The organism is Rhizobium sp. WYCCWR 11146 (genome assembly GCF_013591995.1).
GTDB lineage: Bacteria > Pseudomonadota > Alphaproteobacteria > Rhizobiales > Rhizobiaceae > Rhizobium > Rhizobium indicum.
In genome coordinates, this window is the sequence record NZ_JACCEY010000025.1 from 22,495 (window position 1) to 69,327 (window position 46,833).

Consider the following 46,833-nt stretch of genomic DNA (forward strand, 5'->3'; position numbering starts at 1 on the left):
CGAAGGACGGGTCGAGACCCGTGGCTCGACCCCGGTTGGTGGCGGCAGCCGGATGAGGGGCAGGTGCGGCAATCTCCTGGGCCGATGAAGGCCCTCGTGCCCGCTTTTATCGCCTCAGCGCGCCCCGGCGATCCGTTCGAAGGCCGAAGGTTCGGGAATGCCGAGATCCAACTGATGGCGGATCGCCTCGGCGCATTCGAGTGGTGTCAGCACTGACGTATCGACCTCCATGTCGTAGATGCCGGGACGATGCACCTCGTCCTGCCAGCGCTGCACCGGTTCTGGAATGGGCACGTCCTCCGTGGCGCTGAGATAAAGCGTCTCGCGCCCTTCTTGGACAATGTCGCGCCGCTGCATGATCGTCTCGATCGGACAGCGCACGCCGACGAACAGCACGGGAAAGTCTTCCAGTCGCCGGGCGCAATCGGCGAGGATGCCGAGCGGCTGCGAATAACTGTCATGGTGGCCGAGATCGGCGATGACATTAAGCCCCAGGCTGGCATGGATGGCGATCGATTCGTAGAGCGCCGCATAAAAGAACGGCACCAGTTCCTCCAGGTCCGGCCGTTCGCCGCCCGGCCGCAATCCGATGCCCGGAAGGTAGCGTTTCGGTGTCATGGCATTGTAGCTGTCGACGCCGAGGTTGATCCACGGCCCCTCGAAGTGTTCCTGTACCGCGCGCGCGATGCTTGATTTGCCGCTCCGCGGCGCGCCGTTCAGGATAATGATCTGCACGGAATGGCTATCATTGGTCATCAGTCTTCTTCTTCTGTTTGGCGCGAATCATTACAGCGCCGCGCGACTTTTCAGACGCGGCAAGGACGCTGTAACACTTTGAATTGCTGATAGTTCCTCACATCGATTTCGATGTGAAGAACTATCAGCGGGACAAAAAAGCGCAGGCATTTCCCTTCGTCCTGCGAATACTTTATGGGAGAGTTAAGGCGGCATCGCGCCGCGACCACCAAGGCTGCCGGAAGGAATGGCCAGAAGGAGTGGCCAGAAGGAGTGGAATGAACGAGGACAGCGCCCATTTTCCGCCCGTCGATCCGGTGAAAACCGGCATCAAGGGCTGCTGCCCACGCTGCGGCCAGGGCAAACTGTTCGACGGCCTGCTCGGCGTAAAGCCGCGTTGCGCCGCCTGCGGCCTCGACTATTCCTTCGCCGATTCCGGTGACGGCCCCGCCGTCTTCGTCATCCTCATCGTCGGCTTCATCGTCATCGGCATGGTGTTGTGGCTGCAGGTGAATTATGGGCCGCCGATCTGGGTGCATATCCTGCTCTTTGCTCCGTTGACGATTATCCTGTCGCTGCTGACGCTGCGCTGGTTCAAGGGCATCCTGATCGCCATGCAATACCGCCATAATGCCCGCGAAGGACGCCTGAGTGACTGATATCGACCATGCCGCGCCGCGCCGCCGGCTGCCGGTTTTCACCGGCATCCTGGTGCTGATCGCTCTTGCCATCCTGATTTCGCTCGGCACCTGGCAGGTGGAGCGCCTGCACTGGAAGGAGGGCCTGATCGCCGATATCGCCGCGCGGCAGGCAGCAAGCCCCGTGCCGTTGGCCGACATCGAGGCGATGGCGGCTGCAGGCGGCGATATCGAATACCGCAAGGTCACCGCCGCCGGCCGCTACATCAACAACAAGGAGCGGCACTTCTTTGCCACCTGGCGCGGCCAGACCGGCTATTACATCTATACCCCGCTGGAGCTTGCCGACGGGCGCATTCTCTTCGTCAATCGCGGCTTCGTTCCCTTTGACAACAAGGAGCCGGAAACGCGCATGCAGGGCCAGCTGACGGATCAGCAGACCGTCACCGGCCTGGCGCGCGAAAAGCTTCCCGGCAAGCCTTCCTGGATAGTGCCCGATAACGACGTCGCCAAGAACATCTTCTACTGGAAGGATCTCGACGTCATGGCCGAGAGCGTCGGGCTGGAGAAAGCGAACGTCATTCCCTTTTTCGTCGATGCCGATTCCACCCCCAATCCGGCCGGCCTGCCGATCGGCGGCGTCACCCAGGTGGATCTGCCGAACGACCATCTGCAATATGCTTTCACCTGGTACGGGCTGGCCGCCGTGCTTCTCGTCGTGGTGGCGATCTCCTGGTTCCGCAAGGGTGCCAAGCCACCTCAGAAATAGTATCACTTCAATTCTCGACCATATTGGGCTAGAGGTCCCTAAGCCCTACGCGGGACGTTGCTGTTGAAGCTGGACGTTGCCAAGTTCTCCCTCATTCCTGTGCTTGTCACAGGAATCCAGTGCGCCAAGTCCTTGGGCGCGGAAGAGGGACGAGGATGTTGACAGTCATTCACGGCGCCGACGCGCCGTGGCTGGATTCCTGTGACGAGCACAGGAATGAGGAATTTGTGGAACAGACATGAATATTGCGGCGAAACCTCCTTTGACGATCAGGCTCTGCGGCCCGCGCGGCTTCTGTGCCGGCGTCGACCGCGCCATCCAGATCGTCGTGCTGGCGCTGAAATCCTATGGCGCGCCGGTCTATGTGCGCCACGAGATTGTCCATAATCGCTATGTCGTCGAAGGGCTGGAAGCCAAGGGCGCCGTCTTCGTCGAGGAACTGGACGAGATCCCGGCCGAACATCGCGCCCAGCCGGTGGTTTTTTCCGCTCACGGCGTGCCGAAATCCGTGCCGGAGGATGCGGCAAGCCGCAACCTCTTCTATCTCGACGCCACCTGCCCGCTGGTCTCAAAGGTCCACAAGCAGGCGATGCGCCACAATCGCCTCGGCCGCCATGTCGTCCTTATCGGCCATGCCGGCCATCCTGAGGTGATCGGCACGATGGGTCAGCTGCCGGAGGGTTCGGTCTCGCTGATCGAGACGATCGAGGATGCCGACGCTTATGTCCCCGCCGATCCCGACAATCTCGGCTATGTCACCCAGACGACGCTGTCGGTCGACGATACGGCCGGCGTCATCACCCGCCTGCACGAGCGCTTCCCGAACCTGACGGCGCCGGCAGCGGACTCGATCTGTTATGCGACGACCAACCGCCAGGAAGTGGTGAAGCAGGCAGCCCCCGGCTGCGATCTCTTCATCATCGTCGGCGCGCCGAATTCGTCCAATTCCAAGCGTCTCGTCGAAGTGGCGCTCAGGGCAGGGGCGAAGAAATCGATCCTCGTGCAGCGCGCCGCCGAGCTCGACTGGGACGAGATCGGCGCGATTTCGACGCTCGGCCTTTCCGCCGGCGCCTCGGCCCCCGAGGTCATCGTCAACGAGATCATCGAGGCCTTCCGCGCCCGCTTCGACGCTCGCGTCGAGCTGGCCGAAACGGTGCAGGAAACTGAAAACTTCCTCGTCAACCGCGAACTGCGCAATATCGAGCTGACGGCGGCCGACATGGCCTTCGTCAACGGCTAGATCGGCCTTTCGGCCTGGCGTCCACTCCGGCAAATCCAATATCAACAAGGCATGAAGGGCGAGACCTCACTTGGCAGTCTATACCGATATCGCCGAAGACGATCTGAAGTGGTTCCTGACGGAGTATGACGCGGGCACGCTGCTCTCCTACAAGGGCATTGCCGAAGGCGTCGAAAATTCCAACTTCCTGCTTCACACCTCCAAGGATCCGCTGATCCTGACGCTCTATGAGAAGCGGGTGGAAAAGAGCGACCTGCCTTTCTTCCTCGGTCTGATGCAGCATCTTTCCGCCCGCGGCCTGTCCTGCCCGCTGCCGCTGCCGCGCCGCGACGGCGCGCTGCTCGGCTCGCTGTCCGGCCGTCCGGCGGCGCTGATCTCCTTCCTCGAAGGCATGTGGCTGAGAAAGCCGGAGGCGAAACATTGCCGCGAGGTCGGCAGGGCGCTGGCCGAGATGCATGTGGCCGGCGACGGTTTCGACTTGAAACGCCCGAACGCGCTGTCGATCGACGGCTGGCGGGGGCTGTGGGAAAAATCCGAGGCGCGCGCCGGCGAGGTCGAGCCCGGCCTGCAGACCGAGATCCGCAACGAACTCGATTTCCTCTCCGCTGCCTGGCCGAGCGGCCTGCCGGCCGGCGTCATCCATGCCGACCTCTTTCCCGACAACGTCTTCTTCCTCGGTGATCAGCTTTCGGGCCTGATCGATTTCTATTTCGCCTGCAACGACCTGCTCGCCTATGACGTCTCGATCTGCCTGAATGCCTGGTGCTTCGAGAAGGATGGCGCCTATAACATCACCAAGGGCACGGCGATGCTCGAGGGGTACCAGAGCGTCAGGCCGCTGAGCGATGCCGAAATCGCAGCCTTGCCGGTGCTGTCGCGCGGGTCGGCGCTGCGGTTCTTCCTGACTCGGCTCTATGACTGGCTGACGACGCCGGAAGGTGCCATGGTCACCAAGAAGGACCCGCTCGAATATCTCCGCAAGCTGCGGTTCCACCGCCAGATCAAATCCCCGGCCGAATACGGATTGAGCCTATGAAACACGTCGATATTTTTACCGACGGCGCATGCTCCGGCAATCCCGGCCCCGGTGGATGGGGTGCGGTGCTGCGTTATGGCGATGTCGAAAAGGAGCTTTGCGGCGGCGAGGCGGATACGACCAACAATCGTATGGAACTGCTGGCGGCGATCTCGGCGCTATCGGCCTTGAAGAGCCCTTGCGAGGTCGATCTCTATACCGACAGCGCCTATGTCAAGGACGGCATTTCCAAGTGGATTTTCGGCTGGAAGAAAAACGGCTGGAAAACCGCCGACAAGAAGCCGGTGAAGAATGCCGAACTCTGGCAGGCGCTGGAGGCGGCCCGTGACCGCCACAAGGTGACGCTGCACTGGGTCAAGGGCCATGCCGGCCACCCGGAAAACGAACGCGCCGACGAACTTGCCCGCCGGGGCATGGAGCCTTTCAAGAAGGGCAAGGCGGTTTCGTTTTAAGTCCCGCACATTTGCCTTTGCGCGTCTCGGCGACATTGAGCGCCGTGCGTCCTTTCCGTCCCGGGCGAAATCAACTGCGATAACGCAATGCATTCACCAGAAGCGAGAATGCGGGGGAGGCAAGCCGTCTGCTCGGATAATAAAGGTGATATCCAGGAAATGGCGGTGACCAGTCCTCCAGCACGGGCACCAGTTTTCCTTCACGGATCAGCGGCAGGAGGTAATCGTCTGGCAGGCATGCCAGGCCAAAACCACCCAGCGCCGCATCTATGATCATCTCGACGTCATTGCAGATGAACTGACCTTCCACACGAACATTCAGCGGCTTGCCGTCTTTTTCGAACTCCCAGGCGTACAAGCCGCCAACAGTTGCAAGCCTGAGATTGATGCAACGGTGCTGCGTCAGCTCATGCGGCGTGGCCGGTTTCGGATGCCGTGCGAAATAATCCGGAGAGGCAACGACCAGCATGCGCATTTCCGGTCCGATCTTGAGCGCGATCATATCTTTTTCGATATGCTCCCCAAGCCGGACCCCGGCGTCAAAGCGCTCGTTCACAAGATCGATCAGCCGATTGTCGACAGAGATCTCGATGTTGATATCCGGGTAGGACTGCATCAATCCCTTTACGGCAGGCATGAGGATCGTTTCTGCGGCATGCCGGATCGAAGTGATGCGTATCGTGCCTCCCGGCGCATGACGCATGGCGCCAAGTGCATCCAGCCGGCTGCGGATATCATTGAACGCAGGTCGCAGCGTTTCGGCCAGCTGCTCTCCGGCCTCGGTTGGAACAACGTTGCGGGTCGTCCGCGTCAGGAGCCGGAGGCCCATGCGATCTTCCAGTCGGCGCACTGTATGGCTGAGGGACGACTGCGAGGTCCCCAGCAGCGCGGCCGCACGTGTGAAACTTCGTTCTTCAGCGACCGTCAGGAAGGCTGCCAGGTCACCCAGTTCATCGCGCCTCATTCATGAATCCTCAATATAAGTCTATTTGGATCCTAGCATCTAGTCGGAGTAATCGGCCAGGAGTAAATTCTCCTCGATAGCCGGCGGTCTATAGATCCGCCAGGAACAAAGGCCCGCTGACCAACTGCCCAGCGGAGCGGCGTCCTAGAGGCCGCCCCTTTCATGAATGGCGGATATAGCCCCTTTCGGAATCCGATGCCTAATCGGGCCCGTCCTCCGATCCTATGTCGGAGCAGACAGTCAATAAGGAGATCACCGTGAAAACCATCGCCGCAAGCCTTGCCATCTCGGCATTCGCAGCCGCAGGCGCCGAAGCGCAGCAGAACCCCCGCGTGGCTCCGCCGGCCGTCTATGACGTCGCCCCGGGCCTTGGCCACTTCACGGATGACGTTCTGTTCGGCGAGTTTTGGAAGCGCGGGGATCTGACCCCGCGCGATCGCAGCCTGGTCACCATTTCGGTACTGATCTCAACCGGCAAGGGGCACGTCCTTGCCAATCATGTAAAGCGCGCCCTAGAAAATGGTGTCGAGCCCAGGGAAGTGGGCGAGGTCGTCACTCATCTCGCATTTTATTCCGGCTGGCCCAATGCGATATCGGCCGTGACGGAGACCAAGAAGGCCTTTGACGAGCTGAAGATCGCGCCCGTGGCGGACAGCGGTGACCCACGCATTCAGTTCGATGCCGCAACGGAAGCCGCCCGCAGCGCGTCCGTGGACGCCGAGGTGGCACCTACCGCGCCGGCCCTTGCCGACCTGACAAACCGGGCATTGTTCGGTGATCTGTGGCAGCGCCCGGATCTGTCGGCCCGCGATCGCAGCCTCGTTACGGTGGCCGCTCTCGTGGCGATGGGGCAGTCTGACCAACTGACGTTCCATCTCACCCGCGCCATGGATAATGGTCTCAGCCGCGAAGAGGCAGCTGAAGCTGTTACCCATGCCGGGTTCTATGCCGGCTGGCCTCGCGCCATATCAGCAGTGCCGGTTCTCAAAACGGTCTTCGCAAGCCGTGAAGCGTCCGCCTCGAGCAACCCGGCAGAAGCAGATATCAAGGTGGTCAAACGCGGCAGCCAACCGGTAAGCGGTCCGGCCGAGCGTTTCACCGGCGAGGTCCAGGTATCGGCCGCTTACAAGGGTGATGGCGCTGCCCGCATTGGCGGTGCCACGGTTGCCTTCGAACCTGGCGCCCATACGGCCTGGCATTCGCACCCGCTCGGTCAGACGCTGTTTGTCGTTTCCGGCCGAGGCTGGGTCCAGAAGGAAGGCGGCACGGTCCAGGTCATGGAACCGGGTGATGTCGTCTGGATTCCCCCGATGGTAAAACACTGGCACGGTGCGTCGGCTGATGAAGCGATGGTGCATTTTGCGGTATCGGAAGCACTTGACGGCAACAGCGTGACCTGGATGGAGAAAGTCGCGACTGAGGACTATCGCCAGGGTGGCGAAGCTGAATAATTGACCGACAAGCTGTGAGGAAAAGCGCATGCAGAAATCGAGCGCACGCCGGCATTTTCTCACGTCGCTGCCCCTTGCGGCCATCGGGCTGGCTATGACCTCCGCCGGCACTGAGGCTCAGCAAACTCCGTCCGCGAACACGCTGGTCGCGTACTTTACCCGGACAGGCAATACACGGGTCATTGCCCTGCAGGTCCGCCGGGCACGCCAGGCCGCGCTGATTGAAATCCAGCCGGCCGAGCCCTATCCGGAAGACTATGAGGAAACTGTTGCCCAGGCTCGCCGGGAAACCGAACAAGGCTTCCTCCCGCCCCTGGCTCAATTGGTTGCCAACCTCGATCAGTACCAGGAGGTTTTCCTGGGCTTCCCGATTTGGGGAACAACGGCACCGCCGGTTATCCGCTCATTTCTGCAGTCTCATGATCTTTCGGGCAAGATCATCCGCCCCTTCATCACTCATGGCGGTTACGGCCTTGGAAGCAGCCTTGAAGTGATCAGGTCCCTGGCGCCGCGTGCTACGATCGAGCCGCCGTTCTCCTTGGAAGCGGACCAGGAACGCCGGACGATAGAACAGGTGAGGAGCTGGCTGGGTTGAATAAAGACACAAGCTCTTCGCTGATCAGATCATGATGCGGTCATTCCAGCCAAACTCGCCGGCGCAGTGGGATAGCGGCAACGACGTGGCGGGCCTCAGTACCTTAAGCCGCCCGCTGCTGCGGTGCCGTCGCCGCGCCCTGGATCAGCCGGTGCAGATATTCGAGTTTTGCCACAACAGGCGAGGAGAGCACGAAGGGATAGGAGTCAGGCTGACCCATGCTGCGCTGGATGGCGTTGATCGCGATGCTGAGCGGCACCCAGGCGCTGACCAGCTGTTCGGCGCTTCTTGCCCTGTAGGGGATGAAATCCACCTCGCCGGCGATTTCTTCATGGCCGCGCGGATCGATGGCGATGCCGAAGGCGCGAGCGGTTTCGAGCGTATCGACGATATGGAGGTAATGCGCGAAGCATTCGGCGAAATCCTCCCAGGGGTGTGATGCCGCATAGGCGCTGATGAAATTGTCCTGCCATCCCAAGGGGGCGCCGCCGGCATAATGGGTCTGGAGGGCTGTCGTATAATCCTGCCGTTCGTCGCCGAAGACCGTGCGGAAATCGGCAAGGCCGCCCCGATCGCGCACCAGCTTGTTCCAGATGAAATGGCCGGCCTCGTGGCGGAAATGGCCAAGCAGCGTGCGATAGGGTTCGTTCATCGAGCTGCGCGCCTGTTCGCGCGTCGCATCGTCGGCCTCCGCGGCGCGGATGGTGATCAGGCCTTCCTCGTGGCCGGTCATGGCCGGCACGATAAAGCCGTTGCTCTCTATCGAATCCTCGAGGAAATCGAAGACCAGGCCGCCTTGCGGGTCTTGCGCCCGATCGGGATGCGGCAGCTTCCAGCGCAGCAGCGAATAAAACAGATGACGCTGCGCCTGGCTGATGCGCCGCCAGCGATCGATGCCGTCCTGGGTATCGGTGTTCGGAACCAGCCGGTTATGGCGGCAGGCAACGCAGAATTCGCTCTCGCCATCATCGTCCACCAGCCAGTTGCAGATGTCGAGGCTGGCATTGGCGCAGAAGCGGACATCGCGATCGGGATTGGAAACGAGCTGCCAGAGCGTCTCGTCGCGCGGCTCCAGCGCATGCATGGCGAGGTCGCCTGGCAGGAAGCCGAGGCGATGGTTGCAACGCACGCATCGACGGTTGTCGAAGTGGACGACCTGATCGCAATTGTCGCAGGCAAAAAGCTTCATCTTGTCTATCTCTGCAAAGCATGAGGGTGGGGGATTAAAAATGCCTGCCGCGCGAGGGGCGCAGCAGGCATGGTTCTTGAAGGATGCACTATTGCTCAGAGCCGGTCGACGGCGCCCTTGAGCTTGTCCTTGACCTTGCCGGTTGCGACCTGTCCCTTGCCCTTGGCTTCCTGGACGGCGCCCTTGGCCTGCATTTCGCGATCGTCCGTCGCCTTACCGACGGACTGCTTGGTCTTGCCGGCAATTTCGTTTGCCTTACCGGAAATCTTGTCGCTGGTGCTACCCATTATGTGATGTCTCCTTGGTCAGCATGGGCCTTTTGTCCATGCTTGCCGAAATGAAACGTCACTCGCAGCTATTCGTTCCCGCTGCCGTCAGGTCAGCTGCTGTCAGGCCAGCCCCTCAGGCATGGCCGGCTTCGGCCGAAAGCATGGCAGCGGTCACGCCCATGCCGGCGAGCGCCCGCTCGTATTTGTCGTCGAGGCTGCGGTCGAAGATCAATTCCTCATTGGCCGGGCAGGTGAGCCAGCCATTGTTGACGACCTCGCTTTCGAGCTGGCCGGCCGACCAGGAGGAATAGCCGAGCAGCATCGTCGCCCGCGTCGGCCCATCGCCCTTGGAGATGGCGCGCACGATATCGAGCGTCGCCGTCAGGCAGATATCGTCGCTGACGGGAATGCTGGAGTCGCTGGAATAATCGTCCGAATGCAGCACGAAGCCGCGGCCGCTTTCCACCGGCCCGCCGGTCTGGATCGGGAATTCGCGCGCCCGCTTCGGCAGCACGATCGAATCTTCCTGCTTGATCATGTCGAGATGCAGCAGCACATCGGTGAAGGTGAGGCTCTGCGGACGGTTGATGACGAAGCCCATGGCGCCGGCATCCGAATGCGCGCAAATGTAGATCACTGTGCGCGCAAAATTGCGGTCTTCCATGCCCGGCATGGCGATGAGGAATTGGCCATCGAAGAAGCCACGTTCCCGTCTGTTCTTCAGCGTCAATAAGGACATCGTTCCTCCTGCTGCTAGACCGCACCAAGGCCTCGACAAAAGAAACATGGGCCAATGTCACACATCAATCAACTGAAAATGAAGATTTAAATCGCCGCGACTTCTGGCGGCCAAACAGCACATTCGGTAAACCTTTGTTCCATGATGATTATTTCCTCAGGCCCGCGCAGGCTTTTAATCGCGGTTGTGTCGGTGGTAGCAGCCCTTGTGCCGTTTTATTCCGCCCATGCGGAAATGAGCGCCTGGGCGGACAACGAAGGCGGCCGCATGCGCCTCGTGGCGCTCGCGCCCGATGCCCGCGGCAAAATCCGCGCTGCCCTTCAGATCGAGCCGAAGCCCGGCTGGATCACCTATTGGAAAGAGCCCGGCAACAGCGGCATTCCGCCGCAAATCACCATCGCGGCGGCAAGCGGCGTCACGCTCGATGCCATCGCCTATCCCGTTCCGAAGCATTTTTTCAACGGCGCGATCGAGGATATTGCCTATGACGCGCCGGTGACGCTGCCGCTGTCGCTGACGGCGGCCGGCAAAGGCCCGGTTACGATCGATGCTGCCGCCTTCATCGGCATCTGCAAGGATATCTGCATTCCCTTCCAGGCGAATTTGCAGCTGAAGCTCGGCCCCGCCATCCAGTCGCACCCGCAAGAGGAGGCGATCCTTCAGGCCGCCGATGCGAGCCTGCCGAAGCCGCCGTCGCAGGATTTCGACGTGACGGCGCATGCGATGTCACCCGATGGGAAGACGCTGTCGCTGACGCTCGCTTTGCCGGGCGGGGGGCCGGGCGAGGGGAAGGCCGCGCCGGATATCATCGTCACCGGCCCGAGCGGTTATGCCTTCACCAAGCAGATCGGCGGCAAACGCGACGGCGCCACCTTCAAGGTCGATATATCAATCGGCAAGCTGCCGAAGGATTACGACATGGCAGGCAAGCAATGGAGCGTGCTCGTCATCGACGGTGAACGGGCGATGGAGACGACGCTTGCCTTCGAATGACCGGTCTTGCCTTTCAATGACCGGCCTTGCCTTTCAATGATGGGCTCCTATAGTCGCCGCAGATCCCCTACGGCGCCCGCCACCGCCAAGCCGGAATCCCCAAAGCCAGAACCCCCAATCCAGAACTCAAGGAGAAGACCATGACCATCGCGATCGGCGACAAGCTTCCTGCCGCCACCTTCAAGGAAAAGACGGCTGACGGCCCGGTCGAAATCACCACCGATCAGCTCTTCGCCGGCAAGCGCGTCGTGCTCTTTGCCGTGCCGGGCGCGTTTACGCCCACCTGCTCGCTGAACCACCTGCCGGGTTATCTCGAAAACCGCGACACCATCCTTGGCAAGGGCGTCGACGACATCGCCGTCGTCGCCGTCAACGACTGGCACGTGATGGGCGCCTGGGCGCAATCGTCAGGCGGCATGGGCAAGATCCACTTCCTCGCCGATTGGGATGCCGGCTTCACCAAAGCCGTCGGCCTCGACGCCGACCTCTCCGCCGGCGGCCTCGGCCTCCGCTCCAAGCGTTATTCGATGCTGGTGGAAGACGGGGTGGTCAAAGCTCTCAACGTCGAGGAAAGCCCCGGCCAGGCAACCGTATCAGGTGCCGCCGCGATGCTGGAACAGCTCTGAGCGTTCATTGCTGATGGATGAAGGGGCGGCCGTTCGGGCGCCCCTTTTCGATTGTGTGAGTCTTCGGCGGGACTCGAGCGGCGTCTCAGGCCTCGGTCAACCGGCCGCCATCTCCATAGTGTCACGCCATGTGAAATGCGAAGTGCGCTTCGAGATCAGCCACCGACCATCCTGGCGCACATACTCGTCATTGTAATAAACGCCGTTGGTATTCCTCATCTTTTTGCCGTCGACTGTGTTGACGAGGACGACCAGGCAATAGTGCACTGCCGTTGCGCGGTCTCCGTCAATTTCGGCGGTATGCTGCCCATTGATATGGTAGGCCGTCTCGAAATTGGCCATGAAGCCCGTAAAGGTCTCCTGAATCTCCTTGCGACCCTTGAGCGACGCAAAAAGCTGTCCTTCGAAGTAGGTGTCGACAACCGCGTCTTCGGCAAACAGCAGCGATTGAGTGGCCAAATCTTTCTGATCCGCGAGATTGGCGAAAGTGTCGACGAGTGCTTTGAGGGCGACCTTGTCTTCGAGGGTCTGGATGCGTTGTTCCAGAGTATTGTCTTGCATGGAAATCTCCTTGAGTTGGAACGGATTGGCGGATTGCGTTTCAGGCGACGTCGACCGACTCTTCGGCGACCGGGACGATGGCTGAGGCGGGGTGGCGCTGCCGGACGATCAGGGCGAGGACGAGAACAAGCGCGAGCGCCATCATCGCGGCTGAGCCCGTCAACGCCATCGTCACGCGATGGGCAAGAAGTGGGATGCCTTCCAGGCCGCTCGTGCCGAAAGCCGTGACGGCGACTAGGATCGCAAGACCAAGGGAATTGCCGAGCTGGTGGGCGACGTTGACCACACCTGAGGCGGCGCCGGCATCGGCCCCGGAGACGCCTGATATGCCCGAGGCTGTCAGAGGGCTCAGGACGAAACCCTGGCCCCAGCCGATCAGGATCATCGGCAAGGCGATGTCACTCAGATAGTCCGCATCGGCGGAGACACGGCTGAGCCAGGTCATGCCGACAAGGGTCAGGACAAAACCCGTGGCAAGCAGGCGGGCGTTGCCGAACCGCTTCGTCAGCTGCGGCACGGCCATTGCCGATGCAAAGTTCACGAGTGTCGCGGGCAGGAAAGCCAATCCGGTGGCGGCAGCGCTGTATCCAAGAACACTCTGCAGGAACTGCGTCGTGAAGAAAAAGAAGCCGATCATTCCGCCGAGGAAGAGCATTCGCGCAGAATAGGCCCCGACGCGTTCGCGACTGGCGAAGAGACGCAACGGCATGATCGGTTGCCGAGCATTCCGTTCGATGGCAACAAAGGCCACCAGCAGCAATAGGGAGGTCGCGATAAGCCCGATGGTCAAGCTATCATGCCAGCCATGCGTCGCCGAACGGATCAGGCCATAGACAAGCGCCACCATGCCGATCGTCGAGGTCAGGCCTCCGGCAATATCGAGCCGCCCCGACTGCCGTCCCGTCTCCGGAACGAAGCGGATCGCGGCGAGGATCATGCCGAGGCCAATCGGCAGATTGATGAAGAAGCCCACACGCCACGACAGCCACTCGGCCAATATGCCGCCGAGCACGAGGCCGACGCTGGCCGCAATGCCGGCGACGGCGCTGTAATAGGAAACTGCGCGGGTGCGCTCGGTCCCTTCAGCGAAGGTCGTCTGCAGCAAGGCCAGCGTGGCCGGCGCAAGAATAGCGCCGCCAAACCCCTGGACGGCACGCGCGCCGATCATCCAGGCCGGCGTCTCGGCAAGACCGATGGCGAGCGAAGACGCGGTGAAGAGAGCAAGGCCGATGGTGAGCATGCGCTTGCGGCCGAGAATGTCGCCTGCCCTTGCACCCAGAAGCAGGAAGCCTCCGAAGGTGAGGGTATAGGCGCTCTGCACCCAGGCGAGTTCAGGATCGGAAAAGCCAAGTTCACGATGAATGCTCGGAAGCCCCGTCAGCACGATCGACGTGTCGAGTACGAGCATCACGTAGCTGGTGAGGATGATGGTCAGGATCGCTGTCTTGTTGACCGCGTGCGATAAAGGTTTTTCCGCTCGGCTGGAGGGCCGGCTGGCCTGTGGGGGTGATCTCATGGCGCTCTCCGGAACCGTCATTGCGGCGATTGCCGCCGATGTCCCGAGAGATAGCACCCGCCTATTCTGCCGATTAGATTGCTATTCCTGCATGCGCTTTTGAGGAATTCTCATCAATGATCGGAACGTGATGGTCGGTATCGCAGCGCGTCGACCAGCACGCTGAAGGCCGGAGACATCTGACGGCGGCTCGGATAGTAGAGGAAATAACCATCGAACAGCGGGTTCCAGTCGTCGAGAACGGTGACAAGCCGCCCGCTCTCGATTTCATCTCGTGCATGATCCTCGAACAAGTAAGCAAGTCCGACGCCCCCGAGCGCCGCTCTCATCACCATCTGCGTGGTGTTGAAAGCCAACGGGCCATCGACACGGACACGAACCTCCCGCCCGTCCTTTTCGAACTCCCAAACCAGATAGCCTCCATAGGTCGGCAGTCTGATGTTGATGCAGGCATGGGCAGTCAGGTCCTGCGGCGTCGACGGTTTTGGGTGGCGCGCGAAATAGTCTGGCGAACCAACGACCACCATTCTCATCTCAGGTCCGATCCGCACGGCGATCATATCGCCGTTGAGCTGCTCGCCGAGCCGAATTCCCGCATCGTAGCGCTCCGCGACAATATCGGTGAGCGCCCCGTCCACGGTGATTTCAAACTTGATATCCGGATATTCTGGAAGAAGTCGCTCTATCGCCGGCCAGAGGATCGATGTCGTCGGATGCTCGCCGGCGGTGATCCGAACCGTCCCCGCGGGTTTGTCGCGCAGTTCTGTCAGAGCCGCCAGTGCGGTATCGATGCCGTCGAAGTGCGGCTCGATCGAGTGCAGCAACCGCTCCCCGGCATCGGTCACGGAGACGCGCCGGGTCGTTCTCGTCAGCAAGCGAATGCCGAGTCGCTCCTCGAGCAGCCGCATCGAATGACTGAGCGCCGAAGGCGAGACGCCAAGCTTTGCCGCCGCTCTCGTGAAGCTCTGTTCTCTGGCGACCGCCAGGAAAACAGTGAGGTCGTTGATGCTGTCTCGAGACATTTTTGAATTCTGCTCAATACCGAATGCGGATTTTGCAGCCTAATCGTCTTTTCGCCCATGGACTAGATGATGGGGGCAGGCAGTGCCCAGGCACATCTCGACCAGAAAGGCTGTTCTCGATGAACCACGCAGCATCAGGAAGCGCCGAGGAGGAGATCATTGCCCTCTCGCTGGACAAGTTCCGTTGGAAAACTTCCGGCCGTATCGATCTGGTCGAGGCGCTTTTCGACGACGATCTGCATTTCGTCCACATCACCGGGCATGTGTCTTCGAAGCGAGAATGGATCGAAGAGCTGCGATCGGGCCGCTTTGTCTACAACCGCATCGAGCCGCGGGGCGCTTCGGTTGCGGTCGAGGGCGATCGAGCCACACTCCGAGGCAAGGCCGTTTTCACGGTGACCATGGGCGGGCACCGAGGACAGTATCGTCTGGCTTTCACCGAAGTCTATGTGCGCAAACCCGCCGGGTGGAGGCTCGTCGAGCTTCTCGCCTCGACCTATTGAGGGAAATCAGCATGACCAACATCCTTATACTCGGCGCCAACGGGCAGTTGGCGCGCAACACGACACGGATGCTCCTCGACAGGACGGACGCCAATCTCACCCTCTATCTGCGGCGGGCGAGCCGTCTCACCAACCCGGCGCCCGAAAGAGTGAGGATCGTCGACGGCGACGTTCTCGACACCGCGGTGCTCCGCCTGGCGATGGCCAAGCAGGACGTCGTCTATGCCAACCTTTCCGGCGATATGGCTCGCCAGGCCCGGTCGATCGTCGACGCCATGCACGCGGCGGAGCTGAAACGGCTGATCTTCATCAGTTCGATGGGCATTTACGGCGAAGTCCCCGGCGAGAAATATCGCAGCATCCTCGATCCTTATCGGGATTCTGCGGCGCTGATCGAGCAGTCGGACCTCGATTACACCATCCTGCGGCCGGGTTGGTTCACGCACGACGCTGAGATCAACTATCAGCTCACCGGAAAGGGCGAGCCCTTCAAGGGACACGACGTCTCGCTAAACAGCCTGTCGGACCTGATCGTGAAGCTCGCCTCCGATCCCGCATTGCATGCTCGCGAGAGCCTCGGCGTGAGCAGCTCGTGAAATGCGCCACAAGCGGACTCGGATGGTCGAGACTCCATTCGAAGCTAGGATGGAAGCGACTGCGATCCTCTCCGTCGAACCGTCAGAAGAGCGACGAGCCCACAAAGGCCGAGGACCACCAAGGGCGGAATTGCGTGCGTATATTCGCCATGGAACAGAACCGTACCCACAGCCGCCAGCATTACCGCACTTCCAAGCACGGAACCGTGGAGGCGGAGTGGTTTGAAGATGAGCATGACCGCTGTGGTGAATTCGCAGATGGCGGTCAGATAGTGGAAGCTTTCCGGATAGCCCCACCGGGCGTAGTCCGCGGCAATTTCGGGGCTGACGAAGGTGTTGCCATAGGCGCCGACGAAGAAGAAAGCTGCAAGCAGCCAGGCAATGACGTTTGCTAGGGACAGGTTGACGAGAGACATAGGGCGTGACCTCAATGTGATGGCGCTTGCAGCGCGAGAATGCGGCTCGCCAGACGCCAGCCCTCCGGCGTCCGCCGCAGCCGGTCGGTATAGGTCACGCTCGCCACTGCCCCGTTCGACAACAGGCCGAGCCCCTTCGAGACGGCGACGAGTTCGTTGCCCGCGCCTTCCTGAACGTAGACATTCGTCGTGTGATGGGCCTTCGCATGGCCGTCCTGGCTGGCCATATGGCAGATCGCTGCGATGCCCGTGGCCGGAGCAAACCCGAAAACGCTCGAGTCGAAATGCGCATCCTCGGTAAAGACGTCACCGAACCTGTCCCACGCATGATTGTCGACGAGGTGTGCCCAGAGCGAGAGGATCTGGTTGATCTCGACGATGTCATCCGCCGTTGGTTTCATTTTTCATGGTCCTTGAAAGGGAGTGGGGTGCAAGATTCGGTATCGCTGAACGGTCCTGCGCACGCCGGACTGTCCAGGCGTCAGGCCGAGGGCCATCACCAGTTGATCGGGCCGTCTGTGTTGAAAAACTGGCCGGTCGGTCCGGCATCGTCAAGCAAAGCATATTTGACCGGGGCGCGAACGCCGTCTTCGATGGTGATGTAGCCGCCGCCTCTGTTCAATTCGGTCATGACATAGCCGGGGCAGACAGCGTTGACCTTGATCGGCGTATCTTTCAACTCAAGGGCAAGCTGCACGGTCAGCATGTTGACCGCCGCCTTGGAGGCGGCATAGCCAAGCCATTTGACATCGGGGGAGGGATTGTTCGCATCGCCCGTCCACCAAAGCGAACCCACGCTGCTGGAAAGGTTGACGATGCGCCCGCTGACCGCCTTGCGGATCAGCGGCAACAGTTTCTGGGTCACGATCACCATTCCGATGAAATTGACCTCATAGGATTCGCGTAGGGTTTCGACGGAGGCCACGCTGGGGAAATCGTCGGTGTCGAGCAGCAGGATTCCCGCATTGTTGATCAGGATGTCGAGCCTGCCGAACCGCTCGCCGATCGACGATGCGGCAGCGTCGATCGTATCAGGGCGATTGAGATCGATCTCGATCGCCTCGACCGCCAACCCCTCCGCACGCAATGCTTCGGCCTTTGCCTGCCCGGTTGCAAGATCGCGTGCGCCGAGAAGGACGAAGACGCCCTCCCGGCCGAGCTGGCGAGCCGTTTCAAAGCCAAGGCCGCGGGTGGCGCCGGTGACGAGCGCGATCTTTTGATGTGTGGACATTCTATCTCCCAAGCAGGCGCGCTCGCAGGGCGAGGCTGTTTGCAATGACGTTACTCAGCAACGCATTGTGAAATTGCATAGGAAATTATGTCTGTCAACGACAAATGACACTAAGTGACATTTTGTTCGAAGTGAAGGATACCGGCGGCGCGATCGAAGAGATCGACAAGTGACATTGCCGCTCCGCCGTCCACCCAACTGTTTATCGATGCCCGGATGAGCGCGAAAACCGTCCCCGCGACCGTATAGGCGACAACGTCAGGGAGCGGAGACCGCCTGTCCGGCGAGGCGAGAATATGGGCGATTTCGTCGATCAGTTCGGCGATCATCTGTTCTTTTCGCGCAGAAATGCTCCTGTTGGAGCGGATTGCCGTCTCGATGGCGAGAAAGAAACGCGACCTTTCATCGAAAGCCGTAAGCATCGCCCGCGCGGCAGCAAGAAGTGCGACAACCGGCGGCTCCGAGGCGAGCCGCTCCGTCAGTTCAGCACGGATGATCGTCATGCCATCCTGCACCCAGCTGACGATCACATCCTCCTTTGTCGGGAAATAGCGAAGCAGGGTGCGGGGCGAAACGCTGACGGCGGCAGCGATATCGGCGACGGTCGTTTCTTCGAATCCGCGCTTGTGGATCAGGTCCAACGCCGCCTCGAGCAGCTGCGCTCGCGTGCGATCCTTCTTATCTTCCCGAAGTCCCAAGATTGTCTCCACGCTGACATGCGGCGGGCTTCTTTTGACACATCATGCCATTTGTCGTCCAGCGACGACTTCCGCTTGGGCGCGACGTGAGCATCCGCTGCGCCGGCGGGGGAGTTTGGCGGAAACGTGCCCCCAGCCTCCGTCATCCCAGGCCTTGAGCCTGGGATCCATGCCCGGTCCCGATGGAAACGAGAGTGGATCCTCGGGTCAAGCCCGAGGAAGACGGAGGGTGGGGTGGCTTCTGGAGCAAGGACAGCGGAGCGCTGCATCTGCGAGCATCCTGACAGATAAAGAGCGGCCGTTTGTCGCGCTTTTCAATTGTGTGAGCAACTGCCGGGCCTCGCCTCAATCTCGCCGCATTCGTTATAACATAACCGTAATGTTATTACATTGTAGGATGCGCCATGCCCCCGAGCCCCGACCGCCCCTCCGTCAGCCTGCTGGGACAGTCGGCTTTTTCAAGGGTAATCGGCATGGCGCTGGTCATTGCCGTGCTCTGGCTGGCGATCCACTGGGCGGTTCTCTTGCCATGACGCCGCTGATCCGTCTCGAGAATCTGACCGTCGCCTATAACAGGCACCCCGCCGTCCATCATGTCTCCGGCGCCTTCGCCTCAGGCAGCCTGACGGCAATCGCCGGGCCGAATGGGGCGGGCAAGTCGACGCTGCTGAAGGCGATCATGGGGGAGCTTCGCCCGGCCGAAGGCAGGGTCGAGCATCGGCTGGGGCGGGCGGAATTCGGTTATCTCCCGCAGGCGGCCGAGATCGACCGGCGCTTTCCGATCTCGGTCATCGACACCGTCATGCTCGGCGCCTGGAAGAAGACGGGCGCCTTCGGCCGCATCGCGCCGGACGAGGTGAAGAGGGCAGGCGAGGCGCTCTCCGCCGTCGGGCTTGAAGGCTTCGGCCGGCGCCATGTCGGGTCGCTGTCGGCCGGCCAGTTCCAGCGCGTGCTCTTTGCCCGCCTGCTGCTGCAGGATGCCGGCATCATCCTGCTCGACGAGCCGTTTACGGCAATCGATGCCCGCACCACCAGGGACCTCGTCGATATCGTCACCCGCTGGCATGGCGAGGGCCGCACGGTGATCGCCGTGCTGCACGATTTCGAGCTGGTTCGCGCCCATTTCCCGCAAACCCTGCTGCTCGCCCGCGAGCTTGTCGGCTGGGGTGCGACCGCAGACGTCATGTCCTCAGTCAATCTCCTGAAGGCTCGCGCCATGGCCGAGCGCTGGGACGAAGATGCGAATGCCTGCGCACCCGAAGAGGCGCCGGCGGCATGACGGCCTACGATCTCTTCCTCGCACCCTTTGCCGATTATGGTTTCATGCGCCGGGCGCTCATCGCCTGTCTCTGCCTTGGGCTCGGCTCCGGCCCGATCGGCGTCTTCCTGATGCTGCGGCGCATGAGCCTGATGGGCGACGCGATGAGCCATGCCGTGCTGCCGGGGGCGGCCATCGGTTACCTCGTCGCCGGCTCGCTGTCGCTGACGGCGATGGGCCTCGGCGGTCTCATCGCCGGCCTGTCGGTGGCGCTACTATCAGGCGCCGTCAGCCGGATGACCGTGCTGCAGGAGGATGCGAGCTTTGCCAGCTTCTATCTCGCATCGCTGGCGCTCGGCGTGCTGATCGTCTCGCTGCGCGGCTCGAATATCGATCTCCTGCATGTGCTCTTCGGCACCATCCTGGCGATCGATGCGCCCGCCCTTTATCTGATCGGCGCGATCACCTCGCTGACCCTCGTCATCCTCGCCTTCATCTACCGGCCGCTGGTGGCCGAATGTTTCGATCCGGGTTTTCTGCGCGCCGTCGGCGGGCGCGGGCCGGTCTATCACGTGCTCTTCCTGCTGCTCGTGGTGCTGAACCTCGTCGCCAGCTTCCAGGCGCTCGGCACGCTGATGGCGGTCGGCCTGATGATGCTGCCGGCAGCCGTCGCCCAGCTCTGGTCGCGCAGTCTGCCGGTGATGATGGCGATAGCAGCGGTCAGTGCGGCCGCCTCCGGTTATCTCGGGCTGATCGCCTCCTACCATCTCGAACTCGCCTCCGGCCCGACGATCATCATGACGGCGGCGTTGCTCTACGCCTTCTCCATCTTTTTCGCGCCTTCCGGCCTGGCCAGGCGCTTCTTTCCCCGCCCGCATTTGAAGGGCTGATCCCAAGGAGACTTCGATGACACCGCACAGACTGCTTCTCTCCGCAGCAATCCCCGCTTTGATGGCGCTGTCGGCCGTGCCCGCTTCCGCCGAAACGCTGAAGGTTGTGGCGTCCTTCACCGTGCTTGCCGATGTCGTCAAACAGGTCGGCGGCGAGCATGTAAAGGTAACGAGCCTCGTCGGGCCGAACGGCGATCCCCACGAATTCGAGCCGTCGCCGGCCGACGCGAAGAATTTGAACGCCGCTCAAGTCACCTTCGTCAGCGGCGAGGGGCTGGAAGGCTGGATGGACCGGCTGATCACCGCCTCGGGCTATAAGGGCAAGCCGGTCACCGTTTCCGAAGGCATCAACACCCGCACCATGGAAGAGGACGGCGAAAAAATCACCGATCCGCACGTCTGGAACAGCCCCGTCAACGTCAAGATCTGGGTCGCCAATATCGAAAAGGCGCTGTCATCGGCCGATCCCACGGACGCCGCCGCCTTCAAGGCCAATGCCGAGAAGTACACCAGGACGTTGGACGAGCTGAACGCCTACGCCCATGCGAAATTCGACAAGGTGGCCGACGATCGCCGCAAGGTGCTGACCAGCCATGATGCCTTCGGTTATTTCGGCCGCGAATATAATGTCAGCTTCCTGGCGCCGCTCGGTCTGTCCACCGAAAGCGAGGCCTCGGCCGCCGACGTCGCCAAGCTGATCGAACAGATCAAGGGCGAGCACGTGAAGGCCTATTTCTTCGAAAATTCGAACGATCCGCGCCTGGTCAAGCAGGTCGCCAAGGCAACCGGTGCCGAGCCCGGCGGCGAGCTCTATGTCGAATCGCTGTCCGACGCCAAGGGGCCGGCGCCGACCTACGAGAAGATGTTCAAGTATAATGTCGACCAGCTCGCCGCCGCCATGGCGAAATCGAGCTGAGGAATCGAGGGCTGCAGGTTATCCTGCGGCCCTCACAAATTAAGGTCGAAGACCAGGATGCCGGCAAGGCCTCCATCCGTCGACGAGACGATGCGCTCGCCCACGGTCACATGCTCGGGATGGATGAGATAGGCGTCGCGCGCCTCGGCGCTTTCAAAGGTCACGGCAAAACCGTCGATGAAGCCGCCATGCAAACCCTCGGGCGAAACATTCGGCCCGTATTTGATATCCAATATGCCGGGAATGAGCTGTTTCAGGGCGACGATCGCCGCAAACAGCGACTGCTTGTCGTCCGCCGTCACCGCGGTCTTCAGCCGCAGGAATACGCAGTGCAGGATCATCAGTGGTCCTCCCGATTTTCTTTGGCTGGAGAATAGCGGCGAAAGCCGGGAGAGCAATGAGATTTATTTTCACGCAGGCGTTGCGCCGTAAGCCGGCCAGATTACATCTGGTCGGTCTTAACCATGGGCCGCTTGTAGATCCTCTGGACGAGATCGCTCGCCAGCGCGCGGGATTCGTCTTTCTCGGCCGCCGTCATCGGCCGGCAGGTGTTCCGGGTGTTGGAACTATCGAGCACTGTCGTGGAACCGGAATTGGCGATAACGAGATGCCAGCTGCAGGAGGCGACCTTATCGATGGCGACGGCACCGTGGCAACCGGTGGACAGGCAGAAGGCAATGGTTCTCTGCGCCCCGTGGTCGCCTTTATAGGCCAGCGCGACGGCTTTCTTAATATCCGTGACCCATCGCTCGCATTGCGCCTGTTTTGCCCCCGGCTGGCAGCTCTGGGTAACGGGAGTGACGTCGCCGGCCTGAAGCGGCGAGACGCAAAAAACACCCATCGAGAGGGCGAGCAGAAACTTGAGCATGGGATTTTCCTTGTGCAAGCAATGAGAGACGCACATCGCAGGCCGTTGGTCAATGGCCACTCACAAAAGGGAAGGGTGCGCGCCAAGCGGATGTTGGCGCGCCACCGGGAAAATCCGAAATTATGTCGATCCGGCGCCGCTCTATTCCAGAATGACGACGGCTTCGACCTCGAAGAGCATGGGGTCGATGGCAAGCTTGGGAACGGGAATCAGCGTCTGCGCCGGCAATGCTACGCCGAACATGTCCTTGACGTTCCTGGTCAGCACCTCGAGCTTGGACATATCGTGATCGACCACGAAGACCGTCAGCTTGGCTACCTGATCCGGCTTTGCGCCGAGCGCATCGAGGGCGGTGCGCAAATTCGCATAGGCCTGCTTCACCTGGACGGCGAAGTCGGGTGACAAGGCTCCTGTGCTATCCTGGCCGCCCTGTCCGGAGATATAGGCCAGCCGGCCTTGGCGCGGCACGATCACCGCCGTGCTGTAGCCATTCGGTGAGGGGTCGTAGAGGTTTTTCGGATTGACGATCGTCAGTCTGAGATCGTCTTCATTGGCTGTTGTCGCGGTGGGAACGCTAATGGTCATGATGATGAGTCCTCCGATAGTGAGATGCTTGATTGCGCGTGACATGACTTTCTCCTGGCTCTCAGGGCTGCGAGCGACGGAGCCTCATGGCCTGCAAGATGAAGTTTTATCGCCTATGACACGGCTCGTACGCGGTACGATTAAATTGCATCGTACCGCGTACGAGTCAATCGGTCAGCATCGACATTCCCAGCATTGTCGGCTTAGATCGACGTCTGATCGGTAAGGAAGACGAATGTCAGCCAAACGCAGCGGTGCTGAGAGCAAAGGGTCTGGGCGGAGAGGTGCGTCACCCCAGTCCGGGCAGGAGCCGCGCAGTGAGCCGCCTCTTTCCCTCGAGCGGATCGTGGCGACCGCGGTGGAACTGCTGGACGCCGAGGGCGTCGATGGATTGAAGATGCGTCGGCTGGCCGATCGCCTCGGCTCGGGCGCGATGAGCCTCTATTGGCATGTCGGCAACAAGGAGGAGGTCTTCGATCTGGCGCTGGATTCGGTGCTCGAATATCGCGGACCGTCTGAGATCGTCGAGTCTCGAGACTGGCGCGGGAACGTCGTGCATATGCTCGAAGACTGGCGCGCCAGCATGCTGCGCCATCCCTGGTCGGCATCGCTGCTGCCGCGCCGGGCGCTCGGCCCGAACATCCTCATTCGCCTGGAACTGTTGAGCAAGACCTTGTCCGGAGCCGGTGTCACTGATGCGGATTTGAACGTCGCGATCTGGTCGCTCTGGAATTATGTGATCGGCGCGACCATCACCCGGGCGAACTTCGATCTCTCGGACGACGACAGAGCGGCCGCGCAGCAGCGCCTGACAGGTCTCAGCCAACACTATCCGACGATCGAACGCTCCCGTCTGCTGCTGGATAATGATTGGGACGGCGCTTTCAGGAAGGGCCTCGACTTCCTGCTCGATGGTCTTGCTCCGCGACGGTGAACATTCGTCATTCCTGGACGGGACGGTGCCGGATTCTGCGCGCGTACCGTGGGTGATCGCGCACTGCCGCGACACGGTTCCCCGCCTATTTCCGCAGGATTTTCTCCATCGCTTTCCCCTTGGCCAGTTCGTCGATCAATTTGTCCAGATAGCGGATTTCCCGCATCGTCGTTTCCTGGATGTCTTCCACGCGGACACCGCAGATCACGCCTGTAATCAAAGATCGGGAGGGATTCATCTGCGGTGCTTGCGCAAAGAAATCCTCGAAGTTGGTCTTCTCAGCCAACTGATCGTCCAGGCTCTGCTGGCTATGGCCCGTCAGCCAACAGATGATTTCATCGACCTCTGTCTTCGTGCGCCCCTTCTTCTCTGCCTTGGCGACATAGTGGGGATAGACGCTCGCGACGCTGATGGAATAGATGCGATGCTTCGTCATGCCTGCTCCTCAACATTCCAGATATTTTCCGGCTTGAGATAGCTGACTTCAAGACCTCAACAAGTGGCCGACAATGGGCAAGCTTCCGCGGCCGCGAAGCAGATCAGTGCAAAGGCGGCATCTCCACAGCGCCGCGCGTCTTCGACCGGATTGCACCAACGGGAATCGGCTCGGCTTGGGTAGAGGCAGATTTTGGGCCGTGAAAGCACAATTGCAGCCATACATCCGCCGAATAGATCAAGTTATCAACGGCAGCCGCTTCGCTGCTTCTTCACGGGTAATTACAGGCTTAGGCGCTCCCGAACCCTTCTCGACGATTATTCAGCGAACAATCTCGCCGTCATCGAAAAAAAAAGTGCTCTTTTGGATTAGCTTAAGCTCATCGTAACTTTTTTCTCGAAGCCAAATTTTGATGTCGGCTGTCCACCCCACCTTCAGCCCAAAACGATCCGCGGCGGTAATTATGTCGACGGGCCGCATTTCACTAACGGAACCGCAGCGCGTGTTGCCGCCCTTTGGATAAAGGTAAGTCCAGTGATCGTTCCAAGTCGTCCAGCGTCCAATTAGTTGACCATTCACCTCTGTGAGAATTCCACCGCCTCTGCAGTGATAAGAAATTGGCTCATCGAATACATAGCTTGCTGGTAGGCTTAAACCGAGGTGAAATAGATCGCCCATCCAATAGCCGAAAGGGAACGGGAAAATGTCGACGCAAAAAGGCAGTCGTGTACCCTGCGAGGTCGGCCGGGCGTAGTCATCGGCTCCGAGTCGGCGTGGCTGACCTGCAAAAAGCGATCCAGTGGGAAGATCCCAAGCTGATGACCGGAGATCTGCAATGTCCATATCAGGGACGGGTACAAAGTCTTCGCTTAGGAGCGCGCATGACAGCGTCAAAGAGGAAAATTCCGAGATTTTCAATGAAAGTGGCGTCCTCAAATGGACTGGAACTAAGCCGTCAGATTTCATCGCTGCCTTCAGAATCTCTTTGATGATAGGCTCGAGCGATGCATCGTCGGGAGCGCACTCATCGGGGAGTTCTCCGAGCCAGTGGGGGCGATCAACTGGTCCGATGTCGACTAGACCGCGATTGAGCGGCAAGCACTTGGTCGCTGCCTCGGAGGCCACTTCCAAAGGCATGCGCCAAGTATCGACCGCGCAATGCAGTGTCCGCAGATAGGCCGACCGATAGATGTCGCCTTGACGTTGATCGAGCTGGGCTGACACGCCAGATCGCTCCAACGCCGCCTCTAGGAAATGGTACGGAAATCCCGAAAGAGGTGCGTTCGTCGAGGTTTTCGTGTGCTCCCATTCAAAGGCCCACTGTTTCAAGAAGGGTAGACCGGACAACTGTTCTAGCCGGAGAAGTTCCGCGCCGAGCGACGGAGGTATTTGATCTCCTTGATGACGCAAGAAATACTCGCCAGGTTCGAAGGAAGGAGGCGCTCGACCCGAATGGTGTGAGGCCCAACTGTCGCCAGGAGCAGCCGGCCCATAGATCTCTTTGAGCATGTAATCGGCGAGTATGGACGGGCGTGGTAGATTCTGCGAAAGGACGTCAATGCCCGGAAGGTAGTTTGTGCTCGCGGCGAGCAGGACAGCAAGCCCCGAGCAAACCTCGTTTTCGCTTTGACGCTCCGAAAGCCAGGTCAGGTAGATCTGAAGCGCGACCGCTCCGAAAGACGCGTCAGCCAGCAAATTTGCGTATTCACGCGCAGCTTGCAGCCTCGCAAAGCGAACGGGCCAATTGAGGCGTTCAAGAAGAAAATGTGCCGAATCCATCACTGAAACCACGGGCACGGAGGGATCGGCTGGTCTGAAACCTCGGCGACCAGAATTTCGACGAAGTTTTTCGTTAGATCTAAAGCGAGTTCCTTCTGCCCGACGAGAAGCAGAAAGCGCACCAGGTAGCGATAACCAATTGCAAATGAGAAGCCTGCGCGTTCCCAATAGGGAGCTTGATCAGAAGTGTCGTGAATGTACTCCTTCCATTTTTCCGGGAAGTGCTTTGCGGCGGCCTCAAGTCGACGAATAATCTCTGTCTCAGAAGTCCAATTCGATTGCCAACCGTGCCGGGCAACATGGGCGCGCACCAGCCAACGATACGACTCCTCACGGTCCTCCACGCCGAGACTGACTCCAAAAGCATCATTGAGTAGCTCCTCGGCAATGCTGCTGGAATGACTTGTACGTGTAGCGTCGAGATATCCGCGAATTGCCTTGAGAGCTTGCATTGCGCGACCCTTAACATTCCAGTGATGCAGCCAACGCTTCGCCGCCGCTCGTTGTTCTTCGTAGCCAATTCGGTAGTCCGACAAATCCGCAATCAATTTGTCAAACTCAGTTACTTTGTATTTCGTCGCATCCGGAGCAGCGATTCTCTGCAAATCGGAGTTGCTGTCCGTCGAATGATACGTGTGATCGGCGGGCGTTCCACCGAGCAATCGAATCTGCTGGTTCGTGGCGGCCTGACCTGCGGCATCGGTGCGCTTCGCAAGCGTCGCCAGGTCACTGAACTCGACCAATGCTCTTGCAAGTGCACGTGAGTCGGGCGCTGCGAAGTCAGTTAGCTCGATGTGTTTCTGGAGGGCGACTTCCGCAAGATGATGGTCGTCGTTCGCAATGTGGTGCGAGTAAAACCGAATGAGACGCCCGGGGCTGATACGAGCAACCATCTCGATCAGGGCGACCCTCGCGTGGTTGGTGCCTTTGCCATCGGTGAACTCAGTAATCTTCTCAGTGATCGGGACGATCTTCTCTAGCAGCGGCATGACATCTGCGCCGCCGTGGTGGACGTCCTCGATGCTATCCAGGACGCCGTAAATCCATGAATCCTTTCGCCATCCATAACCAATGAGACAGTTGGCGGCTCGTGCCAGAAGTGACGTTGCCGGCAACTCATACAGAAGTGCATACCTTGCAAGCTCGATCCACCGATCTGCTCGTTGGTTGGATTCGACGATCGACTGAGCTTCCACCGCAACCGCGGCATCCAACGCAAGCTGCGCCATTGAGGGTTCTAGCAGGGCAAGGCCGCTCTCGATCTGAGCGGCCATCCACGAATCCTCATTCCAGTGTTTCGAGGAGCGAGCCGTGCGCATTTCATCGGAGGACACTGTTAGGGTACGACCCGCCGGGGTTTTGATCGCATGCAAGCCAATTGCGATCTCCCGGAGTGCATGAACGAAGGAGAAGTACTGCGTGCCTTCCGGGTTGGTGGCACGGTCGTTGCGAACCGGCTCAATGCGGCATGTCGCGTAATAGGGCGCAGCAAATGACAACTGCGCGCGGCCCGCAGCAACGTCCTTTGCCAAGTTTGTTAGGTTCTGAAATGCTTCCCCTGCCCACCCATCGGGGGCCGTACCGCCGACCTCGTGGCCATGAAGGCTGTTCGCGAGTGCGGTGAAGAACACGGAAACGAAGTAATTCTCGGCGACTGGATTACGTCCGTACTCGTGCTCTTTGCGGATGGAAGCCAACGGATCCGGAAGGCTTGTACGGCGCTGTTTATCAGTCGACTTATGGAAATGGCCCCAGCAAGATAGAAGTGGGCTGACCTGGGAGCGCGGAGCGTACGCCTTGGAGACATCTTGCCCCGTTGTCGATGCGACGATCACGAGAGCATCTTCAATGTGCAGACGCCAGGAAAGATCCTTCTCGCCCTTGAGTACCTTCGCCGCCTGAATGAGAAGATCGCTCCTTTTTTCTCTGCGAAGGAAAGCTACAAAAGTCCTGAAGGAGCTACTGCGGCTTCCATCTACCCGAAATCCCTTTAGAAACCTGATTGCGCGGGTCACGTCGGTCTGCGGATAAATCGCTGCGACTTCAAGGAAGTGGCGGACCAAGAGCTCGAAGTCACCATCAGGGCGATGGCGTAGCTCGATCCAAAGATTTAAACGGCGTCGCAGCTCCTCGAAAGCATCCTCGATGATGTCGGATGAGCGATCGGGCGCCGTCTTAACTAGAGTGACTATTTCGTCGGAGCCCAATGAGCCAAGTTGGTCTGCCGAAAAGACGACACTTTCAAGGTTCGAGGCGGTCCGTATGGCAACCTCGCAGAACTGTCCAAAATTTTGAACCTGAAACTCCGGTCCGTTCTCGACCCGTGTTTTGAGAGCGCGGAGTTCGGTTGTGCGGACGAAGTCGTCGCACGAGAAAGCCAATTCCTCGGCGTGCGAGAGAATTTCTACAATCTGCTCGGGCGGCCATCCTTCAACGAGTGAGTCGACAGCCCACTGGCGCGTCGTTGCATTGAGCAGATCCTGTTTATTCCCATTCAATGCCTGAATGATCCATAGCCATCCCCATCTCTGAAACTTGGGAGCATCGTTCTTAAGCCACGCTTCGATTCTGGGCAGGAGAGCTTTGAACGACGCGGAATGGTCACTCCGCTCGATAGCAAAGGCTAGCAAGCTTCCATGGAACGGGGCGACGCCAGAGCGCTGAAATTCAAGGAGATGGTCAATCTCCTCAATGGGACCAAAGCATCTTCGCAACCCGTCTTCGGTCCATCTGAAGCCGGAACCGGCTATTGCGTGAATGGTCTGCTTGGCGGAAGGGGACAATTCGCGCCACAATCCCGCATAGTACTTTCTGATATCGCCCTCAGGACAACTTGGAAGCCGTTGGATCTCTTCGGCATCGAATGCGAGACCTCCTCGAACCATCGCTTCGAACGAATATATCAAATGCAGCGGGTGGCCCATCGAGATGCCGTAGAATGCGTCTCCAATCGAGCCGAGCTCGTGTTGCTCGGCGCGGTTTGAACGTACGTCGCTCAGCAGAACACGCCCGGCTTTATGCTGCATGATGACCCAACGATGAACAGCATCGCGGTCCATCGACGGGACTTCGATCCACGACTCGTCGACAGAATGTTGCACCAGCCGAAAAGGAAGGTGGGAGTCAGCAACCTTCTGCGTACCGACCAGCACCGTGACGTTGGGCGGGCAAGGAAGAAGTGCGTTAAATAGCTGATTCATTTGACCGAGATCTGCATATTCCCTGGCTACGTGGTCGAGCCCGTCAATAACGACGACAAACGGCTTCGCTTGCGTCGCAAAATGTGCGCCACAGGCCTCCACCCATTTTCTCAGCTCGGTAGGAGCCTCCTCGAGGCCCTTCACAGCCTCGCCGTAGTGAACGACCATCTGGTCCATCAACGAGGACGCGATGTCCGCGAAGTAGTTTCGATCACCACTATCGGCCAGCGATAAGAAGTAATGGTGCCGTATTGTAGGGATGTCGTGCTCACGCAATTGATCCACTGCGTAGCTGAGATACGTGCTCTTTCCGCGGCCGGGTGAACCCCAGAGCACCCAAATGCCTGGCCGATCGGCCACACGCTTCATGAGGTCCTCATGGAACTGCAGACTGGGCGGCTCATATCCGGGAGGAATGCGAAAATCCTGCGAAATAGGCTGGGGTCTGTTTCGGGAAATGATCTGCGTGAGATGCTTGTGCGTGATTCTTCCGTCGGGCTGCGGTTCGTTTCGTAGCGATGCCCATCGCCTTGCCTGATGAAGGAGAAGCAGCCAACCTTCGCTATTCGTAGATGACGGTACCAGTCGGCCACGGAGGGTGGCCTCCAACCGATCAATCATTTTCTCCGAATGCTTGAATTCAAAGTTGGTGAAAAAGCTCGAGGTCTCGTCGGCCCCGCCAAGCTGCCCCTCGATCTTCGTTCTCACCGAGGCGTCCATGGCATCGAGATCGATAAACGTGTTGCGGAGCGATTTTGCGAACTCGACGTCCGGCCGCCGGTTTGTTCTAAGGCAAGCGGATTTCACTTTGCCTTTAAGGGTCAGCGCCTGCAGGGACGCTGCCCACTTTTGAAGACGAGACGTACCCTTGGGCTTCTTTTCAAGAAGCCATTCCCAATTGAGCGGGTAGATATCGGGTCGCGGCGTGAATTTGACCTGGGCTAGTTCGAACGTTCCGTCCGGCAATGCGGCCACTACGTCCTCCAGCGCGCCGAACTCGCTGTCTTCCGATTCCAGTTGCACCCATTCGTATTTATCCGGATCGCGATAGTACTCGATCAGGACCTCAATCCCGATTAGGTCCTGATAATCGTATCCAGTGCGCGTTATCGCTGCGTTTTTTATTGATAGCTCAGACAAGAATCTTGATCATTGAGAGGTTGCCGACAAACAACCATTGTCTATTGATGATTTCATATCAACGACAGTTTTAAGGCAGTTTGATACTGAAGGTGGGTAGCGTTGGATCACGTCTGCGACTTGAGAAGCCTTGTGCCCGCCTCTCGACGAAAAACGAACGGAGAAAACCGGACTGTCAGAGGCACCTCAGCAACTTTGGCGCGATCACTGGAGACATGATGGGGGTATAGTCTGCCTGCGGCACGACCGGCTCTATTGCGGAGTAATGTCCGGTTTGCAGCACAGCGGTCGGCGGCTCAATGGCCAGGAAGAAGGCGCGTGCTGCTTCTGTGGAGGTACGGCCCGCTCGGCGCGAGGCCGTGTTTTTTGATCTCCATATGCTCCGCCAATTCCAGCGCATTCTATATGTCGACCCCAAGGTACTTCACAGTGTTCTCGATCTTGGTATCTCCGAGCAGGATCTGGATTGCACGAAGATTGCCCGCCGCCTTGTTTATCATCGCGGCCTTCGTGCGTCGAAGCGAGTGTGTTCCATGGTTTTCGCGTCTTAGACCGATTGCGGTAACCCACTCGTCAACCAGCCGTGAATATTAGCAAGTACTAAGATAATTGGCTCGATCGACCCGGCTGGGAAAGGCATAGTCATCGACCGTTCCTCCCCTCCGCTCAACCAGGCAAGCAGGCTTGCCCTGACCTCAGTCTAATTGCGAACCGACGTCCAGTCTCAAGTCGGTCAGCCCAGTGCGGCGGGATCATATTGTGCGATACCCATTCCGGTTCTCCTTAGGCCACCATTGGCCGTTGGAAGAACGCGCAAATTCCATATCCATAGAGGGGGCCGGGTTGGGACTGGCGGCTTCTGGTGGCCTCAAGTTGACAGCGGATATCCAGGCTCATGGATAGGGCTACTCCTGTTCGAGATCGAGCCATACAGCGTTTCTTAGCGCCGAGCGTTTCGATCATCGCCTTCAGCTCCCCGCGATTGCCAAATTCTCCATTCGGCACCTTTCGGCGATCACCCAACTCGCAAGCGAATACTCGGTCAAGAGCTTGTCGAGACTGAAAGTAGGTGAACTGCGTTTCGGCACATCCACCGACCGGACAACGTCGATGCCGGCCGCGGTATAGATCCACACGACCGACCCCTTCTTTGTGATCATGTTCATGCGACGGCATTGTTCGGTAAGTTCGCGCCAATTGACTTAGTCTTGCCGTTTGGCCTGGACGAGCACCCCTTTGGTTGTTGTGTGGCCCAGCTGATTCTCCACCGATATGGCGAAGTAAAGGTCCGTACCCATAGGCTTCTCGAGGCTCTTACTGCCGTGCGAAGTAATGGTCTCGGTAATGACGCCGACACGGTAGCCGTGCAACACCTTGCCATTGAGTTGGTCTTCGAGCCGCTGACCAATGCGCGAGGTGATGTCCGGTTCCTCGATCAGCCCACCCATCCGGTCACGTACAAGGTCGTCCAGCGCATGGTCAAACACCCGCGCAAACTCGCTTCTGACTTCATCATCGTTGATCAATGGAACCTTCCACAGATCCGGCCAAGAAAGAGGCGTCGCCGGAATCGAGAATATTCTAGGCAGAACGATAATCTGGCCATAGCTCCAGGCCGTAGCCACGTTACTGAAGCTGTCCACCATTTGGCAGTCGGCGGTGTCTGTTCAGCGTGCGAAGAGGCCGTTTCGCTCTTGTCGGCAAGTCACAGGACGTAACAACCACACGCGACATCGGAGCCTATGGATTCCCTAGTCGGCTCAAGATCTATTAGGTCGCCATTATGATGACGCCCCCCGCTCACCAGCGGCGATCTCCGCTACTTGTACTTTTCCTCGGTCTTCGACTGAATTTCGCCCGATAGCTTTTTGAGTGTCACGATGACGTGCCGAAAATAGTCCCGATCGATGACCAGTTCCTCGCCGTCCTCGCCGCGGCGCTGTTCGCTAGCCTTCTCGACATAAAGGTTGTTGATGCGACCGCTGTTATGGATAATGATGTCTCTTGAAGCCTTTATTTCGATAAATGCCTTCACCAGATTGACATCCAGCTCGATCGTCAACACTTTGGCCGCCTTGTCGAGATATTCTGAGGGCTTGCCGAACATCAGCCCTTCACACTTCATGGCGACGAAGCGCCGGATCACATCCTCGCGCTCCTCATGCTCTAAAAATAGCTCGAGTGGTATGCCGCCCCTGTCGGCGAGAACTGACAGTTTCTTGGGGTAGGCTGTCGCCACGATAGCGAGGCTATCCTGAATGAATGCCTCGGTACGCGATACCAGCGAGACGATGTTTGTCTCGAAAATGCCCCGCTCATGCTGGGCGGAGAAGACCAGGCCGATATCTTCGTCGCGCCGCTTACTGATTGAGGTGCCACCGCGCTTTGGCACTTGGTACGACCGTTTGACCTTGCTCTTCGAACTCCGGAGCAGTTCCGCCCGCTGTTTAAGGTCGGGCCGCAGCAGCTCCGTGAATATCCACGCATCATTGAGCAGTCGGTAAAGCCGAATGTGGCGAGCATAGATGGCTTTCGATACTGCATTGTCCCTTGCCATGCCTCACGCCCCCGTTGCAGTCACGAATCATCTACTCTGCTGGATCATATACGCGAGCCCTACAGGATCCAGATTCCCGAGCGTTTGAGAACAGCCACAAGCTTCTCCCCATCGGTTTTGGGTGATGTGCCTTCCGGGTTCAGGAGGAATGACCGGTTTTGGATGAGGGGCGTGGCCTGCTGAACGGCAGAATTGAGGCGCATTGCCGCCCGGCAGCATTGCTCGGTCGGTGGTGTCTCTGACCGCATTTCTGCTAAAGCTCGGAAGCAAATCGCCCGCGATGTCACCAACTGCCGAAGTGTGAAGGGCGCAACGGGCTGATGGGCCTCTCGCTCATAGGCCTCTTGTCTTGAAGGAGGAACGCTAGGATGAGCACCGACCTGGATACCGTGCGGTCCTATGACACGGTCGCGGCGGAGTACGCTGCCGAGGCCGCGGCGATGCCCGAATGGGTCGCGACTGAGATCGATGCGTTCGTGACCGAACTGGGCGGCTCGGGCAGGGTGCTGGAGATCGGAAGCGGTGGCGGGCGAGATGCACTTGAGCTTGAGAAGCGGGGAATGAGCGTCCGGCGCACCGACATTGCAAAGGGTTTCGTCGAACTGCTTCGTGAAAGTGGCTTCGAAGCCGACCTGTTGGACCCGCTGACCGATGACTTGGCCGACCCGCAGCGTCCCGGCACGCCGTACGACGGGATCTGGGCCTGTGCCTGCCTGATTCATGTCGCGCGCGAGGATTTCGGCACGGTGCTTGGACGGCTTGCCGAGGCGACCCGGACCGGTGGCCGATTGCACGCCTCGGTAAGAGAGGGCGAAGGCGAGGATGTGTCCACACACGGCAGTGCTGCAGCGCCCCGGCGCTACGTCGAGACGTACTGGCGCGAGTTTGCCCTGCGGTCCGCACTCACAGACGCCGGCTGGATCGTCAGCGAGGTACGTCGGTGCGTCGGAAAACCCCATGATCAGTGGCTGAGCGTTCGGGCGAGTCGGGCGTAACGCACATAGAACTTGCGGGAATGGCCGCTCCGCTCAAGCCCGTTTCGTCAGCGGAAAGCGGTCGCGAAGCAGCCGCAGCACCGATTCCGAAGGGATCGGCGGGCCGAAAAGGTAGCTTTGGCCGTAGTTGCAGCCCATCTTGGCGAGTTCGATCGCATCCTCGTTGGATTCGATCCCCTCTGCCACCACCTTCATGTCAAGCTCGCGCGCCATCGCGATCACCGACCGGAGCACGGTTGCCTTCTTGTCGCTGCTGTCACGCACCAAGGCCTTGTCGAGCTTGATCGTGTCGAAGGGGAAGCGGGTGAGATAAGCGAGCGACGAATATCCGGTGCCGAAATCGTCGAGCGCCAGGCCGATGCCGGCTTCCTTCAGCTTCTGCAGCACCAGCCGGGCCTGTTCCGGATTTTCCATCACCATGGATTCCGTCAGTTCGAGCTTGAGGCGCGAGGGCTGGCAATGCGTCTTGGCGAGAACCGAACGCACGTCGTCATAGAGCTCGTTGTTGAGCAACTGCACGCTCGACAAATTGATCGAGACGAAGATCGGCAATTCGCCGGTCTGGTGCTGCCAGCTCATCAGATCGTTGGTCGCCTGTTCCAGCGCGAACATGCCGAGCGGGCCGATAAGATCGGAGGCCTCGGCGATCGGAATGAATTCGGATGGCGGGATATTGCCGCGTTTGGGATGTTCCCAGCGCATCAGCGCTTCGAACCCGGCGACCTCGACATCCTCCAGCCTGGCGATCGGCTGGTAGACCATCGACAATTCCTTGCGCTCGATGGCGCGGCGCAGATCCGTTTCCAGCTGCAGCCGGTCGGTGCCGAAATCGCGGAAGGCCGGCTGGAACGGCTCGACGCGGTTGCCGCCGGCCCGTTTTGCCCGGTACATCGCAAGCTCCGCATCGCTGAGCAGGCCGGTGGCGCTCTCTTGCCGGTCAACCCAGGAGGCAAGGCCGACCGAGGCCGTCAGGATGATCTCGCGATTCGCGAAATTGATCGGCACCATGATCGCCTTGCTGATCGCATCGGCGAAATCGGCGACCTTGGCCGGATTGTGCTCGGACACCAGGATGAGGCCAAACTGATCGCCGGCAAGCCGCGCCAGCGTGTCCTGCGGTTTCAAGAGCCGGCGCAGGCGCCGTGTCAGCGCGATGAGAATATTGTCGCCGGCGGCAACGCCGAGCGAATCATTGACCAGCTTGTAGCGGTCGATGTCGATCACCATCACCGTCGGGCGCAGCGTATCGCCGCCCGGCGCCAGTGCCAGCACCGACTGCAGCCGGTCGAGGAAGACCTGGCGGTTCGGAAGACCGGTCAGATTGTCGTGCAGCGCATCGTGCAGCAGCCGTTCGACGGAATTCTTCTGTTCGGTCACGTCGACGATCGTGCCGACGCAGCGGATGATTTCGCCGTTCGAGCCGAGCACCGGCCGGGCCCGGATCAGCAACCAGTGGAAATGCCCGTCCTCGGCGCGGATGCGGAACTCGTGGTTCAGCCGCCCGCGCCGGTGTTCGAGCAGCACGTCGAGCGTGGCGCGGAAGCGGTCGCGGTCGTCGGGATGCAGCCGCGGCAACCAGTTGCGCGCCGCGCCATGCATGGCGCCCGGCGATAGGCCGAGCTTGATCGAGACATCGGGAATGGTGACGACGCGGTCGCGCGCCACGTCCCAATCCCACACCATGTCGCCGGAGCCGGTCAGCGCCAGCGATTGCCGCTCCAGATCGGAAAACAGCCCCTGCTGGTAGGCGCCGCCGGCAAAAGCGTGCTGCATGACGGTGAAGCCGATCAGCAGCACGATGAGCACTAGGCCGCCGCCGAGTGCGGGCTGGATGATGTCGTTGTCGAGCCGTCCGGTGACCGTCAGCCAAGCCCCGAACAGCCAGACCAGGATCAGCGCCCAGGCCGGCACTAGCAGGATGGCGCGGTCGTAGCGGTTGAAGCCGAGATAGATGATCAGCAGCAGCCCCATCGTCGCCGTCAGCGCGAAGGACAGCCTGGCGATGCCGGCGGCGATCGACGGATCGTAGATCGCCACGCCGAAGAGCAGGGCAAGGCCGAGCACCCAGGCAAGCGTGGCGTAGCCGAGATGCGCATGCCAGCGGTTGAGGTTGAGATAGGTGAAGAGGAAGATGACGAAACTCGACGCCAGCGCCACCTCAGCGCAGGCGCGCCATATTCGCTGGTCGGCCGAGGCGACGCTGATCAGCTTGCCGAGGAAACCGAAATCGACGCAGATATAGCCGAGCACCGCCCAGGCGAGTGCCGCCGTCGCCGGCAGCATCGAGGTGCCCTTGACGACGAAGAGGATGGTCAGGAACACGGCGAGCAGGCCGGCAATGCCGAGCACGATGCCGCGATAGAGCGTGAAGGCGTTGATCGTATCCTTGTAGGCGTTCGGTTCCCAGAGATAGATCTGCGGCAGTTCCGGCGTCGACAGCTCGGCGACGAAGGTGATGACGGCGCCGGGGTTCAGCGTGATGCGGAAGACGTCGGCCTCGTCGCTCGGCTGCCGATCGAGCGCGAAGCCTTCGCTCGGCGTAATCGCGCTGATGCGCTGCGAGCCGAGATCCGGCCAGAAGAGCTTGGAATTGACCAGACGGAAATGCGGGGCGACGATGACGCGTTCGAGCTGTTCTTCGGAGACGTTGGCGAGCGCAAACACCGCCCAGTCGCCCTGATGATTCTCCGAGCTTGCCCTGACCTCGATGCGACGGCGGATGCCGTCGGCGCCGGCCGCCGTCGAAACCTGGAAGGCCTCGCCCTGGTTGGCGTAGATCTCGGTCGTCGCCGTCAGGTCGAGCGCGGTATCGTCACGGGAAATTTTTACCGGTTCGGCCGCCTGGGCAACGCCCGCCACGAAGGCGAAGGCCGCCAGAAAAAGGGCTGCGATCACCGCGATCACTCGTCCGGACGGTGACTTGGGCAGCATGCGGTCTCTTGTCATCGGCTGTCGGTTTTCCTGCCTTTATCCGTATCGGTGGCGAGACGTGAAAACATCACATGGTCATGCCACTGACCGTTGATCTTTAAATATCCGCGCAGATAGCCTTCCTGCTGAAACCCGGCTTTTTCAAGCAGACGGATGCTGCGCGCGTTATCTGGAATACAGGCTGCTTCGATACGGTGCAACTCAAGCCCGGCGAAGATGTAAGGAATAACCAATTGCAGGGCGGCGAACATATGCCCCTGGCCGGCATGGCGTTCGCCCATCCAGTAGCCGATCATGCAGCTTTGTGCCGCACCTCTTCTGATGTAGCCGATGGTGACGCCGCCGACGAGCGTCATGTCGCCTTTCAGGAAAATGAACAGCGGCACCGCCTGGCCCGAGGCATATTCCTGCTTGCCGCGGACGACGCGGGCGCGGTAGGCGCCCTCCGTCAGCTCGTCGCGCCGCCAGGTCGGCTCCCAGGGTTCCAGGAACTTGCGGCTTTCGGCGCGCAGCCGGTGCCACTGGTTGAAATCCTGGTAGCGCGGTAGGCGCAGGAAATATCTGTCGCTCTCCAGCTCCACCGCTTCCGGCTGCCGGTGCAGGAACCGAAAAACCGATTTTGGCATCGATCACTCCCGGCAGGACGGACGTCGGCTCAGCGGCTTGCCTGCAGCGTCTTCGACGCCGGGACCGAAAGCGAGGCGGTGATGTCTTCCATCGGCGCGAGCTGTTCCAACGGACCGATCGCCGAAAGCGTCGGCACCGTGTCATAAAACAGCCGGCCGGCAAGGTCGGTCAGCCGCTCGATGGTGATGCCTTCCAGCCGCTCCATCATCTCCGGATTGGAGATCGGCCGGCCGTAAAGCATCATCTGCCTGGCGATCTGGCCGGCGCGGGCAGCCGGGCTTTCGGCACCCATCAACAGCTGGGCGCGGATCTGGGCGCGGGCGCGCTCGATTTCCTTCTGGTGGATCTGATCGGCCGACTTGTGCAGCTCGTCGATGATGACGGGCACCAGCTCCGGCAGGTTTTCACCGCCGGTCGCGGCATGAATGCCGAAGATGCCGGTGTCGGAAAATCCCCAGTGGAAGGCATAGACCGAATAACAGAGGCCGCGGAACTCGCGCACCTCCTGGAAGAGCCTGGAGGACATGCCGCCGCCAAGGATATTGGCGAGGATCTGCGAGCAATAGAAATCGCGGGCGTGGTAGGGCTTGCCTTCGAAGCCGAGCAGGATCTGCGCGTCCATCAGGTCGCGCGGTTCGCGCACGCTGCCGCCGATATAACGCGCCGGTTCCATGACGGGCGGCGCGGAAGGGGCCGTCGGCAGGCTGGCGAAACGATCCTCGACCATGCGCAGGAATTCGTCATGCTCGACGGCGCCGGTGGCGACCACGAACATGCGGTCGGTCGTGTAGTTGCGGCTGAGATAGCCACGGATCTGCTGCGGCGTGAAGGAGACGACGGTCTCCGGCGTGCCGAGGATCGCCCGGCCGAGCGTCTGGTCGCGATAGGCGACCTCGGAGAACCGGTCGAACACCACGTCGTCGGGCGTGTCGTTGGCGGCGTTGATCTCCTGCAGGATCACCTGCTTCTCGCGCTCCAGCTCCTCTTCTTCGAAGGCCGATTCCGTCAGGATGTCGGCGAGGATATCGACGGCGAGCGGTACGTAGTCCTTGAGCACGCGGGCGTAATAGGAGGTCGTCTCGGTCGAGGTCGCGGCATTGACTTCGCCGCCGACATCCTCGATTTCCTCGGCAATCTGGCGGGCCGTGCGGCGCGCCGTGCCCTTGAAGGCCATGTGTTCGAGCAGGTGAGCGATGCCGTGCTCGTTGTCCGTCTCGTTACGCGATCCCGATTTGATCCAGACTCCGAGCGCAACGCTTTCAAGATGCGGCATGGTCTCTGTGACTACTGTCAGCCCGGATTTCAGCCGGGTGCACTCAACTGTCATTGGCTATCTTTCTGCGCCTGCTGTCGTCTCGCCGCGGGCGTGCTTGCCGATAAAGGTCTCAACGGCTTTCAGCTCCGGTTTGATGATCTGGAAACGCTCCTCCCTTTGCATCAGATCAGCAAGCCACGTCGGAAGCGCCGGGTCAATACCGCAGGCGGATTTTACGGCGACGGGGAATTTCGCCGGATGCGCGGTCGAAAGCGTCACCATCGGCGTATTCGGCTTTTCTTTCTTGGCAGCGACGAAGACGCCGATCGCCGAATGCGGATCCAGCAGATAACCGGTCTCGGCATGGGTCTTGCGGATCGTCTCGGCGACCTGCTTCTCGCTGGCGCGCCCGGCGCGGAAGTCACGGCGGATCGCCTTCAGCGCCTGCTCGCCAATCTCGAAGCCGTTGGATTGCTTGAGGCTTTCCATCGCCGCGCGCACCTTCGAGGCGTCGCGGTCATAGGCTTCGAACAGCAGCCGCTCGAAGTTCGAGGAGATCTGGATGTCCATCGACGGCGAACTCGTCGCCTTGACCGCCTTCATGTCGTAGCGGCCGGTCTTCAGCGTCCGCGCCAGGATGTCGTTCTCGTTGGTGGCGATCACCAGCCGGTCGATCGGCAGGCCCATGCGTTTGGCGCAGTAGCCGGCGAAGATATCGCCGAAATTGCCGGTCGGCACCGTGAATGAGATCTTCCGGTCCGGTCCGCCGAGCGCCACCGCCGCCGTGAAATAATAGACGATCTGGGCCATGATGCGGGCCCAGTTGATCGAGTTGACGCCTGATAGCCTGACCCTGTCGCGGAAGGCCACGTCGTTGAACATCGCTTTCACGAGGTTCTGGCAGTCGTCGAAATTGCCCTCGACGGCAAGCGCATGCACGTTTGGTGACGACGAGGTCGTCATCTGCCGCTGTTGCACCGGCGAGACCTTGCCATGCGGGAAGAGGATGAAGATGTCGGTACGCTCCCGGCCGGCAAAGGCGTCGATCGCTGCTCCGCCGGTGTCGCCCGAGGTGGCGCCGACGATCGTCGCCCGCTCGCCGCGTTTTTCCAGCGCATAGTCCATCAGCCGGGCGAGCAGTTGCATCGCCACATCCTTGAAGGCGAGCGTCGTGCCGTGGAAGAGCTCCATGACGAAGCTGTTCGGCCCGGTCTGGACGAGCGGCGCGATCGCCGGATGGCGGAAGGTGCCGTAGGCCTCGTCGATCATCGCCCGGAACGTGTCGTCGGGGATCTCGCCATTGGTAAAGGGCGACAGGATGGTGAAGGCGACCTCCTGATAGGTCTTGCCCCTGAGCGCCCGGATCTCCTTCTTGGAAAAGCTCGGCCATTTGCGCGGAACATAGAGCCCGCCGTCGCGCGCCAGCCCGGTCAAAAGGGCCTCGCAAAAGCCGAGGGCAGGGGCCTCGCCGCGGGTCGAGATATAATCCACGTTCGTCATCCTTTGATCTTATTGCTGGAGGAAGTCTGGCTGGGCGCGGTGGTGGCGAGATTCGCCGGAAAGCGTGAAGGGGCCGTCCTGCCGGCGTGCCATTTCAGGTATCTTGTTGAAGTTGCCCGCATCCGGCGTCGAAAAGTGCATCAAAACGGCGCTTACCCAATCGATTTTTGTTTGCGCCGCTGATATAGACCATCGCAAACCGTCGTGAAAGGCCCCGCGGAAAAGACATGGGGCCTCCAAGAAGCGCTTATACAAGGGATGGAATATGGTGCTCGGCAAGGTCTCGCGTCTCATCGTCTCCGCATCTTTTCTTGCCCTGCTCGCTGGTTGCAACTCGCTCGGCATAGGTGGCGACAGCAAGCCGGCGGCGCCGGCGACCCAGCCGAACGGAACCGCCCAGATCATGCCGCTGGCGCCGGCCAACCCGTCCTCGAACAATCCTTCGATCGGGACCGCCACGACGGCGCAGGGCACGGTCGCTCCCGTCGTCCAGGGCGCCTGCCCGCAGATCTTCATGCGTGACCAGGATGCGATCTTCCGCACTTATGCCAAGGGCAAGAAGGACGATCCGCAGCAGATCGTCTTCCAGGCCTCCTTCGGCGATTACACCCGCCAGTGCACGCTGAACGACACGAACCTGACGATGACGGTGGTTGCCCAACTGCGCCTGATCACCGGCCCGGCCGGCACGCCAGGCCCTGTGACGCTGCCGATCCGCATCTCCGTCGTCGACGGCGAGACCGTGCTCTATTCCGAGGTCACCAAATTCCCGACCGAAATCCCGCCGGGCGCGCCGGGCACACAGGTCATCTTCCGCAAGGACGGCATAACGATGCCGGTCGGCTCCGGCGCTCTGGTGCGCGTCAATATCGGCTTCGACACCCAGCCGGCGAAGACCAAGAAGAGCAGCTAGGGCAATTCGGCGACTGCTACCGAAATCCGTATGCACGACCTTCCCTCATTCCTGTGCTCGTCACAGGAATCCAGCCACGGCGCGTCTGCGCCGTGAATGACTCTCATCGACGAAGCCTTTCTCTTGCGCCCAAGGACTTGGGCGCACTGGATCCCTGTGACGAGCACAGGGATGAGGAAGGAGAGGGCGTGCTCGCCTGACACGGCATTCCGGCTTGATCGCTACCATTCTGCGTGGGCCCGGCAGAGTCAAAGCGTGGTGTCAGTCCATAGCCCGCGGATTTGGCCTGAAGCGCTTCAGAGAACGTTGTCCCAGGCCGCCAATGCGGCGACGACGCCCGGCAGGTCGTTCATGCGGGAGATCGCCGTTTCGGCGCCGGCATCCGTCAATTTGTCGGCATGGGCGGGATAGCTGTGCGAGGCGCCGGTAAAGCCGATGACGCGCATGCCGGCGGCGCGTGCCGCATGCACACCGTGGACGGAATCCTCGACCACAACGACCTTGTCAGGCGAAACGCCCATCTGGCTTGCGCCGTGCAGGAAGATGTCGGGCTTCGGCTTGACGCGGTCGGGGCCAAGATCCTTGGCGGAAAAGATGTTCGGCGCAAACAGCGGCTTCAGCCCCACCTTGGTCAGCATCATGTCGAGCCGCTTGGTGCTCGAATTCGAGCAGATGCAGCGCTTGATCGGCAGCCTGGAGACGGCGAATTCAACGCCTGGGATGGCCTGGACGTCCTGCGCCAGCCTGAGGTCGAGCATATGCTCCGACTTGTCGAGCAGGGAGGCCGAAAACGGGATGCTTGCCTCGCGCTCGATCTGCAGCAGGATGTTGCGCCACGTCATGCCGGCGAAGCGCTCACCCATTTCCTCGGCGTCGATCGGATATCCGGCCTCTGTCAGAAGCGCGGATTCGACTTCCGCCGCGATGATTTCCGAATCGACGAGAACGCCGTCGCAGTCGAAGATGATGAGGTCGAAGCCGTCCATATGTTCACGCCTTGCTGAAAGTCTGGGTCTTGTCCGGGAATGCTGCGGCTTTACACGATGCCCGGCCAAAGCTCAACCAGATCTCAAGCATGGCTGCGATGCGGCAAGCGACCGGCTCCGGCGTCGCTGCCGGATCGGTCGTGTCGGGTTGACTTGGGAATAACAATGGCGAGCAGATAGAAGCCGTCAGGCCGCCAGCTGCCCACCCCGGCGTCCAGTTGCAGATTGCGAAGCTGTCGCCCTAAGCCTGAACCGGGAAACGAGCTCGCGCAGCTTGGCAGCTTCCTCGGCAAGCTGGCCGGATGCCGCGGTGGATTGCTCCACCATCGCCGCGTTCTGCTGGGTCACCTGGTCCATGGAATTGACGGCGGTGTTGACTTCGGCAAGGCCGGTCGACTGCTCTCTGGCCGATACGGCGATTGCATCCATGTGCTGGTTGATGCGGGCGATCTGTTCGCTGATCGCCTTCAGAACCTGGCTGGTGTCGAGAACCAGTTTGACGCCGCTTTCCACTTCCACCGACGATTTCTGGATGTGGCCTTTGATTTCCTTTGCCGCCTGAGCCGATCTCTGGGCGAGTTCGCGGACTTCCTGGGCCACCACCGCAAAGCCCTTGCCCGCGTCGCCGGCGCGCGCCGCTTCGACACCGGCGTTCAGCGCCAGCAGATTGGTCTGGAAGGCGATCTCGTCGATCACGCCGATAATGCTGGAGATCTGCTGCGACGAGGCCTCGATACGGCGCATGGCTTCTTCGGCATGCGAAACGACCTCGGAAGACTTGGCAGCATTGCGGTTTGCATCGGTCGCTTCAGTGCGCGCCTCGTCGGTCCGCTTGCTCGAGTTCGAGACATTGGCGGTGATCTGATCGAGCGCTGCGGCGGTTTCTTCGAGCGAGGCCGCCTGCTGTTCGGTTCGTTTCGACAGATCGTCGGCCCCGGATGCGATTTCCCGCGTGCCTTCGTCGATGGCGGCAATGGCGGCCGCGATCGCACTGAGCGTCTGGTCGAGCTGCCGGATCGACATGTTGAAATCATGCCGGAGGTTTTCAAAGTCCGGGGCGAAGGGTTCGTCGATCTGGAAGGCGAGATCGCCGGATGCAAGCCTCTTCAGGCCTGCGGCGAGGCCGGATGTCGCCGCCCGCAGCCGTTCGGCGGCATCTTCGTCAGCCTGCTTTCGGGCCGTGACCCGCTCTGTTTCACCCTGCAATCGAGCCGCCTCGGCATCTTTTTCGAGTTGCTTGTTGGCAATCGCCGCCTGGCGGAAGACTTCGACGGCCGATGCCATCGTTCCGATTTCATCGGTGCGGCCGATCCCGGTGCAGGCAATCGCCGTGTCACCGCCGGCGAGCCTTTGCATATCGCCGGAAAGCGAAAGGATCGGCTTGGTGATGGTCTTGCGGGTGAGGAAATAGAGACCAAAGGCGAAGAGCACGGCCGAAGCCAAAAGGGCTTCCAGAACAATATCGACCGACGCCTTTATATCAGAGCTGCGATTGGAAATTTCCTCGGATGCAGCACTGATCTGATCGCCGGCCTGTTCCATCGCCGCTTCCAGCGTCGAGAACTGCGTCATGAACTCCGGCAATGCCTTCAAAGCTGCCGTGGGGTCCTTACCGGCAAGTTCGACGATCTGAGTAGCACTTGCGATGTAGGCAAGCAGGGGACGTTCGACGCCGGCAAGGATCGTTTTCGTCTTGTCGTCTGCGGCAAGAGCCTTGTTGGCGTCAAGCATCTCGCGGAACGACGCCTCATGCTCCGCCAGATCGGCCTTCACCGCGGCAGCGTCTATGGCTGCTGCCGGATTGGACGCCAGCAATGATGCGAGCGCATCCGAGCGCAGCGCGTCATGCATCATGTCGGCCTGCATGTGGTTGCGCAGAATTTGGGCCGACCGGGCAACCTCGGCGTTGTTTTCGGAGAGGGTCGAGGCGGACCAGATACCGACGCTCGTAGCGCCACCCGCCAAAGCGAAAATCGCGATGCTTGCAATGATGATCTTATGCTGGATCGACGCCATGACAGGGCTCTCTCGTTAATTCAGAACGTGAGAGTAGCCGAACATGCTTAATTATTTTCTCAGGTGCGTTTCGCTTAGCGGCGCGAAAACAATAGGTTGCAGCCTATATTTCATTTTCGATGAAAAGTTGAGCTGCGCATCGTCGACGCTGATTGCTGCTTCACGGTCTCGGGCGTACCATGCATGTGCAAGAGGAGAGGCACCATGAGGCTTTCAGCTTTCGTCCGACCGGCGGCAGCCGTAGTGCTGCTGTTTGCCTTCACATCCACCGACGTCATCGCCAAGGGCAAGCACCGAAGCTGTGCGCAGCTGCAGGCGATGAAGGATAATGCCCTGACCGGCGGAAAGCATGCCGGGGATGGCACCGACAAGAGAGCCAAGATCGAAAGGAAGATGAGGAAGAAAGGCTGCCAAAGGTAAGCCGCCGATAGCTTGCGAGCACCTGGAGAATATGGTCTGGCAGCAGGTGAGCCTGTTGCCGAGACGGCAGAGATGCGCCTTCGTTGAGGATGGCGCGACATCCATCAAATCCGCCTCATGCCAGACTAACCGCGGCCCGGGGACTACCTTTGGCATTCTCATGCACTAGATGGCGATCGAGGAGGACGTCACCGCCGCTCTTGGGAGGAGAACAGGCGGCATGCCAAGAATGGATGAAGAGGAAGACTGCATGACGATCGAGGACATCATCGAAACCCTGGAAAAGACTGACATGCCCGACAGCCGGATCGACGCCTTCATCACCTGTGCCTTTCTGTTGAAGCAACTCCGGCCGGCCGAGCCCAACGATTTCGACGGTCCTCACGACTACATGCCGAGCAGTATCAAGTCAGAGCACGGCTTCCTGATGGCGCGGCCCTTCACACACGACGTCAATCACGCCATCGACCTGTGCCGGGAAGTCCGGCCGGATGCGGTTTGGCACCTTGCCCGCGGTCGCAAGACAGCAGACGAGTCGCTTTACGGTGCGCAGCTGCGCGAGATCCGGGAGGACGAAAGTGTCGTCGGTGAAGCCGAGAGCAATCACGCGGCGCTGGCGCTGACGCTGGCGGCGCTGCGGGCGCATGTGCGGCAGGAAGATGAAAAGAGGGCAGGTGGGTGAGGGGCTGAATGCTGCCTCGGAACCTCTTGCAGATCCGCAATAAGCTACGGATCGACCGGGAACAGCTTCAGGAATTGCCGGTCGCCTTCCGGAGAGAACAGGATCGAGCGGCTTTCGGCCGTGCGCCGCGCCCAGCCCTTGTCGAGGAAGCTTGAGAGCAGCGCCTTGCCGAGGCTGCCGGCCAGATGCGCGCGTCTTTCGCTCCAGTCGAGGCAGGAGCGGCAGAGCGGGCGGCGCGACGATCTGAGGTCGCCGACATCGATGCCGATGCATTCGAGATCGCTTTCGCCCTTTTCCGTCAGCGCCAGGCCGTCTCCGACCGCGTCGATCGCGCCGGAGGCAATCAGGCTGTCGAGCATGCGCACGCCGTAATCGCCGGCCAGATGATCGTAGCAGATGCGCGCCTTGCGCAGCGCCGGCTCCTTTGGTCCCGGCTGGTGGCGCAGATGCCCGCGTCCGGCGGCAAAGCCCATCATGCTTTCGATCAACCGGGCGACGGCCTCGTCGGCCAACGTGAAATAGCGATGACGCCCCTGCTTGCGCTGGGTTAGCAGCCCGCCGGCTTCGAGCTTGGCAAGATGCGTGCTCGCCGTCTGCACGGTGATACCGCCGACGCCGGCAAGCTCGGTCGCGGTCAGCGCCCGGCCGCCGGTCAGCGCCGCCAGCATGTTGGCACGCGCCGGATCGCCGATGAGCGCGCCGATCTGCGCAATATCAGGACCTTCCTTCATACTTCGATCGTAACCGAAGCATCGCCGTCAGGCAATGTGCGAAAAAGGATCGACAGCAAAGGAGAAACGATATGATCACCTGCTTCATCCGCTATCAGATCGACCCCTTCAAGAAGGAGGCGTTTGCCGAGTATGCCCGCAATTGGGGCCAGGCGATTCCGAAAAATGGCGCCGACTTGATCGGCTATTACGGTCCCCACGAGGGATCGGCAACGACGGCTTACGGCGTCTACAATATCGAGAGCCTCGCCGCCTACGAAGCCTATCGCGCCAGGCTGGCTTCCGACCCGCTCGGCCGCGAGAATTACGAATTTGCCCGACGCGAAGGCTTCATCCTGAAGGAAGATCGCATCTTCCTCAAAAATGTCTCCGCCCCTCACGCCAAGCTGGTGCTGCCATGATCGCCGTCATCTTCGAAGTCGTGCCTTATATGGGCGAACGCCATAAATATCTGGATCTCGCCGGCGAGTTGCGCGGCGAACTCGAAAAGATCGACGGCTTCATTTCGATCGAGCGTTTCGAGAGCCTGACGACACGCGGCAAGCTGCTGTCGCTCTCCTTCTTCCGCGACGAGGCGGCGGTGAAGGAATGGCGCAATCTCGAGGCGCACCGGGCAGCCCAGCAGGCCGGACGCGGCGGCATCTTCGCCGATTATCGCCTGCGGATCGCCAGTGTCGTTCGCGATTATGGCATGTTCGAACGCGACGAAGCGCCTGATGACAGCCGTAGGGTTCACGACGCCGCCTGATCTCCGGCGTCGGCAAAGTCTGCCGCTCACTCATCGGCCGGCCGAATAAATTCCCGAAATCGGCCACCGCTTCAGGCTTTGGTAACTAAGTTGCGTAACCATAACGGACAGTTAAGCGTAGAGCGTATGAGTGAGTATCAGAATGGCATCAGTTTTTCCGCTTGCCGACCTCAAGGCTTCCGTCAAGTCGGATTCCCGGCCGGGGTCCCGGCCGGGTTCCTGGCCGG

49 protein-coding genes and 1 pseudogene are annotated in these 46,833 nt (G+C 60.3%); 22 read left to right on the forward strand and 28 right to left on the reverse strand.

Annotated features, from left to right (window positions below; all coding sequences use genetic code 11):
• Positions 1 to 114 precede the first annotated feature (114 nt).
• Positions 115 to 756 carry a chloramphenicol phosphotransferase CPT family protein gene (locus HX899_RS23860; protein ID WP_138387964.1) on the reverse strand — a complete coding sequence of 214 codons (642 nt, stop codon included), beginning with the start codon at positions 754 to 756 and terminating at the stop codon, positions 115 to 117.
• Between the two features lie 257 nt (positions 757 to 1,013).
• On the opposite strand from HX899_RS23860, the gene HX899_RS23865 reads away from it, so the two are divergent.
• The 5 genes from HX899_RS23865 (at position 1,014) to rnhA (ending at position 4,870) form a co-directional block, all read left to right on the forward strand.
• Entirely contained in the window at positions 1,014 to 1,394 is a 381-nt protein-coding gene (locus HX899_RS23865; protein WP_003545995.1) for a DUF983 domain-containing protein, read from the forward strand.
• Positions 1,387 to 2,142, forward strand: a complete 756-nt coding sequence (locus tag HX899_RS23870) for an SURF1 family protein (RefSeq protein WP_181293560.1) — start codon at positions 1,387 to 1,389, stop codon at positions 2,140 to 2,142. The genes HX899_RS23865 and HX899_RS23870 overlap by 8 nt, the downstream gene beginning before the upstream one ends.
• 238 nt (positions 2,143 to 2,380) lie before the next feature.
• On the forward strand, positions 2,381 to 3,382 hold the full coding sequence (gene ispH / locus HX899_RS23875) for a 4-hydroxy-3-methylbut-2-enyl diphosphate reductase (RefSeq protein ID WP_181293561.1): 1,002 nt from the start codon (positions 2,381 to 2,383) through the stop codon (positions 3,380 to 3,382).
• A gap of 70 nt (positions 3,383 to 3,452) precedes the next feature.
• Positions 3,453 to 4,418, forward strand: coding sequence for a homoserine kinase (locus tag HX899_RS23880; RefSeq protein WP_181293562.1), 966 nt, complete (start codon positions 3,453 to 3,455; stop codon positions 4,416 to 4,418).
• Positions 4,415 to 4,870: a ribonuclease HI gene (gene rnhA, locus HX899_RS23885; RefSeq protein WP_003545999.1), complete on the forward strand. Its 456-nt coding sequence runs from the start codon at positions 4,415 to 4,417 to the stop codon at positions 4,868 to 4,870. The genes HX899_RS23880 and rnhA overlap by 4 nt, the downstream gene beginning before the upstream one ends.
• Before the next feature lie 70 nt (positions 4,871 to 4,940).
• Here rnhA and HX899_RS23890 read toward each other — a convergent pair whose 3' ends face one another.
• Positions 4,941 to 5,834 carry a LysR family transcriptional regulator gene (locus tag HX899_RS23890; RefSeq protein WP_181293563.1) on the reverse strand — a complete coding sequence of 298 codons (894 nt, stop codon included), beginning with the start codon at positions 5,832 to 5,834 and terminating at the stop codon, positions 4,941 to 4,943.
• Between the two features lie 257 nt (positions 5,835 to 6,091).
• On the opposite strand from HX899_RS23890, the gene HX899_RS23895 reads away from it, so the two are divergent.
• Positions 6,092 to 7,285 (forward strand): carboxymuconolactone decarboxylase family protein, encoded by a 1,194-nt coding sequence (locus tag HX899_RS23895; protein WP_181293564.1) that lies wholly within the window; start codon positions 6,092 to 6,094, stop codon positions 7,283 to 7,285.
• A gap of 28 nt (positions 7,286 to 7,313) precedes the next feature.
• On the forward strand, positions 7,314 to 7,880 hold the full coding sequence (locus HX899_RS23900) for a flavodoxin (RefSeq protein WP_181293565.1): 567 nt from the start codon (positions 7,314 to 7,316) through the stop codon (positions 7,878 to 7,880).
• A 103-nt stretch (positions 7,881 to 7,983) separates the two neighbouring features.
• Here HX899_RS23900 and HX899_RS23905 read toward each other — a convergent pair whose 3' ends face one another.
• The 3 genes from HX899_RS23905 to HX899_RS23915 all read right to left on the reverse strand — a co-directional run bounded on the left by HX899_RS23905 (position 7,984) and on the right by HX899_RS23915 (position 10,077).
• Positions 7,984 to 9,069, reverse strand: a complete 1,086-nt coding sequence (locus HX899_RS23905) for a putative zinc-binding metallopeptidase (protein WP_181293566.1) — start codon at positions 9,067 to 9,069, stop codon at positions 7,984 to 7,986.
• 95 nt (positions 9,070 to 9,164) lie between these two features.
• Positions 9,165 to 9,356 carry a CsbD family protein gene (locus HX899_RS23910; protein WP_138328803.1) on the reverse strand — a complete coding sequence of 64 codons (192 nt, stop codon included), beginning with the start codon at positions 9,354 to 9,356 and terminating at the stop codon, positions 9,165 to 9,167.
• A gap of 115 nt (positions 9,357 to 9,471) precedes the next feature.
• Positions 9,472 to 10,077, reverse strand: coding sequence for a YqgE/AlgH family protein (locus HX899_RS23915; RefSeq protein ID WP_130667473.1), 606 nt, complete (start codon positions 10,075 to 10,077; stop codon positions 9,472 to 9,474).
• A gap of 141 nt (positions 10,078 to 10,218) precedes the next feature.
• On the opposite strand from HX899_RS23915, the gene HX899_RS23920 reads away from it, so the two are divergent.
• On the forward strand, positions 10,219 to 11,070 hold the full coding sequence (locus tag HX899_RS23920) for a protein-disulfide reductase DsbD domain-containing protein (protein ID WP_181293567.1): 852 nt from the start codon (positions 10,219 to 10,221) through the stop codon (positions 11,068 to 11,070).
• Between the two features lie 140 nt (positions 11,071 to 11,210).
• A complete protein-coding gene (locus HX899_RS23925; protein ID WP_011650769.1) occupies positions 11,211 to 11,696 on the forward strand; it encodes a peroxiredoxin in 486 nt (161 codons plus the stop codon).
• 96 nt (positions 11,697 to 11,792) lie between these two features.
• Here the strand turns inward: HX899_RS23925 and HX899_RS23930 are convergent, their stop codons facing one another.
• The 3 genes from HX899_RS23930 to HX899_RS23940 all read right to left on the reverse strand — a co-directional run bounded on the left by HX899_RS23930 (position 11,793) and on the right by HX899_RS23940 (position 14,795).
• Entirely contained in the window at positions 11,793 to 12,257 is a 465-nt protein-coding gene (locus HX899_RS23930) for a nuclear transport factor 2 family protein (protein ID WP_181293568.1), read from the reverse strand.
• 40 nt (positions 12,258 to 12,297) lie between these two features.
• On the reverse strand, positions 12,298 to 13,773 hold the full coding sequence (locus tag HX899_RS23935) for an MFS transporter (protein ID WP_181293569.1): 1,476 nt from the start codon (positions 13,771 to 13,773) through the stop codon (positions 12,298 to 12,300).
• Positions 13,774 to 13,886: 113 nt separating this feature from the next.
• Positions 13,887 to 14,795 carry a LysR family transcriptional regulator gene (locus HX899_RS23940; protein WP_181293570.1) on the reverse strand — a complete coding sequence of 303 codons (909 nt, stop codon included), beginning with the start codon at positions 14,793 to 14,795 and terminating at the stop codon, positions 13,887 to 13,889.
• 119 nt (positions 14,796 to 14,914) lie between these two features.
• On the opposite strand from HX899_RS23940, the gene HX899_RS23945 reads away from it, so the two are divergent.
• Together HX899_RS23945 and HX899_RS23950 are read left to right on the forward strand one after the other, a co-directional pair.
• Entirely contained in the window at positions 14,915 to 15,298 is a 384-nt protein-coding gene (locus HX899_RS23945; protein ID WP_181293571.1) for a nuclear transport factor 2 family protein, read from the forward strand.
• A gap of 11 nt (positions 15,299 to 15,309) precedes the next feature.
• Positions 15,310 to 15,894 (forward strand): NAD(P)H-binding protein, encoded by a 585-nt coding sequence (locus tag HX899_RS23950; RefSeq protein WP_181293572.1) that lies wholly within the window; start codon positions 15,310 to 15,312, stop codon positions 15,892 to 15,894.
• A 44-nt stretch (positions 15,895 to 15,938) separates the two neighbouring features.
• Here the strand turns inward: HX899_RS23950 and HX899_RS23955 are convergent, their stop codons facing one another.
• From HX899_RS23955 to HX899_RS23970, 4 genes are all read right to left on the reverse strand, one after another.
• Positions 15,939 to 16,310: a DoxX family protein gene (locus HX899_RS23955; RefSeq protein WP_181293573.1), complete on the reverse strand. Its 372-nt coding sequence runs from the start codon at positions 16,308 to 16,310 to the stop codon at positions 15,939 to 15,941.
• Positions 16,311 to 16,321: 11 nt separating this feature from the next.
• The gene (locus HX899_RS23960) at positions 16,322 to 16,711 is read right to left on the reverse strand and encodes a nuclear transport factor 2 family protein (RefSeq protein ID WP_181293574.1); all 390 of its coding nucleotides are present in this window, start codon (positions 16,709 to 16,711) and stop codon (positions 16,322 to 16,324) included.
• Between the two features lie 95 nt (positions 16,712 to 16,806).
• A complete protein-coding gene (locus HX899_RS23965) occupies positions 16,807 to 17,541 on the reverse strand; it encodes an SDR family oxidoreductase (protein ID WP_138328794.1) in 735 nt (244 codons plus the stop codon).
• 110 nt (positions 17,542 to 17,651) lie between these two features.
• Positions 17,652 to 18,239, reverse strand: coding sequence for a TetR/AcrR family transcriptional regulator (locus HX899_RS23970; protein WP_181293575.1), 588 nt, complete (start codon positions 18,237 to 18,239; stop codon positions 17,652 to 17,654).
• Between the two features lie 404 nt (positions 18,240 to 18,643).
• Here HX899_RS23970 and HX899_RS35470 point away from each other — a divergent pair, with 404 nt between their 5' ends.
• The 4 genes from HX899_RS35470 to HX899_RS23985 are packed head-to-tail and all read left to right on the forward strand — an operon-like array spanning position 18,644 to position 21,303.
• Positions 18,644 to 18,772 carry a hypothetical protein gene (locus tag HX899_RS35470; RefSeq protein WP_003557119.1) on the forward strand — a complete coding sequence of 43 codons (129 nt, stop codon included), beginning with the start codon at positions 18,644 to 18,646 and terminating at the stop codon, positions 18,770 to 18,772.
• On the forward strand, positions 18,769 to 19,518 hold the full coding sequence (locus tag HX899_RS23975) for a metal ABC transporter ATP-binding protein (protein WP_138328791.1): 750 nt from the start codon (positions 18,769 to 18,771) through the stop codon (positions 19,516 to 19,518). Before HX899_RS35470 ends, HX899_RS23975 begins: the two co-directional genes overlap by 4 nt.
• Positions 19,515 to 20,387 (forward strand): metal ABC transporter permease, encoded by an 873-nt coding sequence (locus HX899_RS23980; protein WP_181293576.1) that lies wholly within the window; start codon positions 19,515 to 19,517, stop codon positions 20,385 to 20,387. The genes HX899_RS23975 and HX899_RS23980 overlap by 4 nt, the downstream gene beginning before the upstream one ends.
• A 16-nt stretch (positions 20,388 to 20,403) precedes the next feature.
• Positions 20,404 to 21,303 (forward strand): metal ABC transporter substrate-binding protein, encoded by a 900-nt coding sequence (locus HX899_RS23985; protein WP_062944981.1) that lies wholly within the window; start codon positions 20,404 to 20,406, stop codon positions 21,301 to 21,303.
• Between the two features lie 32 nt (positions 21,304 to 21,335).
• Here the strand turns inward: HX899_RS23985 and HX899_RS23990 are convergent, their stop codons facing one another.
• The 3 genes from HX899_RS23990 to HX899_RS24000 all read right to left on the reverse strand — a co-directional run bounded on the left by HX899_RS23990 (position 21,336) and on the right by HX899_RS24000 (position 22,801).
• Positions 21,336 to 21,644 (reverse strand): Dabb family protein, encoded by a 309-nt coding sequence (locus HX899_RS23990; RefSeq protein WP_181293577.1) that lies wholly within the window; start codon positions 21,642 to 21,644, stop codon positions 21,336 to 21,338.
• A 101-nt stretch (positions 21,645 to 21,745) separates the two neighbouring features.
• Positions 21,746 to 22,171, reverse strand: coding sequence for a hypothetical protein (locus tag HX899_RS23995; protein WP_246697171.1), 426 nt, complete (start codon positions 22,169 to 22,171; stop codon positions 21,746 to 21,748).
• Between the two features lie 141 nt (positions 22,172 to 22,312).
• Positions 22,313 to 22,801: a RidA family protein gene (locus HX899_RS24000; RefSeq protein ID WP_181293579.1), complete on the reverse strand. Its 489-nt coding sequence runs from the start codon at positions 22,799 to 22,801 to the stop codon at positions 22,313 to 22,315.
• A 190-nt stretch (positions 22,802 to 22,991) separates the two neighbouring features.
• On the opposite strand from HX899_RS24000, the gene HX899_RS24005 reads away from it, so the two are divergent.
• Complete coding sequence (locus HX899_RS24005; protein ID WP_181293580.1) at positions 22,992 to 23,690, forward strand: TetR/AcrR family transcriptional regulator; 699 nt, start codon at positions 22,992 to 22,994, stop codon at positions 23,688 to 23,690.
• An 85-nt stretch (positions 23,691 to 23,775) separates the two neighbouring features.
• On the opposite strand, the gene HX899_RS24010 is transcribed toward HX899_RS24005, so the two are convergent.
• The 6 genes and pseudogenes from HX899_RS24010 to HX899_RS24035 all read right to left on the reverse strand — a co-directional run bounded on the left by HX899_RS24010 (position 23,776) and on the right by HX899_RS24035 (position 32,802).
• A complete protein-coding gene (locus HX899_RS24010; protein ID WP_077976518.1) occupies positions 23,776 to 24,126 on the reverse strand; it encodes a DUF2200 domain-containing protein in 351 nt (116 codons plus the stop codon).
• A gap of 321 nt (positions 24,127 to 24,447) precedes the next feature.
• Positions 24,448 to 25,905 (reverse strand): hypothetical protein, encoded by a 1,458-nt coding sequence (locus tag HX899_RS24015; protein WP_181293581.1) that lies wholly within the window; start codon positions 25,903 to 25,905, stop codon positions 24,448 to 24,450.
• Positions 25,905 to 30,245, reverse strand: a complete 4,341-nt coding sequence (locus HX899_RS24020) for an NACHT domain-containing protein (protein ID WP_181293582.1) — start codon at positions 30,243 to 30,245, stop codon at positions 25,905 to 25,907. Before HX899_RS24020 ends, HX899_RS24015 begins: the two co-directional genes overlap by 1 nt.
• A 401-nt stretch (positions 30,246 to 30,646) precedes the next feature.
• Positions 30,647 to 30,942 (reverse strand): annotated as a pseudogene (locus HX899_RS35210) (tyrosine-type recombinase/integrase); the annotation flags it as partial.
• A gap of 505 nt (positions 30,943 to 31,447) precedes the next feature.
• The gene (locus HX899_RS24030; protein WP_181293584.1) at positions 31,448 to 31,891 is read right to left on the reverse strand and encodes a hypothetical protein; all 444 of its coding nucleotides are present in this window, start codon (positions 31,889 to 31,891) and stop codon (positions 31,448 to 31,450) included.
• A gap of 173 nt (positions 31,892 to 32,064) precedes the next feature.
• The gene (locus HX899_RS24035) at positions 32,065 to 32,802 is read right to left on the reverse strand and encodes a hypothetical protein (protein ID WP_181293585.1); all 738 of its coding nucleotides are present in this window, start codon (positions 32,800 to 32,802) and stop codon (positions 32,065 to 32,067) included.
• A 368-nt stretch (positions 32,803 to 33,170) separates the two neighbouring features.
• Between HX899_RS24035 and HX899_RS24040 the strand changes: the two genes are divergently transcribed.
• Positions 33,171 to 33,797: a bifunctional 2-polyprenyl-6-hydroxyphenol methylase/3-demethylubiquinol 3-O-methyltransferase UbiG gene (locus HX899_RS24040; protein ID WP_181293586.1), complete on the forward strand. Its 627-nt coding sequence runs from the start codon at positions 33,171 to 33,173 to the stop codon at positions 33,795 to 33,797.
• A gap of 33 nt (positions 33,798 to 33,830) precedes the next feature.
• Here HX899_RS24040 and HX899_RS24045 read toward each other — a convergent pair whose 3' ends face one another.
• Genes HX899_RS24045 through thrC form a run of 4 tightly spaced genes read right to left on the reverse strand, consistent with a single transcriptional unit; the run spans position 33,831 to position 40,110 of the window.
• Positions 33,831 to 36,743, reverse strand: a complete 2,913-nt coding sequence (locus HX899_RS24045; protein ID WP_164026254.1) for a sensor domain-containing phosphodiesterase — start codon at positions 36,741 to 36,743, stop codon at positions 33,831 to 33,833.
• Entirely contained in the window at positions 36,740 to 37,354 is a 615-nt protein-coding gene (locus tag HX899_RS24050; RefSeq protein ID WP_129418199.1) for a GNAT family N-acetyltransferase, read from the reverse strand. The genes HX899_RS24045 and HX899_RS24050 overlap by 4 nt, the downstream gene beginning before the upstream one ends.
• A gap of 29 nt (positions 37,355 to 37,383) precedes the next feature.
• Positions 37,384 to 38,682 (reverse strand): pitrilysin family protein, encoded by a 1,299-nt coding sequence (locus HX899_RS24055; protein WP_026231110.1) that lies wholly within the window; start codon positions 38,680 to 38,682, stop codon positions 37,384 to 37,386.
• A gap of 3 nt (positions 38,683 to 38,685) precedes the next feature.
• Positions 38,686 to 40,110, reverse strand: coding sequence for a threonine synthase (gene thrC, locus HX899_RS24060; RefSeq protein WP_181293587.1), 1,425 nt, complete (start codon positions 40,108 to 40,110; stop codon positions 38,686 to 38,688).
• A gap of 265 nt (positions 40,111 to 40,375) precedes the next feature.
• Between thrC and HX899_RS24065 the strand changes: the two genes are divergently transcribed.
• On the forward strand, positions 40,376 to 41,023 hold the full coding sequence (locus HX899_RS24065) for a hypothetical protein (RefSeq protein ID WP_138328780.1): 648 nt from the start codon (positions 40,376 to 40,378) through the stop codon (positions 41,021 to 41,023).
• A gap of 296 nt (positions 41,024 to 41,319) precedes the next feature.
• On the opposite strand, the gene HX899_RS24070 is transcribed toward HX899_RS24065, so the two are convergent.
• Together HX899_RS24070 and HX899_RS24075 are read right to left on the reverse strand one after the other, a co-directional pair.
• Positions 41,320 to 42,009: an HAD family hydrolase gene (locus HX899_RS24070; RefSeq protein ID WP_017990554.1), complete on the reverse strand. Its 690-nt coding sequence runs from the start codon at positions 42,007 to 42,009 to the stop codon at positions 41,320 to 41,322.
• Positions 42,010 to 42,195: 186 nt separating this feature from the next.
• On the reverse strand, positions 42,196 to 44,025 hold the full coding sequence (locus tag HX899_RS24075; protein ID WP_171599177.1) for a methyl-accepting chemotaxis protein: 1,830 nt from the start codon (positions 44,023 to 44,025) through the stop codon (positions 42,196 to 42,198).
• 204 nt (positions 44,026 to 44,229) lie between these two features.
• Here HX899_RS24075 and HX899_RS24080 point away from each other — a divergent pair, with 204 nt between their 5' ends.
• Positions 44,230 to 44,445: a hypothetical protein gene (locus HX899_RS24080; protein WP_131709970.1), complete on the forward strand. Its 216-nt coding sequence runs from the start codon at positions 44,230 to 44,232 to the stop codon at positions 44,443 to 44,445.
• 229 nt (positions 44,446 to 44,674) lie between these two features.
• Entirely contained in the window at positions 44,675 to 45,127 is a 453-nt protein-coding gene (locus HX899_RS24085; RefSeq protein WP_171599493.1) for a hypothetical protein, read from the forward strand.
• A 44-nt stretch (positions 45,128 to 45,171) separates the two neighbouring features.
• Here HX899_RS24085 and HX899_RS24090 read toward each other — a convergent pair whose 3' ends face one another.
• Positions 45,172 to 45,858, reverse strand: a complete 687-nt coding sequence (locus HX899_RS24090; protein ID WP_181293588.1) for a helix-turn-helix transcriptional regulator — start codon at positions 45,856 to 45,858, stop codon at positions 45,172 to 45,174.
• Positions 45,859 to 45,929: 71 nt separating this feature from the next.
• Between HX899_RS24090 and HX899_RS24095 the strand changes: the two genes are divergently transcribed.
• Together HX899_RS24095 and HX899_RS24100 are read left to right on the forward strand one after the other, a co-directional pair.
• Positions 45,930 to 46,259, forward strand: coding sequence for an NIPSNAP family protein (locus HX899_RS24095; protein WP_003557168.1), 330 nt, complete (start codon positions 45,930 to 45,932; stop codon positions 46,257 to 46,259).
• Complete coding sequence (locus HX899_RS24100) at positions 46,256 to 46,606, forward strand: antibiotic biosynthesis monooxygenase (protein ID WP_181293589.1); 351 nt, start codon at positions 46,256 to 46,258, stop codon at positions 46,604 to 46,606. Before HX899_RS24095 ends, HX899_RS24100 begins: the two co-directional genes overlap by 4 nt.
• The last annotated feature ends 227 nt before the right edge of the window (positions 46,607 to 46,833 follow it).

Coding starts and splice junctions, on each gene's coding strand:
- HX899_RS23860 (WP_138387964.1), bottom strand. CDS start 756: ATGACCAATGATAGCCATTCCGTGCAGATCATTATCCTGAACGGCGCG.
- HX899_RS23865 (WP_003545995.1), top strand. CDS start 1,014: ATGAACGAGGACAGCGCCCATTTTCCGCCCGTCGATCCGGTGAAAACC.
- ispH (WP_181293561.1), top strand. CDS start 2,381: ATGAATATTGCGGCGAAACCTCCTTTGACGATCAGGCTCTGCGGCCCG.
- rnhA (WP_003545999.1), top strand. CDS start 4,415: ATGAAACACGTCGATATTTTTACCGACGGCGCATGCTCCGGCAATCCC.
- HX899_RS23890 (WP_181293563.1), bottom strand. CDS start 5,834: ATGAGGCGCGATGAACTGGGTGACCTGGCAGCCTTCCTGACGGTCGCT.
- HX899_RS23900 (WP_181293565.1), top strand. CDS start 7,314: ATGCAGAAATCGAGCGCACGCCGGCATTTTCTCACGTCGCTGCCCCTT.
- HX899_RS23905 (WP_181293566.1), bottom strand. CDS start 9,069: ATGAAGCTTTTTGCCTGCGACAATTGCGATCAGGTCGTCCACTTCGAC.
- HX899_RS23910 (WP_138328803.1), bottom strand. CDS start 9,356: ATGGGTAGCACCAGCGACAAGATTTCCGGTAAGGCAAACGAAATTGCC.
- HX899_RS23915 (WP_130667473.1), bottom strand. CDS start 10,077: ATGTCCTTATTGACGCTGAAGAACAGACGGGAACGTGGCTTCTTCGAT.
- HX899_RS23920 (WP_181293567.1), top strand. CDS start 10,219: ATGATGATTATTTCCTCAGGCCCGCGCAGGCTTTTAATCGCGGTTGTG.
- HX899_RS23925 (WP_011650769.1), top strand. CDS start 11,211: ATGACCATCGCGATCGGCGACAAGCTTCCTGCCGCCACCTTCAAGGAA.
- HX899_RS23930 (WP_181293568.1), bottom strand. CDS start 12,257: ATGCAAGACAATACTCTGGAACAACGCATCCAGACCCTCGAAGACAAG.
- HX899_RS23935 (WP_181293569.1), bottom strand. CDS start 13,773: ATGAGATCACCCCCACAGGCCAGCCGGCCCTCCAGCCGAGCGGAAAAA.
- HX899_RS23940 (WP_181293570.1), bottom strand. CDS start 14,795: ATGTCTCGAGACAGCATCAACGACCTCACTGTTTTCCTGGCGGTCGCC.
- HX899_RS23945 (WP_181293571.1), top strand. CDS start 14,915: ATGAACCACGCAGCATCAGGAAGCGCCGAGGAGGAGATCATTGCCCTC.
- HX899_RS23950 (WP_181293572.1), top strand. CDS start 15,310: ATGACCAACATCCTTATACTCGGCGCCAACGGGCAGTTGGCGCGCAAC.
- HX899_RS23955 (WP_181293573.1), bottom strand. CDS start 16,310: ATGTCTCTCGTCAACCTGTCCCTAGCAAACGTCATTGCCTGGCTGCTT.
- HX899_RS23960 (WP_181293574.1), bottom strand. CDS start 16,711: ATGAAACCAACGGCGGATGACATCGTCGAGATCAACCAGATCCTCTCG.
- HX899_RS23965 (WP_138328794.1), bottom strand. CDS start 17,541: ATGTCCACACATCAAAAGATCGCGCTCGTCACCGGCGCCACCCGCGGC.
- HX899_RS35470 (WP_003557119.1), top strand. CDS start 18,644: ATGCCCCCGAGCCCCGACCGCCCCTCCGTCAGCCTGCTGGGACAGTCG.
- HX899_RS23975 (WP_138328791.1), top strand. CDS start 18,769: ATGACGCCGCTGATCCGTCTCGAGAATCTGACCGTCGCCTATAACAGG.
- HX899_RS23980 (WP_181293576.1), top strand. CDS start 19,515: ATGACGGCCTACGATCTCTTCCTCGCACCCTTTGCCGATTATGGTTTC.
- HX899_RS23985 (WP_062944981.1), top strand. CDS start 20,404: ATGACACCGCACAGACTGCTTCTCTCCGCAGCAATCCCCGCTTTGATG.
- HX899_RS23990 (WP_181293577.1), bottom strand. CDS start 21,644: ATGATCCTGCACTGCGTATTCCTGCGGCTGAAGACCGCGGTGACGGCG.
- HX899_RS23995 (WP_246697171.1), bottom strand. CDS start 22,171: ATGCTCAAGTTTCTGCTCGCCCTCTCGATGGGTGTTTTTTGCGTCTCG.
- HX899_RS24000 (WP_181293579.1), bottom strand. CDS start 22,801: ATGTCACGCGCAATCAAGCATCTCACTATCGGAGGACTCATCATCATG.
- HX899_RS24005 (WP_181293580.1), top strand. CDS start 22,992: ATGTCAGCCAAACGCAGCGGTGCTGAGAGCAAAGGGTCTGGGCGGAGA.
- HX899_RS24010 (WP_077976518.1), bottom strand. CDS start 24,126: ATGACGAAGCATCGCATCTATTCCATCAGCGTCGCGAGCGTCTATCCC.
- HX899_RS24015 (WP_181293581.1), bottom strand. CDS start 25,905: ATGGATTCGGCACATTTTCTTCTTGAACGCCTCAATTGGCCCGTTCGC.
- HX899_RS24030 (WP_181293584.1), bottom strand. CDS start 31,891: ATGGTGGACAGCTTCAGTAACGTGGCTACGGCCTGGAGCTATGGCCAG.
- HX899_RS24035 (WP_181293585.1), bottom strand. CDS start 32,802: ATGGCAAGGGACAATGCAGTATCGAAAGCCATCTATGCTCGCCACATT.
- HX899_RS24040 (WP_181293586.1), top strand. CDS start 33,171: ATGAGCACCGACCTGGATACCGTGCGGTCCTATGACACGGTCGCGGCG.
- HX899_RS24045 (WP_164026254.1), bottom strand. CDS start 36,743: ATGACAAGAGACCGCATGCTGCCCAAGTCACCGTCCGGACGAGTGATC.
- HX899_RS24050 (WP_129418199.1), bottom strand. CDS start 37,354: ATGCCAAAATCGGTTTTTCGGTTCCTGCACCGGCAGCCGGAAGCGGTG.
- HX899_RS24055 (WP_026231110.1), bottom strand. CDS start 38,682: ATGACAGTTGAGTGCACCCGGCTGAAATCCGGGCTGACAGTAGTCACA.
- thrC (WP_181293587.1), bottom strand. CDS start 40,110: ATGACGAACGTGGATTATATCTCGACCCGCGGCGAGGCCCCTGCCCTC.
- HX899_RS24065 (WP_138328780.1), top strand. CDS start 40,376: ATGGTGCTCGGCAAGGTCTCGCGTCTCATCGTCTCCGCATCTTTTCTT.
- HX899_RS24070 (WP_017990554.1), bottom strand. CDS start 42,009: ATGGACGGCTTCGACCTCATCATCTTCGACTGCGACGGCGTTCTCGTC.
- HX899_RS24075 (WP_171599177.1), bottom strand. CDS start 44,025: ATGGCGTCGATCCAGCATAAGATCATCATTGCAAGCATCGCGATTTTC.
- HX899_RS24080 (WP_131709970.1), top strand. CDS start 44,230: ATGAGGCTTTCAGCTTTCGTCCGACCGGCGGCAGCCGTAGTGCTGCTG.
- HX899_RS24085 (WP_171599493.1), top strand. CDS start 44,675: ATGGATGAAGAGGAAGACTGCATGACGATCGAGGACATCATCGAAACC.
- HX899_RS24090 (WP_181293588.1), bottom strand. CDS start 45,858: ATGAAGGAAGGTCCTGATATTGCGCAGATCGGCGCGCTCATCGGCGAT.
- HX899_RS24095 (WP_003557168.1), top strand. CDS start 45,930: ATGATCACCTGCTTCATCCGCTATCAGATCGACCCCTTCAAGAAGGAG.
- HX899_RS24100 (WP_181293589.1), top strand. CDS start 46,256: ATGATCGCCGTCATCTTCGAAGTCGTGCCTTATATGGGCGAACGCCAT.